Genomic DNA, 41,135 nt, shown 5'->3' on the forward strand with positions numbered 1-41,135 from the left:
GTCGAGATGCGGTCGGCGGCGGCCGCGCTGGCGCTGCGGCGGCTGGCCGCGCGCACCGGTCGCAGCCGGCCGAGCGTCGTGCTCGCCGCCGTGTGCGCGTTGCTCTCCCAGCGCACCGGGGCCGAGGATCTGGTCTTCCCCACCCTGGCCAACAACCGGGCCGAGCAGCACCTGCAGGGTTACATCGGTACCCTGGTACAAACCGTGCTGACCCGGGTCGAGGTCGGTACGGCGAGCTTCGACGAGCTGGTACGGCGGGCGTGGCTGGCGGTGGCGGCGTCCAGCAGGCGTGGCATGTACGACGTGGACCGGCGCCGGGAGATCGACCGCCAGGTCAGCTCGGACCGCGGCATCCACTTCTGCTTCGAACCGCTGTTCAACAGCCCGCTCGTGGACCGGCCCGACGACCACGAGCCGCCCGCCGCCGGACCGCCCGTGGCCGTGGCCGCGACCACGCTGGCGCGTCGACCGATGCGCCGCACGCTCACCCTGCTCCGCTTCGACCTGCACGAGTACGACGACGTGATGCACCTGGAGCTGTGGACGGGCGACACCAGCCGGGTCTCCGCCGACGCGGCGGAGTCGATGCTCCATGCGCTGGAGCGGCTGCTGGCAGTGGCTGCCGAGGGCGACGTGGACCACGAGCAGATGGCGCGGACGCTGGACCTGCCGCCGCTGTTGCCCGGTCCGGACCTGCTGCGCGTCGACACGAGCTGGGTGGAACTGTCCGAGATGCAGCGGCTGCTGAATGACGCCTTCGGCCCCGGGCGGGCGCAGATCTTCCCGGAGGTGGGCGGCCGGCAGCTCGTCGCATACGTGGCGGCGAGCGAGTCCGTGGCCACCCCGGCACAGGCGCACACCGACTGCATGGCGGCGCTGCCGGGGCGGCACACGGCAATGGCGCCGCGCCACTACGTCCTGTGCCAGGTGGCGCCGGACGACCCGACCGACCCGGCGAACTGGCGGTCGGTGGTGAGCGAGGGTTCGGGCCGGACCGGCACGGATGGCGGCGTGCCCCAGGCGCCGGACGTGGCACAGGCCACGCCGGCATCGATGAGCGGTTAGTCGGGTTGGCCCCGGCAAAGCCTGCCTCGGGTGTACTCAGGCCGGAACGGGCCACACGGCCATGATCTCCCGGACCAGGGCGTGCTGCCCTTCGCGTTCCAGGGTGACCGCGAGCCGCCGGAGGAAGCGGGCGGTGAGGTCCGGTCCGGCGGAGGGGTCGAGAGTGCCCCGCTCGATGGCGATCCGCATCGCCTGCTGGAATCCGTCGGTCTCGACCTCCGCCTTGCGTCGGTAGTACCCGTCGCCGATCCGGCTGCGGTCGGCCGAGCCTCGGGTGTCCTGTGGGATCCGGTACCGGGCAGGTGTGTCGGGCAGGAAGGCAAACGCCGACCCGCCGGCCGACATTCGAAGCCAGGCGTGGGCGTCCTCGCAGCCACGTTCCAACGGGAACGGGTGGGCGAGGGCGAGGGGGGTACGCACCGCCACCGTGGAGGTCAGCGTCGTGTAACCGACCTCGGTTCCGATCGGAATCCACCCGTTCGGTCCGTCGACCGGCGTCTCGTGTGACTGGAGGATCTCCGCGACCGAGGGCGTCAGCCGCTCCACCGGAACCGGCCGGTCTTGTTCGTCGATGACCACGAAGGTGCTGTAGAGGAAGTCGACCCCAGGGCGCTCCTCGAACAACCGTCTGGTCTGCTCAAGGCGGCGCGGGTGGGCGATGTCATCGGCGTCCTGGAACAGCACGAACTCGCAGCCCCGGTGCGCCGCCCACCGGACCCCGAGGTTACGGCCGGCGCCCTGGCCCTGGTTGACGTCCTGCCGCAGGACGACGATCCGGTCCGGCGCCAGGCCGGTCAGGGACCGCAGTCGGTCGCGGGCCGACGGATCGGGTGACGCGTCGTCGACGATCACCAGGACCCAGTCGTGGTCGGTCTGTTCCAGCACCCCGCGCACCGTGCGGTCGAGGTAGTCGGCGGCCACGGGGCTGTCACCGAGGTACGAGGTGACGAAGGCGGCGGAGGGCATGTGAAACTCCTCAGTGTGGGCGGGTGACACCGGTCAGCGGATGGGGTGGTGGCACGCATCCGACGTGGTGGGTCGAGGCATGGGGCGCCGGCGCGGTGGGAGGTGGCAACGGTCAACCAGCCGTTCCCAGCCGGAGCATGAGTCTGTCGACGTCGAACGCCTCGGCGTACCGGGACCGGCACTCCATCCCGCGCAACCGGGCCAGTCCGAGGAACACCTCGTCGTCCCACCAGTCCCGGGACGTCTGCGACGGGAAGCACTGCGAGAGCAGGGCGGCCTTGCGCCGGGCCGTCTCCACGGTCATCGGTACGTAGACCTGGCGGGAGGTGAGGTCACCGTCCCACTTGGGGATCTCGAAGTGCATGATCACCGTGTCGCGGAAGGCGGTGGGCACCAGGTCGCCGAGCAGCCGATGGTCCTGGTGCTGATCGGTGCGGGCCGGGGCCAGCACGAGGTCGGCGTCACCGGCTCGGGCCGCGGCCTCGACGATGGCCTTGGTCTCGGCCCAGTACGCCGGCAGCCGACCGTCCGGAAGGCAGTGCAGATCGAACGAGACATCGGCGGTGGGCAGAAAGGCAGCCGCCGCGGCGCGGGCTTCGGCGTGTCGGTCCGGCGTGCCGGTGCACGTCACGTACCGCACCCGTACGCCCGGCGGCAGGCCGAGCAGCAGACCACCAGCTCCGATCTCGATGTCGTCGGGATGGGCGCCGATCGCGACGACCGATCGCACCCCGTCGAGCGGCAGAGAACGCATCAGCCGGTCACCAGCACCCGTCCCGCCGTGAGCACCGGCTGGCGGCGGTTCCAGAGCATCCACGGGCACGCCCCACGCTGGTACATGTCGACCAGTTCCGCGCGGTCCTTGAACGTGTCGACAGCCCGCCAGAACCCGGTGTGCCGCTGGGCCAGCACTCCGCCGCTCGGGATGAGTCGGTCCAGCGCGTGTGGCACCAGGTCCTCGCCCGGCCACAGAACGTCGAAGATCTCGGGACGGAAGATGAAGTATCCGCCGTTCTCCCACTGCGCCAGCTCGCGGACCGGCTGGATCCCGGTCACGGCACCGGACGTGGCCAGGTGGACGACGTGGTGGGTGGAGGCCGGCGGTACCGCGAGCAGGCTCGCCGTGGCCGATCCGCGCCGAAAGCGGTCGATCAGGGTGGGCAGGTCGGCGTCGGTGAGCGTGTCGGCGTAGTTGGCGAGAAACACCGGTTCGTCGGCGACCTGCTCGCGGACCCGCATCAGCCGCTCGCCCACCGTCGAGTTCGGGCCGGTGTCGATGAAGGTGATGTGCCAGTTGGTGATGTCGGTCGAGAACAGCTGGATGTCGCGACCGTTGGCCAGGCTGAAGTCGTTGGACTGGGTCTCGTCGTAGCGCAGGAAGTAGTCCTTCACCGCCGCGGCGCCGTAGCCGAGGCACAGGACGAAGTCGGTGAACCCGAAGTGGGCGTAGTAGCGCATCACGTGCCACAGCAGCGGCCGGTTGCCGATCATCACCATCGGCTTGGGCGTGGCATCGTCCTCACCACGCATCCGCTGGCCACGACCGCCGCAGAACAGTACGACCTTCATCGATGTAGACCCCCCCGTGACGGGCCCGGCGCGTCGACGCCGAGCCTCGTGCGGATCTCGCCGGCCACCCGTTTCGCCAGGACGTGGATCCGCGGAACGTTCTCGAGCGACCAGATCTGATCCGCGCCGCGGGAGGTACCGGCGAGCAGTGGGCCGAGGACGAACAGCCCGGGCGCCGCCTCGAGCCGTTCGTTGACGTCCAGTCCGCGAAAGGACGGGTTCGCGGTGACGGTGCCCGTGGCGAGCAGGTCCCGTAGCAGCGGACCGGCTGCGGTGCGGACGTCGGCGAACCCGCGGCAGTCGATCACCGCCACCGCCGGCAGTCGGGTGTCTCCGGCCGTGACGACGAGTTGCCCGGCCGGTCCGGGCGCCACGTCGGTCACGGCGGCGCGGCCGAGGCTGAGCCGACCGGCCGCCACGAGCCGGCGGATGGCCAGCGCGTAGTCGGTCGAGGTGTGCCGAATGGCCCGGCGGTACCGGGGCGAGTCGGTCTCCACGAAGCGACGGACCTGCGTCGGTGGCAACTGGGGCAGGGCGCTCCCGAACGCGGCGCCCAACGCCGGCAACATGTCCACGATCGTGTAGCCGCGGTCGCGGCCGGCGGCGACGTCGCGGATCACCGCCTCCACCAGTTCCGCCGAGGATGGCGGCTCCGTGCCGGCCGCCCAGACGGTTTCGAGGCCGGACAGTTCGCGGCAGGTGAAGGGCTCGGCGATGCCCGAGGGCAGCCCGTCCGGAAGGCGGCCGCTGCGGGACAGCACCACGACGTCGCTGGCGACCGTACCCTCCAAGAGGTACAGCACCTCGCAGGCGGCCGCCGCCGAGCCGAGGACCACCACCCGGCGGCAACCGTCATCCGGGGCGGCCAGCAGCCGGCTCAGCCGAGCCCGGAACGTCGGCACCTCGCGCGCCTGCGAGTAGCTGAAGAAACCCGGGTGGTCGGCCACGGGCGGTGGCGGGGGCAGCGGACTGCCCAGCCCGAGAAGCGCCGTGTCGACGGCGATCGGAGCGGGCGCGTCGAGGACCGTCAGCAGCCAGCCGTCGCCGGCCGCACGGACCGTCCGCACCTCCCCGGTCAGCACCCGCACCGGCACGCCTCGGGCCGCGAGCCGGCGCCGGGCCGCCGCGAAGCGCTGCCGGAGGAACTCACCGAGCAGGACCCTGGGCAGGAACAGGTCATCGAACCGGTCCTGACACAACTGGTCGGCGTGGTCCGCCAGCCACGCCGCGACCAGCGGTTCCGGATCGGCAGCGAGGTCCGCCACCCACCGCTTGCGGTGGGTGGCGAGCCAGTGTGCGAACCCGATGCCGGTGGAGTCGATCGCGGCCAGCCGGTCGTTGAGCAGCAGGGCGGCGCTGGTCCCGGCGGCATGGGGTTCGCCACCCCCGGTCTCCCCGTTGCGGTCCAGCAGGATGACCTCCCACGGCACGGGGGCGCCCGTGGCCGGAAGCTCGTCGGCCAGCGCCGCCAGCACGCTGGCCGCGACCGGACCTCCACCGACCAGGGCCAGCCGGCGTACGCCAACCGACGCCGCCGGCCCCTGCGCGCCGGGGCCGGTCGGTTCGGCACGCGGCCGCACGTCCGTGGACATCAACCTGCCTCGCCCGGACGGTCTGCCGCAGCGGGCGCGGGTCGGCCGTCCCGGTCCGGTGACAGGGGCGGACGGGCCAGTCGGTGCGGCGGGCCCAGCTCACCCGCCGCCAGTCGGTCCAGCACCCAGTCGACCCGAGCGGCGCCAGCCAGTCCGGTACCGGGCTCGGTTTCCCGAGCCCGTTCGAAACGCCGGAGGTAGCCGAGGAACAACGCGAGTCCCGCCGCCTGGTAGAGCGCGACGGAGACGTTCCATCCCACCTGTGCCGACCAGCCGGCGCCCGGCCGGAGTGCCCAGCCCACGCTGCCCAGCGCTCCGGCAAGCAGCATCGGCAGCACCCACCGGGCCCAGTGCCGGTCGACCCGTACGCCGTCCTTACGCGACCAGGCGAACTCCCGGGTCCGGACCAGCACGCCGAGCGCGCCGCTGACGAGAGCCGGCATGACCCCCCAGGCGTACGCCTCCAGGTACCGCGCCAGCGTGGTCCCCCGGTGCAGCGCCACGGTGACCGCGAGACTCAGCAGGTACCAGCCGACCCATACCGGACCGAAGACCAGGTACGGCACGGTCACCGGGCTCTCCCCGGTGAGCAGGATCGCCATCGGCACCAGCAGCAGGCCCAGCCGGGCCAGGCCGGCGAACTGACCCAGCAGGTAGCCGAGGAACACCAGCCGGACCCGAAACGACAGACCTGCGGTGCGCAGCGGGGAGTCCGGTGAGCGGACGAGCAGTTCCAGCGCGCCGGCGGCCCAGCGGCGCCGCTGGGTGTGGTACTCGCGGAAGCTGGTCGCCTCGAGACCGAAGGCCAACGGCTCCGGAACGGATACGGCGGTCCATCCCCGCGCGTGCAACCGCAACGAGGTGTGTACGTCCTCCGTCACGCTGCCCTCGGCGAATCCCCCGATCTCGTCGAGCGCGGCACGGCGTAGCACCGCCGTCGAGCCCATGAACATCGGTGCCCGGACGGCGTTGCGTGCGAGTTGCTGGCACAGGTAGAACGGGTACTGCTCGTTCCAACCGGTGGGGTTGTCCCGCAGCGGGCGGAACAGGAACGACCCCGTGTTGTAGTAGGTCTGTGGGGCCTGGACGTAGGCGACCCGGGAGTCGTCGAAGTAGCCGACCACGTGGTCGAGCAGGTCGGGCCGGGCGATGTGGTCCGCGTCGAGGACGAGGACGAGGTCGGCGTCGGTGTGCCGCAGCCCGTTGTTGAGGTTGCCTGCCTTGGCCGCCATGTTCGTGCCACGGGGCAGATAGGTGACGTCGTACCGGCGGCACAGGTGACGTACCTCGGACCGTTCGGCGTTCCCGAGCAGCAGGACCCGTCGGACGCCCCGAATCCGGCGCGCGGCGATGACCGTCGGCTCGATGATGGCGACGTCCTCCAGGTGCGTCGGGAGCAGGCAGTCGATGACGAGCCCGTCCTTCTCCGCCGGGCCGGGTCGTGGCACGTACAGCCGCCGGGCGGGAAGCACGCCAGCGGCGGTGACCAGGACCGCCACCAGGTCGACCGCGAGGGCGACGGGGCCGAGCACGGTCGTCGGGTCGGTCCAGACGATCCGCACGCAGAGGTACGGCACCAGCAGGACTGCCCAGGCCCGGTACAGGACCGAGCGGTGCCAGGGATCCGCCACCTGTCGGTATCGCACCACGCGGCCGGACGGGTCCGGCCGGACAACTTGTTCCATGAGACCGCCTTGTCGTCGCGGCCCGGATGACGGCCTTGGATCCGCGGCGATCCGGTACGCCGCCCAGCCCGAAGCCAGATCAATCTCTGCGACGGCCGATCGGAGTGTCAAGGCCGCCGGGGCAGGTGATGGACGGGTGAGGCAGGCACGAACCGGCTGGCCGGATGTGGCCACCGGAGCTGTGTAGACGCGGTGTACCTGCACTCGGCAGCCTGTCGGCACGGGCGTCGCACGACGGGGAGGTGGCGATGGATACCCGATCACGGGTGTCCTGGTCGGCGGAGTCGACTGGACCTCCAGACGGCCCTGCGGTCCCGCTGTCCCTGGACCCCACCGACCTCGACATGCTCCTGCTGATCCGGCATGTCGAACTCGGTCTGCTCAAGCTGTTCGCTGCCGGGCACCTGGGTGGTACGACGCACACCTGCCTGGGGCAGGAGTACGTTCCGGTGGCCCTGAACCCGTTGCTGCAGCCGGCATTCGTGTTCAGCAACCATCGGGGCCACGGTCACTACCTCGCCCAGTTCGGTGACGTCGCCGGACTGATCGCCGAGGTGACCGGCCGGGAGGGTGCCGTCTGCGGCGGCCGTGGCGGAAGCCAGCACCTGTACCGGACCGGCTTCTGTTCGACGGGCGTGCAGGGCGAAAACGTCCCGGTCGCCCTCGGCGCCGCACTGCACTTCCGGACGTCCGGCTCGGATTCGCTGGCGGTCGCGTACATCGGCGACGGCACGTGGGGTGAGGGCGTGGTGTACGAGGCACTCAACATGGCGCGGCTGTGGCGGGCGCCGCTCGTCGTGGTCGTGGAGAACAACGGCATCGCGCAGACCACGCCGACGTCGCGGGCGATGGCGGGATCGATCGCCGCCCGGGCTGCCGCCTTCGACGTGCGGTACGCCCACGTCGCCGTCAACTGTGTCCGTACGATCCGGGCCGAGCTGGCCGAGCCGCTGCGGCAGACCCGGGCCGGCGCGGGCCCGCTGGTCATCGAGTTCCGCACCGACCGACTCGGACCTCACAGCAAGGGCGACGACACCCGCGATCCGGCGGTGGTGCGCGAGCTGTGGGAACGGGACTGGGCGGCCGGCTACGCCCGGGCCTATCCCACCGAGTTCGCCTCGGCCGACGAGCGGCAGCGGGAGTTCGTCGCCGCGGTGACCGCCGAGGTGCTCGCCCGGCCACTCGTCGGGTCGGCCGCCGGATGAGCGTCGCGATCACCGGCCGGCGGGTTTCCGCTGGCCTCAACCAGGCACTGCACGACCTGTTCGCCGGGGACGACCGCCTCTTCCTGCTCGGCGAGGACGTCGTCGACCCGTACGGCGGCGCCTTCGGGGTGACCCGTGGGCTGTCCACCGCGTACCCGGACCGGGTGCTCGGCACCCCGATCAGCGAGGGCGGCATCACCGGGGTCGCGGCCGGTCTGGCGCTCTGCGGCGACAGGGCGATCGTCGAGGTGATGTTCGGCGACTTCATCACCCTGTGCGTGGATCCGCTGGTGAACTTCATCAGCAAGTCGGTGACGATGTACGGCCGCCGGCTGCCGATGGGGGTGGTGGTGCGCTGCCCGGTGGGCGGTAATCGCGGCTACGGACCGACCCACAGCCAGAACCTGCAGAAGCTCCTGTTCGGAGTGCCCAACCTGCAACTCCTGGAGCTCTCACCGCTGCACGATCCGCGGCGGACGCTGGACCGCGCCCTCGCCGGCGGCGAACCCGCCGTGTTCTTCGAGGACAAAGTACTCTACACCACTCCCGAGTACCGCGCTGGCCGCATTGACAACTGCCTGCGCTTCGCCCCGGTCGACGAGTCGTGGATGCTTGTCGACGCCGACGACGGCCCGGCCGACTGGGTGGTCATCGCCCCGGGGGGCCTGGTGCCCCGGCTACTACCCGCGATGCGGGCCGCCCTCGTCGACGACGAGGTGCTCACCCGGGCGCTGGTCCCCGACCGGCTGTGGCCGCTCGATCTGGACCCGGTGCTGCCGGTTGTCGGCGACGCGACCCGGGTCCTCGTGGTGGAGGACGGCCCTGCCGGCGGTGGTTGGGCCGCCGAGGTGACCAGGGTCTTGTACGAGCGGCTGTGGGGGCGGCTGCGGCATCCGGTGCGGATCCTCCAACCGCCCTGCGCTGTGATTCCGGCCGCCACTCATCTGGAACGTGACCTGCTTCTGCAATCGGAGATCATCTACCGGATACTCGCCGGAGGCGACGATGGGTGAACTGACCGTGCCCCGGCTCAACAGCACGGACGACAGCTACGTACTGGTGGAATGGCTCGCCGCCGCCGGCGACGCGGTGGACGTCGGCGACGTGGTGGCGACGGTGGAGACGTCCAAGGCGGTGACCGACCTGACCGCGGAGGCCGCCGGTTTCCTCTCCCACGAGCTGCCTCCCTCCAGCGTCTGCCGGCCGGGCGACGTCGCGGGACGGCTGTGGAGCACGGCCGGCGAGGCGCTGGCCCGACCGGCGGCCCCGCCGCCGCGCCCGGCCGAACCGGTCACACCCGCACCGGCCGACGCGTCGACGGTGATCACTCGTGGCGCCCGGGAGCTGATGCAGCGGCACGGCATCACCGAGGCCGCCGTCGAGGCGCTCGGGAAGCGGGTGGTCAAGCAGGCCGACGTCGAGTCCCTCGTCGGTGCCGTCGAGGCGCCCGGCGTTCCGCTCCCGGCTCACCAGCGCGCGGTGGCCCAGGCGGTCAGCCAGTCACATGCCACGATCCCCGCGGCGTTCACGGTCGTGAAAATCTCGGCCGAGGAGCTCCGCCGACGGCGTCGGAGCCTGGGTGAGAGGACCCGGACCGCGGTCGGGACGACCGAACTGTTGGTCGCCGCCGTCGCGGCACTGCGGCCGCGATTTCCGCTGTTCTTCGCGAAGGTACGCGACGACCTCGCGGTGACCACGATGGACCGTTCGGACGTCGGCGTCACCCTCGATGTCGGTCGGGGATTGTCCATCGGGGTGGTCCACGACGAGGTTGCCCTCGACCCCACCGCCGCCGCCAACCGGCTGATGACGCTCCGGCTGCGGGCGATGCGGGGCACGTTGCGGGAGGACGACCTGGCCGGGCCGACCATCGTGGTGTCACTGCACACCGAGCCCGGCGTCGTCCTGGCCCAACCGATCATCCTGCCGGGACTGTCCTGCACGCTGTCCGTGGCTGGCATGCAGCAGGAGCTGCGGCTCGATGCCGACGGGCGACCTGTTCCCCATGAGTACCTCTACGTCGGTGTGGCCTACGACCACCGCGTGATCAACGGTGCCGACGCGGTCGCCTTCCTCACCGCGTTGCGCGACGACCTGGAGACCCGGCCGACGGATCCAACCGGAACCTCGACCAGCGGAACGAACGGAGTTTGACGGATGCGCGACTGGCCGCAGGAGTTCGAGGACGTGCTCCTTCCCCACCTCCCGGACCACGACGCCACGGAGCCGCTGGATCCGGACGCCCCCCTCGGCGACGCGGGCCTGACCTCGCTCGCCGTGGTGGGACTGATGGTCGACCTGGAGAACGCGTTCGACTTCGAGTTCGAGGAGGACCGGGTGACGGCGGACACGTTCTACTCGCCGCAATCGCTCTGGACCGTTGTGGCGGAGCACCGGGCCGCCGACCCGCTTCCGACCGGCTGACCCGGCGTCCGGTACCGCAATCAGGGGGAACAGGTGGACCAACACCCGACACGACCGGAACCGGCCCGCCGGCCGTTACTGCTCGTCTGCGCCGTGAACGACCGGCGGGCGGCGGCGGTGCGACGTGCTGCCGTGGTCGGCCTCGGCAACGTTCCAGGACTCGATCACATCGACATCCGCACCGTCGTCCCGCCGGCCGGGCCACCGCCGGGCTGGTTGGCCGGTGCGGTCGCCGCGACCGTGGACCGACCGTACGCGCTACTGGTGGAGTCGACGGCGGTTGGCGAGGCGTTCGACCTGGGCGGCCGGACGCTGACGCCTTACCCGTTGTTGCAGGTCCTCGTGGCCGGCGTGCCCGAGGCCGGTGCCGCCGTGCCGGTTCATCCGGCCGGGGTGTCGCTGGTGGCCCTCGTGCCGGCCGGGGCTCCGGAGGCGACCCGGAACGCCGCCGTCGGGTGGCGCCGGTGGTCCACCGGTCTGGTCGTCCGGGTGCTCGACCACGGATCAGACCTGCTCGTCGACAGCCCCACCGACGTCCTGCGGGTGGCCTGCGAGGAGTTGGGGGTCCTGCCGGCCGTCATCCCCACCGGCCCGGTCGTCCGTACGCCGACGGGAGCACCCGCGTGACCGGCCCGGGCGTGACCGCCACCAGGATGGGCCGAACGGCCGTGACCGGCGCCGAGTTGGCCGCGAGGACGGCCGAGGTTGTGGCGGCGCTGACCCGCATTCCTTGGTCGGTGCGGCGGTTCGCCGTTCCGGCGGCAAGCGTCGCGACGACGTACCGGCTGGACCGGACGGTGCTGGACATGGCCACCCGCGCCGGCCTGCCGTGCATCGGTACCGCCGACGACGCGCTGTACGACATGCACGATCTGACGAACCTCGCCCTCTACCTGCCGATGCGAACGCCGCACCGGGCGGCCATGCGGTTCTGGGCGCAGGTGCTCGACCGGCCCGACGGCGAGCAGCGGACCTACCGGATCACCTATCGGACGGCCTGCCCCGCCCCCGGCCACGGCGGGCCCTGTGTGATCACCTTTCACCTCCCGGACGGCACCGCGGTGACGGTTCCCGCCGAGGACGGTCGCCCGGTCGAACACACCGTCGACGTCGTGCTGCGCAACGACTGGCCGGCACTGCCCGCGCCACTGGCCGACCTGGCGGAGGAGATGTCGGCCATCCAGTTCTTCCGGCTCCCCGACGCGATCCGGTGGGACGTCGACTTCTCGACCGCGAATCTGGTCGCCGACTGCGCGGGGATCGCCCGGCTGCTGGCCAACGGGGCGATGGAGCGGGGTTGGCAGAGCCGGGTGCGGTACGGGCTGATCGTGGCGCCGCCGTTCTCGATGCCGCACTTCTGGGCGGAGTTCCGGATCGACGGCCAGTGGGTTCCCTGTGATCCCGGTCTGATCAACGGCATGGTGCGCTGGGGTGTCCTGCCCGCCGGCCGGTGGACGCCCGACCGTTCCCTCGGCGGCCTGCTCGCCGGCATCTCGTCCCACTACCGCATGGCCGCCTTGCACAACGGGTTCCCCATCGACTCCTCCTTCCCCACCCACCAGGTCCAGCGCCCCGACGGAGTCCGACCATGACCGCACCTACCGCGAGTTTCGACGGGCTGACCAGCCGGACCGGGCCGCTCACCTGGGCCCAGCGGTGGTCGTGGGACGTGCTACGGGAGCTGGTGCCGAAGGAGGACCGGCTCAACATCGTGATCCGGGCCGAGGTCACCGCCGGGTTGGGTACCGACAAGGTCCTCGCGGTGGTCACCGACCTGGTGGGTCGGCACGAGACCCTGCGCACCACCTATTCCGTGCTGCCCGACGGCGATCTCGAGCAGGTGGTGCACGGCAGCGGTGAGGTGCCGGTGACCATCCGGGACGCAGGCGACGATCCGATCGACGGGGTCGTCGAGGAACTGGCCATGGAGTTGTACCGGGGTCGCTTCGACCTGGCGGCCGACCTGCCGATCCGGGTAGGCGTGGTCACCCGTTCCGGCGAGGCCACGCATCTCGTGGTGGTCCTGTCGAACATGACCGTGGACGGTTGGGGGATCTATCTGCTGGAGCGGGAGCTGGCCGCCCGGCTGGCCGGCGACGGGGTGTCCCGGGCGCCGTGGCCGGGGCAGCAGCCGCTCGACCAGGCAGCCGACGAGCGGAGTCCGGCGGGGCTCCGGGTGGCGGCTGCGGGCACCCGGCACTGGGCGCGCGAACTGGCCCGAATCGCCGAGATTCCGCAGCCGCTGCGGCGCCCGGCCGGGGAACGCCCCCGTTTCTGGTGCGCCGAGTTCACCTCGGTGGCCCTGTCGCAGGCCGCGCACCTGATCGCCGAGCAGCGACGGGTTCCGCCGTCGGCGGTCCTCCTCGCGGCGGTGTCGGCGCTGGTCGGTCGTCATCTCGGACAGCCCTCCTGCGGGTTGTTCGTGGTGGTCAGCAACCGCTACCAGCCGACGGTACGCGGCACCGTGGGGAAGCTCTTCCAGTCGTCACCGGTCTGCCTGGACCTGGTCGGCGAGTCGTTCGGCGACCTGGTGGAGGCGACGTCCCGTCGGCTGCTGAGGGCGTCCAGGTTCGGTCAGTGTGATCCGCTCCAGGTGGCACCGCTGGTACACGGCGATGGACCGCACCGGGGAGCGCACCTGGCCCTGCCGATGGTGTACGACTACCACCATCGGGAGGAGGCTGGGGCCGACCGCGTGGTGGACGGGATCGACGGGCTGCGGGCCGCCGCGGTCCACTCGACGTTCCGCTGGCTGGACGCGTTGGACGAGGAGAACATGTGCCTCTATGTGCAGGTGCACGAGTTCGGCGTGCGGGCGCGGGTGGTGTTCTGGATCGACACCAACTACCTGTCCCGCGCCGACCTGGCCGCCATCGTCTTCGGCGCGGAGCGCCTGCTGATCGAGGGGGCCGCCGCCGAGGTGCCGCTGGATCGAATCGAGGTGGTAAGCGGCCTCAACACCAAGTGAGCGCTCTGTCACAGAAGAGCAACCGTCCATTATCGGTTGACGTCGGCGAAGCGCCTCGACTCTTCGGTTGAAGGGTTGCCAAAAAACGACCACCGGTCCGCTACCGCACATCACACCCCGGCGTATATATTGAACGACCAAATTGATCATGGTGGCGAGCGAGGCAGAAGTCACCGAATGTGAATGACCGGTAGTCCTCCGAGGTCGACACCATCTCAACCGAGGCGACATCCATAACAGACAACGCGAATCCGCGCTCGACTTACGCCCGAGGCATTGACCTTGACCACCCCACACCAGCTCACTACAATGCGACTCGCAAACGGTTGATCATCGAATCTCGCACGGGGGAGTCAAGGATGCCAGAGCCTGAGCTCAACACACAATCCAAGCGTGATTTTTCGGACAACCTTCCCCTGAGCAAGCGCGAGCTCGAGGTACTGGAGCTTGTCAAGGACGGCAAGACAAACCGCACCGTAGCGGCCCGTCTCGGCATTTCTGAGCGCACCGCGCGAGAGCACGTCGCTCGAATCCTCCTCAAACTCGGCGTCGGTTCCCGCGTCGAGGCAGCGGTCATTGCGACGGAATGGCGGATCCGGCGCCAGATACATGGTTCGCACATGCCAGAGAATTTGCCGGACGGTCAGCCGAATAGGCAAGGGACCGGTGTCAAGGCGAATGTCTGACGATAGTCTTGTCGCCACGGATCTGGTCAAACGGTACGGCTCGGTGGCCGCGCTGGACGGATTCCACCTGACGGTCGCGCCCGGAGAGATTGTCGGACTCGTTGGTGCCAACGGTTCCGGAAAGACCACCTTCGTGGAGGTGGTCACCGGCCTCACCCGGGCCGATCAAGGCGAGGTCCGGGTGCTGGGCATCGACATCCGGCGAAAGGCGCGGGAGGTCCGGCGCCACATCGGATTCACCCCACAGGACATCTCCCTGTACTACTCCGCCACCCCACGGGAGAACCTGCGCCTGTTCGGTGGCCTGGTCGGCCTGCGCCGTGCCGCGCTGGCGAGTGCCATGGCCGAGGCCATCGCCGAGATGCAGCTCGACGCGGTGCTCGACCGGCCGGTCGGTCTCCTCTCCGGCGGCCAGCAGCGGCGGGTCCAGGTCGCCAGCGCCATGCTCGGAGCGCCCGCCCTCATGCTGCTCGACGAACCCACCGCCGGGGCCGATCCGCCGACCAGGCAGTCCCTGCTGGCCGCGGTCCGGAAACGGGCCGAAGCCGGCGCCGCGATCGTGTACACCACCCATTACCTGCCGGAGCTGTCCGACCTGGACGCCACACTCGCGGTCATCCGCGACGGCCGCGTGGTTGCCCGCGGTGATCAGGCCACCCTGCTGTCCGGGCTGGTCGGCGAGGTACGTGTCCGGCTCGCCGACGCCGTACCCGACCGGCTTCGCGATCGTGGCGAGGTCGTGGACGGTGAACTGCGGATCCCGTCCGCCGATCCGGCACAGACCCTGGCCGAGCTACTGGCCGACGGCCACGTACCTGCCTCTGTCGACCTTCGGAAGCCAAGCCTGGACGACCTGTACCGGGCGCTGGAGGTGACCACGCCGTGACCGACTCCGCCGTCTGGACCAGGGTCGGTTCCCTGGTCCGCCTCAACACGACGCTGCTGCTGCGCGAGCCCGGCCCCGTGATCAGTCGGCTGCTCATGCCGCTGATCCTGATCGCCGTGCTGCACCCGCTGTACCGCGCCGCGCTCTCCGGCAGCGGAGCCGCCGCCGGCACCACCCAGATCGTCGCCGGGATGCTGGTGATGTTCTCGCTGCTCGCCCTCTCCATCGTCGGCTCCGCCATCCTCACCGAACGGGTGTGGCGCACCTGGGACCGGCTACGGGTCACGCCCGCCGCAGCCTGGGAGTTGATCGCGGGCAAGGTGGTGCCCTCGTTCGTCATCCTGGTGCTCCAGCAGGTGCTGATCCTCGCCTTCGGGGCGCTGCTGTTCGGGCTCCCCGTACGCGACATCCTCCTGCTCGCCGCGGCAGTCGGCCTCTGGGTGGTCACCCTGCTCTGCATCGGAACCGCGTTGGGCACGCTCGCCCGCAGCCACAGCGAACTCGCGGTCCTCTACGACATCGGTGGCCTCGCGCTCACCGTGCTCGGAGGCGCCCTCGTACCGCTGAGCCTGATGCCGGACTGGGCCCGGATGGCGGCGCCGCTGTCGCCGGGATACTGGGCGATGTCCGCCTTCCGCTACGCGCTGGAAGGCGACGTCACCGCCATGATGCGGGCCAACGGCGTGCTGCTGTCGCTGGCGGTGGTGTTCGGCGCCGTCGCGAGCTGGCGGATCCGTCGCGGCTGGGGTCGCTCTCACCTGCTGTGAACCCCTCACGCGACGACGTGGGAAGGGAATGCCGGCCCCGCCGGGCACATTCCCTTCCCACGTTTCGAGGTGGTACGTCGGCTCAGGAGGCTTCGGGGACCAGTCGTGCTGCCAGTCCGTCGACGATGCGGGAGTGTACGAACGCCGCCTGCCGCACCACGGCGAAATGGTCACCGGGCAGGACATGCAGGGTGAACGCGCAACTCGTCTGGGCCCGCCAGGCCGCCACCCCTTCCCGGCCGGCCCGGCGGTCCGCGGTGGCCGCGAACGCGGTCACCGGCACGTCCAGCGGGGGCTCCGGGGCGTACCGGTAGGTCTCGTTCACCGACAGGTCGGCCCGCAGCAGCGGCAGGATGGTGGCCAGCAGATCCGGGTCGTTCAGCACCGCCTCGGGGGTACCGCCCAGCCCGCGCATCTCCGCGACCAGCTCCTCGTCGCTGACGTCGTACAGCGGCGCCGAGGTGGCGGCCAGGTGCGGCGCGTGCCGCCCGGCCACGAACAGGTGCTCGGGCGCCGGCCAACCCCGCCTGCGGATCTCCCGCACCAACTCGAAGGCGAGCAGCGCGCCCATGCTGTGCCCGAACACCGCGAACGGCTCGTCGAACACCGGCGCGAGCGCCTCCACCAGGTCGGCCGTCAGCGCCTCGGCGTCCCGGTACGGCTCGTCCCAGCTCCGGCCCTCCCGACCGGGTGGCTGCGCCAGCACCGGCACCACCGTGGAGGCGAGCCCCTGCGACCAGGCCCGGTAGACGGAGGCGCCGGCGCCGGCGTGCGGCAGGCAGACGAGCCGGACCGCGCCGGGGGGCCTGGTGCCGGTGCCGAACGGCAACCAGGGTGTCCGCGCGGTCACGGCGTCGCCGTCCGGATCGGATCGGTAACCAGGCGAACGTAGGAGGCTTCCGGAAGCTCCAGGTCGGCATCCCGTTCCAACACCACCCGGTCCCCGTCGCGGGCGATCTCCCGGAATCCGGCGAAGGCGTACGTGACCTGCATCATTCGGTTGCGACCGGTCTCCACGAAGTCGGCGCGCAGGGTCGCGCCGTCATCTCGGGCCAGCCGCGTGACGTGGTTGAGGAGCACCATGCCCACTCCGCGGGACACCACCCGGCAGGACATCAGCAACAGCCGCAGGTCCCAGTGCAGATCGCCCTTCTCGACCAGCGCGAGGCCGATGGTGCCGTAACTGCCGAACGTGTCGGTGAGCGAGGCGACCAGCAACAGGTGGTCGTCGCGGACCCGGATCGCGTCGAGTTCGTCGTACGAGTACGTGCGACCGGTCGAGTTGAGCTGGTTGGTACGTAGCGTCAGTTCCTCGGCCCGCTGCAGGTGCTCCCGCTCGGCGTGGACAATCGTGAACACCATGTCGAGGCTGCGAAGAAAGTCCTCATTGGTGCCGGCGAACTCCCGCTCGGCCTCGGCGCGAACGCTCTGCGTCCGGTACATCTCCCGACGGTTGCGCGACTCCTCCGTGACGAACCGCGGCTCGAACTCCGGCCACCGGATCGCGTCGGCGAGGTCGACGACGTCGACGCGGAGCACCTCCGGTACGGCGTACGCCACCTCGGCCAACTCGAACGGTTGGTCGTCGACGAACGCGATGGCGTCCAGACCGATGTTGAGCGACGCGGCGATCCGCTGGATCGACTCCGACTTTGGCTGCCAGCCGATCTCGGGGTGCAGGAACAGGTCCGTCAGGCCCAGCTCCGTGAGCCGTTGCCAGGCCGCTGCCCGGTCGTTCTTGCTGGCGATCGAGTGCAGGATGCCGACCGAGTCGAGGTGACGGATCACCTCCACCACCTCGGGCCGGACGTCGCATGCGTCGCCCTCCAGCAGGACGCCGTTCCACAGGGTGTTGTCGAGATCCCAGACCACACACTTGACCCGGCCACGTCGGTGCGCATCCGGCACCTCGGGGCCGCGCACCGCACTATCCGTAGTCATCTCACAACCCTCCGGAACACCTCGTCGGCAATGGTGATCTGCTGGATTTCCGTGCTGCCCTCGATGATTTCCATGACCTTCGCGTCTCGGTAGAAGCGGGCGACGGGGGCGTCCTCGGCGCAGCCCGCCGCACCGTGGATCTGCACCGCGGCACTGGCATGCCGGGCGGCCGCCTGAGAGGCGAAGTACTTGGCGATGAACGTGGCCATGAGACTGTCGGCAGCGCCGGCGTCCTTCAGCCGGCCGGCCCGGTCACAGAGCGCGCGGGCCGCGTACAGGTCGGTCACCATGTCGGTCAACCTGGCCCGGATCAACTGGAGGTCACGCAGCGGTCCACCACCGACCCGGCGGCTGGTGGTGTATTCGGCACAGGCATCGACGCAGGCCTGGACGATGCCGACGGACCCGGCCGCGACGCTGTACCGGCCGAGATCGAGCACGCCGGTCATCACCATGCCGGCGGCGAACCCGTCCGGCCCGAGCAGCGCGTCCGGGCCGGCCACGGCGTCCCGCAGACGGACCTCGGCGAGCATGCTGCTGCGCGTGCCGAGCATTCCGTCGATCGGCACCACCTCGACGCCAGGAGCGTCCCTGGGCACCAGAAACGCGGCGACACCCCGCTCGGTGCGGGCCAGGACGAGGAACAGGTCGGCCCGCTGTCCGTTCGTGATCCATCTCTTGATGCCGGTGAGCACCCAGTCGGAGCCCCGGCGTCGCGCGCTCGTCGAGATCTGGGTGGCGTCGCTGCCGACCTCCGGTTCGGTGAGGCAGAACGCGCCGAGGACCGAGCCGGAGGCCAGCCCGGTCAACCACCGCGTCCGCTGTCCGGTGTCACCCCAGCGCTGCACCGCCCAGGCGACCATGGTGTGGACGGTGAGCAGGCTGCGCAGGGAGGAGCAGCCCCGTCCGACCTCCTCGTGGACCGCGCCGAGCGTGAGCAGGTCAATGCCCTGCCCACCAGCCTCGACCGGCAGAAACGGGGCCCACAGACCGGCCGCCGACACGGACGCGAGCAGATCCTCGGGGACCCGTCCGGCCCGTTCGTACTCGGCCACCCGGGGTACGACCTCGCGATCGACGAACCGGGCCGCCGAGGCGCGGTCGACCGGGGCCGACGGGTCGGCGGTCGCCGTTGCCGCGATGGCCGGCACCGGCCTCATCCGGAGACGGCGACCGGGGCGGCCTCGGCCGGAGAACCACCGGAGCGCATGCGCTCGAACAGGGAGACCATCCGGTCGACGGAACGGAAGTTGTCGATCTGCAACTCCTGGTTCGGGATCGTGGCCCCGAACACCTTCTCCAGGAACACCACGAGTTCCATGGCGAACAGGGAGTTGACGTAGCCGAGCGCGAAGATGTCGTCGTGGTCGGCGATCTCCTGCTGTGGGTACCGGCCGGCGATGAACTCACGGACCTGCGTCCGGATCTCGGTGAGCGTGAGCTCGGATGACATTGACGACCGCCTTATCTGGCCGGGAGCACCCGTCCGTACTCGTCGTAGCTGTAGAAGCCCTTGCCCGTCTTGCGACCGTGCAGCCCCGCGTCGGTCATGTGCTTGAGCAGCGGGCAGGGCCGGTACTTGCTGTCGGCGTAGCTTTGGTAGAGCACCTCTACGCTGTAGAGAATGGTGTCGACCCCGATCAGGTCGGCCGTCTCCAGCGGGCCCATCGGGTGGCCGAAACACTCCCGGAAGACCTCGTCGACGGTCGGCGCGTCGGCCACCCCCTCGTGCACCAGGCAGGCCGCCTCATTCACGGTGAGCATGAGCACCCGGTTGGAGACGAAGCCGGCGGAGTCCTTGACCTCGATCGCCTTCTTGCCGATCGCGCCGAGTACCTCGCGGATGCGGTGCATCGTCTCCGGCGAAGTGTGGTGTCCGGGGATGAGTTCCACCGCGGACTTCATCGGCACCGGGTTCATGAAGTGCACCCCGACGACCCGGTCCGGCCGCCGGGTGACCGACGCGATCCGGGTGATCGGGATGGCGGAGGTATTCGCGACGAAGATCGTCCGGGGCGGACACACCCGGTCGAGCGATCCGTACAGCTGCTGCTTGAGGTCCCAGTTCTCGGTGATGTTCTCGATCACCACGTCGGCCTCGGCGAGCGCGTCCACCTCGACGTCCACCGTGATCGCGGCCATCATCGCGGCGACGTCGACGGCCGGTCCACCGACGAGTCGGCTCAACCGTCCGTTGCGCTCGATCTGCGTCAGGGCCTTCTCCAGGGACGCCTTGTCGACATCGACAAGGACCACCTGGTGCCCGGTCTGGGCGAAGTTCTGGGCGACGCCCACGCCCATCACCCCGGCGCCCACCACTCCCACGACGGTCACGACTGGCTCCCCCTAGAAGCGGCTGAGAATGGGCTGGACAGTGCGGAACCCTTGCGGGCAGGCGCGATGAGGTGGCGCCCGACCGGGCGGTAACCAGCCGGCGGGCCGGGAAGCCCGACCCGGGTGACGGCGGCGGTCGGGGACCGCCCCCGAGAACGAGACCCCCACTATGGACGATCGTCGCGACCGTCACAACCGGCGGAGCGGCCACGGCCGATCGGCCTAGTCCGGTTGGCCAATTGCTTGCGTGACCTGCTCCGGGCAACACTGCCGCAAGTGATGGGAGCGTGCCCACGCCGTCGGCAGGGAACGAGCCGGTTCCTCTGCCGAGGGCTCGGACAACCGCCATTCGACCGGTCGAACTGTGGTTACCTCCACAGTCTGGCCATCCCCCTTGACAACACCCGTATCCAGACGAACCACACCGGCACATCCGCTCGGTGGATCCACCCGCCAGCCAGCGACCAGCAGCGATGCGCGAGCCACCGCCTCGGTGTGGTCCGATCGAGGAGTTGAATGTGACTCGTTCCATGTCTCTGGCCGTCGACACCGGCGGATCCGAGCCCGTCGACCACACCGCGTCCACTCAGGACGAGTGGCGTACGCAGCCGGCACCGCACCCCACCGACCTCGAACTCGGCGACACCGCGGCCGCCGTGTACGCGCACGCGCTGCACAGCGGCCAGATCGGTGGTGCGGAACAGGCACCAGTGCTCAACATGACCCGCGAGGACCTGCGCGCGGTGATCGACCAGCTCGTCGACCTGCGCCTGCTCCGACCGGTCGGAGGCGACCCCGACCGGTTCGCCCCGCTGAATCCCGAGATCGCGGCGGCATCGCTCATCTCGCCGCTGGAAGCCGAGATCCACCAGAGGCAGACCCTGATCACCAGCATCCGAGCCCAGATGGAACCGTTGCGTCCGCAGTTCGAAGAGCGGCTACGGCGGCGCACCGAGCCACCGTCGACGGTACGGACGCTGCAGGACACCGCAGAGGTCCTGGGCTCGCTGCACGTCGCCGTCGACCGGTGCCGCGAGGAGGTGTCGTCGGTACGCCCGCGCCGGACCAGATGGGACGACAGCCTCGACGCCGAGCTGGCCCGGGACATCTCCGTGCTGCGCCGGGGTATCCGACTGCGCGTGCTCTACCAGCACGCCGCCCGGGCCGACCTGGCCACCCGGGCGTACATCCGGAAGATCACCGCGGCCGGCGCCGAGGTGCGTACCACCGATCAGGCGCCACGGCCATTCGTCGTGTTCGACAACGAGATCGCGATCGTGCCGGATGCCGAGGGAGCGTTGGAGATCAGGAGCAGCCCGCTCGCCCGGGTCCTCTGCGACGTCTTCGAGAGCCTGTGGCGCGCCGCACTGCCGCACCGCCCCGACGAGGCCGGCTACCAGGACGCCGCCGGGGAGATGCAGAAGACCATCGCGCGGCTGCTCGCCGAAGGACTGACCGACGAGGCGGTCGCCCGCCGGCTGGGTATCTCGCCACGGTCCTGCCGCCGGCACATCGCCGCCCTGCTGAAGCAGCTCAACTCGGTGAGCCGGTTCCAGGCGGGCATGCTCGCCGCCAAAGCCGGAATAATTCCGCATGACTGAGGACCGGCCGGGTGCCGGCTGGCCACTGCCCTGGACCGGCCGCCGTCACCGGGTGAGCCGACCCGCGAGTGCCACCCGGTCGGGCTTGCCGTTGGCGGTGAGCGGGATCGCCGGAAGCACCCGGCAGTCGGTGGGCACCTTCGCCGCCTCCAGCCGGATCGCGAGTTCGCGGAGCACCTGCGCGGGGGTGAGGTCGGTGGCGACGAACAGGACGATGTCTCGGCCGGCCGCCGGCGGCAGCAGGGCCGCGCCCGTGACACCGGGGATGTCCTGGGCGGCCGCCTCGATCTCCACTCCGCTCGCGCGTACCCCGTTCCGCTTGAAGATCTCGTCCCGGCGGCCCACGAACACCAGCTCACCGTCCGGGTGAAGATAGCCGTAGTCGCCGGTGTGCAGCCGGACCTCCCCCGTCTCGGGCGAGCGCCGGAAGGTCCGGTCGGTCAGCTCGGGCGCCCGCCAGTAGCCCGCCATCACATGCCCGCCACGCACCACGATCTCACCGACGGTCATCGGCGGCACCGGGCGTTCCGCCTCGTCGACCACCAGGACCTCGGTGCCGGGCAGTGCCGGGCCCACGGAGTCCGGCCGCAGCAGGTCACCGTCCTCCGGCTCCCGCACCGTGATCCGCTTGCATTCCGTGGTGCCGTACATCAGGGCGATCGAGGCGCCGGGAAAGCGATCCAGCAGGAGGCGGACCGCCGGGGCGGGCAACGCGGCACCGGTGTTGGTGAACAGTCTGACCCCGGTCGGGCGCGGGTCCCGCGCGGCCAGCGTGGTCAGCATGGTGGCCACCGACGGCACCAGCGGAACCACCGTCGCACCGGCCGCACGCACGCTGGCGAGCAGCCCGGCGTTCGGGGCGTCCGCGGCGAGGACCACCTCGGCACCGGCGAGCGCCCCGAGGAACACCTGGTAGAGACCATAGTCGAAGGAGAGCGGGAGCCGGCAGAAGATCACGTCGTCGGGCCGGTAACGAAGCACCCGGGCGATCGCGGCGGCAGCGAAGACCACCGCGCGGTGCGGGCAGACGACCGCTTTCGGCGTCGCGGTCGTTCCGGAGGTGTACAGCAGCAGCGCGACGTCCTGACCGATCACTCCGGTCGTCGAACGGTCGAGGTCGTGACCGGTGGCGGCGGCGAGCACGTCCGACAGGGCGACCGCGCCCGCCACGCCCGACAGGTCCATCTCGTGCTCGTCGAGCACGAGCAACGCCGGTTCGGCATCCGCGACCACGGCAGCAAGGTGGAACGGCTTCATCTGGACACTGATCGGCGCGAACGCGGCACCGACCCGGAACGTCGCGAACATCAGCGTGACGAGGTCCCGCTGTCGCCGGGTCCGCACCAGCACGCGGTCGCCCCGCCCGATGCCACGCCCACGCAGCCAGCTCGCCAGGCGACGGCTCGTCGCGTCGAGTTCGGCCCAGGTCCACACTCCCCCACCGTCACGCAGGGCCGGCCGGTCGGGAAAGCGCTCTGCCGCGTCGTCGAGCAATTCGTGTACGAGTTCGCCGAGGGGGGCGGCACCTTCGCCGAGGTGGCCGACACCGGAGTGGGCCAGGGTAGCGCCAGCCATTTTCTCACCTCAGGCTTTTCCAGGACCGTGATGGTTTTCGTCCAGCGGCCGCCGAATTGTTTGCCAACCCACACCGTCGGTCGTTTCGGGCGCCGTCCCACATCCGCCGGCGTTTTGCGCGGTCGGCCGTTGAGTTCGGCCCGGACACGACGCCGGGGGTTCATTCCCCACCCGGACCGCGACCCGGGGAGAATTCCACCGACCTGGATCTCGGCCAGCCACGAGCAACTTGCCGCCATCCTGACAGCGCCGTCGCCGGCAGTCCATCTACCGGTGCTGGCAGCATGTTGCTGTCCGCATCCTGCCAGCGCCATTCGGCACAGCACCCCCCGCGGGCGCTTGACACCCCTCGGTCCCTCGCATTGGGATTGACGCCGATCCGTTTTCACTTTTGACAATTCCGCCGCGACGCACTGGGCCGCGTCGCGCCAAGCGCGCGTCACATTCTGGGTCTGGGACCCTCCTCACGGCTTCGAGGTGCCATGTTGGGAAACGAGCAGTCATTCCACAAATACACCGAGCTCCTGAGGGCGTACCTCCCGTTCTCGGGTCCTACCCCACTCCAGCTCTCCGACGACCTGGCGGAGCTCGGCCTGGACTCGCTCAACACCGTGGCGCTGCTGGTAGAGATCGAGGATGCGCTGGGCGTGACCATCCCGGACGAGGCGCTGACGGTCGAGACCTTCTCTACCGTGGGATCACTGTGGTCCACGGTGTCCGCCCTGGCCGAGGACGCCGCCCGGACCGACCAGGACGCCGCCGGACCTCCGCAGCCCGCCGCTCCGCGGTCGTCCGTCGACGGCGCCAACGCTTTCGACCACGGTGGCCCGCTGACCGTCACACCACCGACCATGGAGGCGGAGACGTCAGTAGGGGCGGAGACGTCAGCAGGAGCGGAGACGTCCGTGCCGACGCGGGCCACCGTACGGCCCGTGACGCCCGTCGAGCCGGACCGGCGGATCGCCGTCATCGGCATGGCCGGCCGGTTCCCGGGAGCGTCCGACGTCACCGAGTTCTGGCGCAACATCAGCGGTGGGATCCAGTCGCTGACGACGTTCACCGAGGAGGAACTGCTGACGGCCGGCGTCGACCCGGCGCTGGTCAAGGACCCCCAGTACGTGGCGGCCCGACCGGTACTCAAGGACATCCGGGGCTTCGACGCGGAGTTCTTCGGCTACAACCCCCGCGAGGCCAAGATCGCCGACCCACAGCAACGGGTCTTCCTGGAGTGTGCCTGGGAGACCCTGGAGGTGGCCGGCTACGCGGTACCCGACCGGCGCGGCCGGGTCGGCGTCTTCGGCGGGACGAACCTCAGCACGTACTCGCTCGACCGGTTCGCCCTGCATCCCAGCATGATGGAGATCACGCCGTTCGAGCTCATCATCGGCAATGACAAGGACGCCCTGGCCACCATGGTGTCCTACAAGCTCAACCTGACCGGACCCAGCATCGCCGTGCAGACCTTCTGTTCGACGTCACTCTCGGCGGTCCACCTCGCCATCCAGAGCCTGCGCCGGGGCGAGTGCGACATGGCACTGGCCGGCGGCGTCTGCATCCGGGTGCCGGACCGCATCGGCTACCTCTACCAGGAGGGCGGCCAGGAGTCACCGGACGCCCACGTCCGCACCTTCGACAAGAACTCCCAGGGCGGCGTGTTCGGTGACGGCGCCGCCGTCGTGCTGCTCAAGCCCCTGAACCGGGCCATCGAGGACCGGGACACCATCCTCGGCGTGATCCGCGGCTCGGCGATGAACAACGACGGCGCCCAAAAGTTCAGCTACACCGCGCCGAGCGTGGTCGGCCAGGCACGGGCGGTGGCCGACGCGCTGGTCGACGCCGAGGTCAGCCCACAGGACATCTCGTACGTCGAGGCGCACGGCACGGCCACCGAACTGGGCGACCCCATCGAGGTGGCGGCCCTGACCCGGGCCTACGGCCCCGACGCCGGCCGGCAGTACTGCGCCATCGGTTCGGTGAAGACCAACGTCGGCCACCTGGACCGGGCGGCAGGGGCCACCGGCCTCATCAAGATCCTCGAATCGATGCGCCACGAGGAACTGCCGGCCACCCTGCACTACACCGGCCCCAACCCGGAGATCGACTTCGCCAACAGCCCGTTCTTCGTCAGCGCGGAGAACCGGCCCTGGCCGCGAGTGGCCGACCGCCCCCGCCTCGCCGGGCTCAACTCCCTCGGCGTCGGTGGCACCAACGTCCACGCCGTGATCGAGGAGCCGCCGCTGCCGGTTTCCCGCCCGACCACCAGCCGGCGTTGGCAGGTGCTACCCGTGTCGGCCCGGTCGGAGAAGGCGGTCCGGGAGTCGTGCACGCGGTTGGCACAACACCTGCGCGAGCACACCGAACTTCCGATCGCCGACGTCGCGTTCACCCTCCAGGTCGGCCGGGACCTCTTCGATCACCGGCGAGTGGCCGTGGCGGGCTCCACCGCCGCCGCCGCGGGCACCCTCGACGGGACCGCGTCGACCAACCGGCTGCTGTCCCGCGCCGACTCGACACAGGGCCGGGGCGTCGGCTTCCTGCTCGCCGGTGTGGGCGAGCACCACCCCGGCATGGTTGCCGACCTGTACGCCCACGAACCCGTGTTCCGCGCCCACGTTGACGACTGCCAGCGGCTACTGGCCCAGCACTCGGCCATCGACGTCGTCGCCGCCCTGACCGGGTCCGGCGCGGCGTCCTCGGACGTACCGGATCTCGCCCAACTGATGGGCCGCGTGGCCGACGCGCCCACGACGGGCTGGATGGACCGCACCGAGATCGCCCAGCCGGCGGTCTTCGTCGCGGAGTACGCCCTGGCCCGCACGCTGATGGACTGGGGTGTCACGCCGAGCGTGCTGGTCGGTTACAGCGTCGGCGAGTACGTCGCCGCGTGCCTGGCCGGTGTGCTCTCGCTGCCAGACGCGCTACGGCTGGTGGCCCACCGGGCGCAGCTCATCGCCGCACTGCCGGCCGGCGCCATGCTCGCCGTGGCGTCCAGTGCGGACGACCTGCACGACCGCGTGCCCGACCTGCGCGAGCGCGGCCTCGACATCGCCGCGCTCAACGGCGCCCAGATCGTCATCGCCGGTCCGGTCGATGCCGTGACCGAGGTCGCCGGCCTGCTGCGCGGCACCGGAGTCGCCTGCCGGAACCTGCAGACCACCCACGCGTTCCACTCCCGGATGCTGGCGCCGGCGGCTGCCGCCCTGACCGACTGGGTCGCCCAGCACATCACCCTCAACCCGCCCACGATCCCGTACGTCTCGAACCTGAACGGACAGTTGGTCGACGCCGACCTGGTGACCGACCCGGGCTACTGGGCCCGGCACATGTGCGGCACGGTGCGCTTCGCCGACAGCCTCAGCACCGCGCTCGACCTGCCCGACATCGCCTTCCTGGAGATCGGTCCAGGCAAGTCGCTCGGCGCGATGCTGCGCACCCACCCGAACTGCGGCATCGAGCGGTGGCCGCTGATCGTCTCGACACTTCCCGCCGCCGCCGAGTCCCTTGCTGCGGACGCCACCCTGGCTGACGCGCTGGGCCGGTTGTGGCTGGCCGGTGTGCTCGTCGACTGGGACACCTACCACAACGGCGCGGCCCCCGGCGGCTGGAAACCCGGCCGGCTACACCTGCCCACCTACCCGTTCCAGCGGCAGAACTACTGGTACGACGAGAACCGCCCGGCGGGTCAGACCGGGATCGCGGCTCCGCCGGCCACCGGCGGGACCGATCTCGACTCCCTTCCCCGGCTTCCGGAGGAGCGGTGGCTGCACGTTCCGGTGTGGCGGCAGACCGCTCCCCGGCCGGCCGTCCCGGCCACCGCCACCCACTGGCTGGTCTACACCGACGTGGGTATGGCCGACGCGCTGGTGGGCCCACTCGCCGACGCGCTCGCCGCCGGTGGCGACCGGTTGACGTTCGTCCGTCCGGGCGAGGGCTTCGAGGATGGCGTCGACGGATTCCGGATCCGGCCGGGCAGCGCCGATGACACCCTGGCCCTGTTCGCGGCGCTGCACGACGGGGCGGGCCTGCCGGACCGCGTGCTGCACCTGTGGACGCTGCCCGACGAGGCCGGGCCGCGACCGCCGACCGAGGACCGAGGTGAGATCGCGGCGATCATCCAGCGGGGGTTGCACACCCTGGTCGCGCTCGCCCGGACGGCGCAGGAGAGCGGGCTCTCCCGGTGGTCCCTCGACGTGGTCAGTTCCGGCACCCAACGGATCGATGACGAGTTGCTGCACCCGGCGCGGGCGACCGTGGTCGGCCCCTGTCGGATGATCCCGGTGGAGTATCCGCTGGCCACCGCCCGGCTGATCGACCTTCCACAGGACGCCGTGACGCCGATCATGGACCTGATCGGTGAACTGCGGGCGGCACCGAGCGACCGGATCGTGGCGCTACGCCGCGGTCGCCGCTGGGTACCCACCTACGACGTCCTGCAGGCCGCCGAGGACACCGACGTGGCGAGCGCGGGCGTCGCCGCCGACCGCGTCGCCGGGACGGCCATCCGCCACGGCGGCACCTATCTCGTCACCGGAGGGCTCGGCGGCATCGGACTCGCCCTGGCCGAGCGGCTCGCCGACCAGCACGGGGCCCGGTTGGTGTTGTTCGGGCGCACCCCGGTACCGCCGCCGGCCCAGTGGGACGACGTACTGGCCGATCCGCAGGCGAACGCCGAGGTCCGGCGCCGGATCGAAGGTCTACGCCGGCTGGAGGCCAGCGGCGCGCAGTTCGCCCTCGTCGCGGGCGACGTCGCCGACCCGGCCGACGTGCGACGCGCCGTGGACGTCGCCATCGAGCGTTTCGGTGCCCTGCACGGTGTGCTGCAGGCCGCCGGTGTGCCGGGGGTCGGTCTGATGCAGTTCAAGACGAACGCCGACATGGACCGGGTGCTGGCACCCAAGGTGGCCGGCACGGTCGCGCTGGCCCGCGCGCTCGACGGGATAGCGGTCGACTTCGTCGTCCTGTTCTCCTCGGTCGCCTCGGCGACCGGCGCCCTCGGGCAGACCGACTACTGCGCGGCCAACGTGTTCCTGGACGCGTTCGCCCAGAGCGGCGCCCTGCCGCAGACCCGGGTCGTGTCGATCGGCTGGGGCGAGTGGCTGTGGAACGGCTGGACCTCCGGGCTGGGCGGCTACGAACCGGCGGTCCGCGAGTTCCTGCAACGGCACCGGGCGCACTTCGGAATCAACTTCGACGAGGGCTGGCGGGCCATGCTCCGGGTGCTGGACAGCACGATCCCCCACGTGGTGGTCTCCACCCAGGACTTCGCCGCCCTGGTCGAGCGCAGCGCCGACTACAGCCTGAGCCAGATGCAGGATGCCGCACAGCAGGTCCGGGGGGTGGATCGCCATCCACGGCCCGACCTCTCGACCCAGTACGCAGCGCCACGGACGCCGGCCGAACAGACCGTCGCCGACGTCTGGGCCGAGTCCCTGGGACTGGAGAAGGTCGGTATCCACGACAACTTCTTCGAGCTGGGTGGCACGTCCCTGATCGGCGTCGGCATCGTCGACGCCGTCCGGCGGGCACTGAAACTGCCACAGTTGCCCGCGCACATCCTCTACCAGTCCCCCACCGTCGCGGCGCTGGCGGTGAGCGCCGTCTCCGGGACGGCCGGGTCCGGCACCGAGGCGGACGAGTCAGACAGCAAAGCGGCCGAACGGGCGAAACAGCAACGATCCCGGGTCCAGAAACGACGCGAGAGCCTGCGGGGCGGGAGACCGGCGTGATCGACAGAGACTACGACTCCGCCGTCGCGATCATCGGCATGTCGGGCCGGTTCCCCGGCGCCGGTGGGGTCGACGAGTTGTGGACCAACCTCGTGGACGGCCGCGCCGGCCTGCGGCCGGTCACCGAAGGGGAACTGACCACGGCCGGCGTCAGCCCGGCCGAGTTGGCGAATCCCAACTACGTCCGGTGGGCGGCCCCGCTCGACGGCATCGACCAGTTCGACGCCTCCATGTTCGGCTTCAGCCGCCGCGAGGCCGAGAGCATGGACCCGCAGCACCGGATCTTCCTGGAGTGTGCCTGGGAGTCACTGGAGTCCGCCGGATATCCGCCGACCTCGATGTCCGACAAGGTGGGCGTCTTCGCCGGCTGCGGATTCCCCGACTACCTGCTGCACGTACGCGACCGGCTGGAGAACGAGCCCGGCGGGCAACTGCTGCTGGCGGTCGGCAACGAACGGGACTCGCTGTCGTCGATGGTCTCGTACAAGCTCGATCTGCGCGGGCCGAGCATCACCGTCCAGACCTTCTGCTCGACCTCGTTGGTGGCGGTGCATCTGGCCGTGCAGAGCCTGCTCAACTTCGAGAGCGACGTCGCGCTGGCTGGCGGGGCGTACGTCGACCTGCCGCAACCGGCCGGCTACCGGTTCGAGGAGGGCGGCATCACCACCCCGGACGGGCGGGTACGCAGCTTCGACGCCGGCGCCAACGGCACCATCCTGGGCAACGGGGTGGCCGTCGTGACGCTCAAGCGGATGACCGAGGCGCTCGCCGACGGCGACCCGATCCACGCGGTCATTCTCGGCTCCGCCACCAACAACGACGGGCGTGCCTGCGCCGGCTACACGGCGCCGGGGGTCGACGGACAGTCCGAGGTGATCGAACTGGCTCTCGGCGTGGCGGACGTCAAGCCCGAGACGATCGGTTACGTCGAGTGCCACGCCACCGGCACCCAACTCGGCGACTCGATCGAGTTGACCGCGCTGGGCCGGGTGTTCCAGCGGCCACCGGCCCAGCCGACCGTCCTCGGTGCGCTGAAGCCGAGCATCGGCCACCTGGACCGGGCCTCCGGCGTCACCGGTCTGATCCGCGCCAGTCTCGCCCTGCGCAACCAGGTGCTGCCCGGCACCGCGAACTTCGAGACGCCCAACCCCACCCTCGCCGCCGCCCGAGACCGGTTCGTCGTCCTGCCGAAGGACCAGCCGTGGCCCGCCGGCGACCACCCGCGCCGGGCCGGCGTCAGCTCCTTCGGCTTCGGCGGCACGAACGCGCACGTGGTCCTGGAGGAAGCGCCGGTACGGGAACCCCGCCCTGCCCAGCCGGGTCCGCACCTGCTGGTGCTCTCCGCGCGGGACCTCACCGCGCTCTACGAGGCGGTCGAGCGACTCGGCCGGCATCTGGAGTCGCACCGCGAGGCCGAACTGGCCGACGTGGCGTACACGCTGCAACAGTCCCGCACGTCGTTCAGCATGCGCTGGGCGGTGGTGTGCGACGACTACGACGACGCCGAGTTGGCGCTGGCCGACCCGGGCCGGTGGATCATCGGTGAGTCGGACCTCGCGGACGCCCCGATCGCGTTGACCATTCCCGACCCGGCGAGCGCCCCTGAATCCTGGTGGCAGGAGCTGCGCGAGGCCGCACGGCAGCTCGGTACGCCCGGTGGATCGCGGGCCGCGGTGGCCCAGGACGACGATCCGGTGGCCGAGAGCGCGACCGGCGCGCTCATCGAGGCGCTGCTGCGCCTGCGGGTCCGGTTGGTCCAGGTGGCCGGTTCCACTGCCGGCGGCACCTTGAGCGCGGCACCGGCCGGGGTCGCGCCCGTCGAGGTGACCCTCGACCCCGCCGGTGACCAGACCGCCACGCAGTGGCTGCTCGCCGCCGTGGCGCGGCTCTGGCAGGTCGGCGCGGTCGTCGACTGGGCGACGCTGCACGACCAGCCGCGCCGGGTGCCGCTGCCGACGTACCCGTTCCAGCGGGCCCGGTACTGGGTCGACGCCGCCCCGGCGACCGGCCGACCGGCCCAGGCCAGCGGAAAGGCGAGCGACCCGGCCCGGTGGACGTACCTGCCCTCGTGGCGCCGGCAGAGCGTGGCCGGACCCGACCTGGCCGACCGGCTGCGGGCGGCCGGCCCCTGGCTGGTGCTCGCCGCCGAGGCCGGTGGTGAGGCTCTGGTCGGCCACCTGCGGGAGATCGGTGCCGACCTCACCGTCGTCCGACCCGGAACCGGCTTCACACGCACCGAAACCGGCGACTTCACCGTCCGACCCGACCACCGGGAGGATTACGCCCAGGTGCTCGGTGCGCTGCTTCTCACGCCACGGACCCTCGTACACGGCTTCAGCCTGGCCGCTCCCGACGGTGCACGGGGGCCCGACGACCCGATCGGACACTTCGACGACGCGCAGGTCCACGGCTCGGCCTCGGTGCTCGCCCTCGCGTCCGCGCTCGACGACCTGCGCGGGCAGCCGGTGGAGCTGGTCCTGCTCACCGACGGCACGGTCGGGGTCTCCGGTGCCGACCTCCGCCATCCGGAACACGCCACCCTCGGCGGACTGGCCCCGGTCCTCGCCCAGGAGAACCCGGATCTGCGGTGTCGCCACGTCGATGTGGACGTGGACGTCCAGACCCAACGGCACCGGGCAAGCCTCGACCAGCTGGCCCGGCAGGTACTCACCGAGGCGGTCACCACCCACGCCGGGCCGGTCGCCTGGCGGACCGGGCGGCGCTGGCTGCGTGCCTACGAGGCACAGCCGCTGGCGGCTCCCCTCTCGGACGCCGAGACCACCACCGCGGAATCCACGGTGCTCATCACCGGCGGACTCGGCAGCGTCGGGCTGATCCTCGCCCGGCACCTCGCCGGGAACCGGAACTGCCGCCTGGTGCTCACGACCCGGTCACCGATCCCGCCGCCCGACCAGTGGCAGGCGTATCTGCGGACGGCCGACCCGGCGACCGACCGGACGGCGCGCTACGTCGCCCGGGCCCTGGAGCTGGAGGAGCGCGGCGCTGAGGTACTCGCCATGTCGGCAGACGTCGCCGATCCGGAGGCCATGGCCGCCGTGGTACGCGCCGCTCGGGAGCGGTTCGGCGGTATCGACGTGGTGATCCACGGCGCCGGGGTCCAGCACTCCGACTTCTTCGGGCCCGCGCACGCCGTCGACTGGTCGGTCAGCCAGGCCCACTACGCCGCCAAGGTGCACGGCTTCCACGTTCTCGAACGGGTGCTCGCCGGAGAGCAGGTACGCCGCCGGATCACCCTGTCGTCCCTGTCCACGGTGCTCGGCGGAATCTCCCTCGGTCCCTACGCGGCGGCCAATGCCGCCCTCGACGCCTACGCCCAGGCGGCCCGGGACGTTGGTGGCGGCGACTGGCTGACCGTCGACTGGGATGCCTGGCGCACCGGTGGTGACCACGGGGCGACATCGGTCTTCGAGATGAGCCCGGAGGAAGGCGTCGACGTGTTCGAACGGGCCGTCGCCGCCGGGGACGACGTCAGCCAACTGGTGATCTCGACCGGCGCGCTCGCCGACCGGCTCCACCAGTGGGTGATCCGTCCGTCGGCGGCCGACGCCCCCGTCGACGACGCCGGCAGCGGTCAGCGTGATCCGCGTCCGGCGCTCGGCATCGCGTACGTCGCCCCGGCCGAGGGCCTGGAGACCACCCTCGCCGACATCTGGGCCGCCGTGCTGCGCCTGGAGCGGGTAGGTGTCGACGACGACTTCTACCGGCTGGGTGGCGATTCGATCGTGGCGATCGAGTTGATCGCCCGGATCCGCAAGGAGTTGCAGCTCGCCGTGCCGGTGACCGCCCTCCTGGAGGACGCGACGGTGCGCCTGCTGGCGCGGCGGCTGGCAGCCGCGGGCGGGGGTGGCTGACTCGATGCCCGGCGAACGCTCCGCCAGCCTCTGCTGGGGCCAACGGTATGTCTGGCTGAACCACCACCATCTTCCGCCGGGCTCCCGGCACGAGCTGAACCTCTCGCTGAGTTACGACCCCCCGCCGGGATCGACCGTGGAGAACCTGCGGACCGCGGTGGAAGCACTGGTCCGCAGGCACGAGGCGCTGCGTACCACGCTGCACTGGGATGGCACCGACGGCCCGGTGCAACGGGTCAGCCCGCCCATGTCGGTGCCGCTCACGGTCCGCGAGGTCCGCCACGGCTCGGTCCGACCCGCCGACGTGATCAACGAGCAGGTCACCACCCGGTTCCGGCTCGACGAGGAGTTCCCGTTCCGGGCGTGCATCATCACCTCCGATTCGGTGCCCCGGCTGCTGGTGGCGACCGGGAACCACGTCGCGGTCGACGACTGGAGCCTTGAGACGATCAAGCGCGAGTTCTGGGAACTGCACACGGCCGTGCTGGCCGGACGGCCGGTCACCCTGCCGCCGGTGCGGCAGCATCCGGTGGACCTGGCCAGGTACGAGGCGTCCACCCCGGCACGGCGTACCCACGAGCGGGCCATGGCGCACTGGTCCGCCGCGCTCGAACGGATTCCCGCCGACCTGTTCAGCCGCCGCCGCCGGCCGGACGTGGCCGGTGCGTACAGCGCCTCGCTGTCGTCGCCGGCCGCGTTCGCCGCCGCCAAGAAACTGGCCGCCCGCTACCACACCTGGCCGTCCCTGATCTGCACCGCCGCCTACGTCACCCTGATGGCCGCCTACACGGCAGGCGACTCCGTCTCCTTCACCACCTACGCCGGCAACCGCGATTCCCGACAGCACAGCGACCTGCTCACCTGCCTCTTCCAACCGGTCATCGTCGACGTGCCCTGCGACGACGACCCCACCTTCGACGTACTGGTCCAGCGAACCACCGAACGCGCCGGGCAGGCCCTCGCCAACTCGTACTCGTCGTACGACGAGGTGGTGGCACTGGTCGCTCGGCACAGCACCGAACGCGGGTTGGCCCTGCGGGTCACCAACGCGTTCAACTACATCCGGCACAGCGCCACGTCCCGTGGTGGCACCCGCACGCTGCTCACCTGGAATGCCGAACCGGTCACCTGGTCCCAGCTCGAGAACGACTCGTACCTGCGGGTCCACGAGTGGCAGGACTGCCTGATGACGACGCTGAGCGTGCGGGCGCCGGTGATGGATCGCGAGGACGTCGCGCGGTTCCTGCACGGCCTGGAACGCCTCCTCGTGGAGCAGGCCGAGAGCGATGCGCCGATACGGCTCGCCGAGGTGGCCACGCTGGCCGGCTTCGACACCCCACCGGCTCATCCCCCCGGCACCGTGACCCTGGACCACACGCCGGTCCATCCGCCGACCGTCGCCGACTGCCTCGCGAGGTTCCCGGGCGTCCGAACGGCGCGGGCGTTCGCCCACGACAACGAGCTGACCGCCTACGTGGTCGCCGACGACGCGGAAGTCACCCCGGCCGCCCTGCGCGGGTACCTCCTCGGCCGGATGTACGACCTGGACCGGGTGCGCTGTCCCGACCGGTTCGTGGTCTGCCGGCGGGCACCGGCCGACCCGGAGAACGCCGGTGCCTGGACCGCGGTCGACGCCGCGCTCAGCGGTGACGGGCGGGACGGCCCCGTCCGCCGACCGCGGCACGAGATCGAACATCTGCTGTACGAGTCGGTCCGGGCCGTCAACGGCCTGCCCGAGGTCGATCTGTCGCAAAGCTACATCGGGGCCGGTGGTCGGGTGCTGAACATCCCACGGGTGCTCGAACTGCTCGGGCAGAGCGGCTGGGTGGGGCCGACGGTGTACGACCTCGCCAGCGCCCGCCCCCTGGCGGCGGTCGCCGCCGCGTTCGTTCCGAACCCCGAGTAGGAGGTAGTCGAGAAGGCCCCGCCTTCCCGGACACCCTGCAAGACGTCGTCGTGACCCGGCGGCGGCGGCATCGCACAGAGGAGAACTATCCCGATGGCCGACGACGAGAAGCTCCGCGAGTACCTCAAGCGCGTCACCGCCGAGCTGCACCAGACCCGGCAACGGCTGCGGGCCACGGAGGACACCCTGCGTGAGCCGATCGCGATCGTGGGTGTGGGGTGTCGGTTCCCGGGCGGGGTGGTGGACCCGCAGGGGTTGTGGGATCTGCTGGCCGACGGCACGGACGCGGTGAGCGAGTTTCCGACGAACCGGGGTTGGGATCTGGAGAACCTGTTCCACGACGATCCGGACCACCAGGGGACGTCGTACACCCGCCATGGTGGCTTCCTGCACGACGCGGACCGGTTCGATCCTGATTTCTTCGGGATCAGTCCGCGCGAGGCGACCGCGATGGATCCGCAGCAGCGGTTGCTGTTGGAAACCTCGTGGGAGGCGTTCGAGCGGGCGGGCATCGCCACGGACTCGCTGCGCGGCAGCCGCACCAGTGTCTACCTGGGCATCATGTACCACGACTACGGAGGTCGCCTCCAGCACCGTCCCCCGGAGGGTTTCGAGGGCTACGTCGGCGCCGGCAGCGCCGCCAGCATCGCGTCTGGTCGGGTGGCGTACCACTTCGGGTTGGAGGGGCCGGCGGTGACGGTGGACACGGCGTGTTCGTCGTCGTTGGTGGCGGTGCATCTGGCGTGTGACAGCTTGCGGCGGGGTGAGTCGTCGTTGGCGTTGGCCGGTGGGGTGACCGTGATGGCCACGCCCGCGATGTTCGTGGAGTTCTCTCGGCAGCGTGGGCTGTCGGCCGATGGGCGGTGCAAGGCGTTCGCGGCGGGAGCGGACGGAACGGCGTGGTCCGAGGGTGTGGGTGTGTTGGTGTTGCAACGGTTGTCGGACGCGGTCGCGGCGGGACGGCCGGTGCTGGCGGTGGTTCGTGGTACGGCGGTGAACCAGGACGGTGCCTCGAACGGGTTGACGGCGCCGAACGGGCCGGCGCAGCAGCGGGTGATCCGGCAGGCGTTGGCGGCCGCGGGAGTGCAGCCCGGTGGGGTTGATGTGGTGGAGGCGCACGGGACGGGAACCCGGTTGGGTGATCCGATCGAGGCGCAGGCCCTGTTGGCGACCTACGGACGGGACCGGTCGGTGGACCGGCCGGTGTGGCTGCGGTCGGTGAAGTCGAACATCGGTCACACCCAGGCGGCGGCGGGCGCGGCCGGGATCATCGCGATGATCGGCGCGCTGGACGCCGAGGTGGTGCCGGCGACGTTGCACGTGGACGAGCCGAGCCCGCACGTGGACTGGACCGCCGGTGGGGTACGGCTGGTCACCGAACCGGTGCCGTGGCCCCGGACCGCCGGTCACATCCGGCGGGCGGCGGTGTCCTCGTACGGGATCTCGGGCACGAACGCGCACGTGATCCTGGAGGAACCACCACCGACGGCGACAGCTCCGCAGGCGACTCCGGAAACGGTGCCCGGCGCCGGGGCCCCGGCCGAGGAACCGGCACCCGTGGTGTGGCATCTGTCAGCGCGCGGCGAGGAAGGACTACGCGCGGTCGCCGCCCGGCTGGCTACCCACACCAGCGGGGACCACCCGGCCAGCCGGGCCCGGGTCGAGGACGTCGCCCACGCCCTCGTGACCCACCGCGCCGCGCTGCCGTACCGGGCCGCGGTCGTCGGCGGCCGGGACGAACTGGCCTCGGGCCTGATCGCGCTGTCCGAAGGCCGCGACGCCGACAACGTCGTGCACGGCCTCGCCCGTGGTGAGCACCGGCTGGCCGTGCTGTTCACCGGACAGGGCAGCCAGCGCCTCGGCATGGGACGGGAGCTGTACGACACGTTCCCCGTGTTCGCCCAGGCGTTCGACGAGGTGTGTGCCACCCTCGACACGCACACCGACCAGTCACTGCGGGACATCGTCTTCGGCCAGCGGCCCGGAGTCGACCAGCTGCTGAACCAGACCCTGTGGGCCCAGCCCGCCCTGTTCGCCCTGCACGTCGCCCTGTGGCGGCTGGCGCACCACCACGGCGTACGGCCCGAATTCCTGCTCGGCCACTCCATCGGTGAACTGAGCGCCGCGCACGTCGCAGGGGTGCTCTCGCTCTCCGACGCCGCGCTTCTGGTCACCACCCGCGCCCGGCTCATGCAGGCCGCCCGGGCCGACGGCACCATGATGAGCGTCCAGGCCACCGCCGAGGAGCTACGGCCCCTGCTGGCCGGTCGGGAACGCCGGGTCGCCATCGCCGCGTACAACGCCCCCTCTTCCACCGTCATCTCCGGCGACACCGACGAGGTCACCCGAATCGCCGACATCTTCGCGGCACAGGGTCGCCGCACCCGCCGGCTGGCGGCCAGCCACGCCTTCCACTCCCCCCACATGGACAGCGCCCTGGCCGAGTTCCGCGCCACGGTGGCCCGGGTGACCCTCAACCCACCCCGCATCCCCATCGTGTCCAACCTGACCGGCGCCCTGGCCACCACCGCGCAACTCAGCTCGCCCGACTACTGGACCCAGCACCTGCGCAAGGCCGTCCGCTTCCACCAGGGCGTCCGCCACCTGCACCACCAGGAGGTCACCGGCTACCTCGAACTCGGTCCCGCCCCCGTCCTCAGCACCCTCGTCCGCACCATCCTCGACGAGCGCGCCGGCACCCTCGCCATCCTGCCGACCGTCAGTGGTCAGCACCCCGAACCCCAGAGCTTCCTCACCGCCCTGGCCACGCTGCACACCCACGGCCACGAGACCGCCTGGCCGCATCCCACCACCCCGCGACCGGTCGACCTGCCGGTCTACCCGTTCGACCGCCAATCCCTCTGGCTGCACCCGGTACCCGAGGCGGCGCCACCCGCCCCGGGTAGCCACCCCTTTCTGCCCCGCGCGACGGACCTGGCGGACGGCGAGACGACCGTGCACTCCGGGCGGCTGTCGGTCGCCGAGCATCCATGGCTACGGGAGCACGTCATCGACGGGCGGGCCATCGTCCCCGCGAGCGCGTTCGTCGACCTCGTCCTGCACACCGGCCGGCGGCTCGACCGCAACCACATCGACGAACTGGTCATCGAGCAGCCACTCGCGATGCCCACCGACGGCGGCGTCGACCTACAGGTGACGGTCACCCGGGTCGACCCGGACCATCATCAGGTCACGGTGCACAGCCGGCCGGAAATCACCACGGCCGTGCCCCATCCCGAGTGGAACCGGCACGCCACCGCCACGCTCCGGACCGCCACCACGGCGTCCGACCCCGCCGACGAGTGGCTGCCACGGGGCGCCGTCCCGGTCGAGCCCGACGGCGTCTACGCGCTGCTGGACGACCACGGTTACCAGTACGGCATGGCATTTCAACTGCTCACCGGCGTCTGGCGGCACCCGGACACGGACCACCAGTACGCCGAGGTGGCGTTGCCCGACGGGGCGCCGGTCGAGACGTACGAGATGCATCCGGCCCTGCTCGACGCGGCCCTGCATCCACTGCTGTTGACGCACCTGCCGGACGCCGACCCGATGGTCCCCTTCAGCCTGACCGGGCTGACGTACCACCCGCCTCGACAGCCGCCGACCGCCCTGCGGGTGGAACTGCGACCCACGAGCGCCACCGAGACCGCGATACGGATCGCCGACCCGTCCGGCGCCCCGCTGATCGACCTCCGATCGCTCACCGTCCGGCCGTTGCCCAGCGGGGACGACGTGACACCACGGGTCGTCCGGTGGTTTCCCGTCACCGCGCGGGCCACGACCGACCCGGTCGACCACGAGGTGTACGAGGTGGCCGGTGGCGACGAGCCGGTCCCCACGGCGGTACGGAGCCGGTTGGCCGAGGTCCTCGGCGTCCTGCGGGCCTCCCTCGACGGCGACCATGACCAGGTACCGCTGGTCGTCCGGACCAGCCACGCGGTCGCGGTGGACGAGGCCGAGCCGGTCGACCCGGTCGCGGCGGCGGTCTGGGGCCTGGTCCGCTCGGCGCAGAGTGAACATCCCGGTCGCATCGTGCTGCTGGACGTCCCACCGGGGATCGACCCGGGGACCGCCACGGCGACCGCGATCGCCACCGGGGAGCCACAGCTCGCCATGCGCCATGACCAGCTGTACCAGCCGCGGCTCGTCGACCTGCCGACCACCGGCGGTCGGCCGGCGGGGCCGTCCCTCGATCCGGCCGGAACGGTCCTGGTCACCGGGGGCACCGGCGCGTTGGGCGGGCTCGTCGCACGTCACCTCGTCGACCGGTACGGTGTCCGGCATCTGTTGCTGGTGAGCCGCCGCGGTACGGCCGACGAGGACGCCGGCCAGCTCGTCTCCGCCCTGACCGCCGCCGGAGCCAGCGTCCAGCTCGAGGCGTGCGATGTGGGCGACGCCGAGGCGCTCGGCGGGCTGCTGTCGTCCATTCCGGCGGACCGGCCGCTGACCGCCGTCGTCCACACCGCCGGCGTCACCGAGGACGCGACGGTCACGACGCTGACCACCGATGCGCTGGAGCGGGTGCTTCGGTCGAAGGTGGACGCCGGCTGGCACCTGGACCGCCTGACCCGGCATCTCGACCTGGCAGCGTTCGTGTTGTTCTCCTCCGCCGCCGGGGTGTTCGGAGCGCCCGGCCAGGGCGGCTACGCCGCCGCCAACGCCTTCCTCGACGCCATCGCACACCAGCGCTGGACGCAGGGGTTGACAGCGACCTCGCTCGCCTGGGGTCCGTGGGCGACGGGTGACGGCATGGCCGCCCGCCTCGGCGTGGCCGACCAGCAACGCATCCTTCGGATGGGACTCGCACCGATCCCCGCGCAGCAGGGCCTGGCCATGTTCGACGCCGCCCTGACGGCTGGACCGGCGAACGTCACCACGGTCCTGCTCGAACGGACCGCGCTGGTGCGACCGGCGGGTTCGTCGCTCGACGATCTGCCCCCACTGCTCCGGCACCGGGTACACCGGGTCGCCCCGACTGCCGGCACACCCGTGCGGCGCAGCGACCTGGCGAAGGCGCTCGCCGGAGGCACGGACGAGGAGCGACACGACCTCATCCTGACGGAGGTTCGCCGACGCACCGCCGAGGTGCTCGGCCGCTCCGATATCACGGCGGTAGCGCCAACCCGTCCGTTCAACGAACTCGGGGTGGACTCGCTGGCCTCGCTGGAACTGCGGAACCGGCTCAACTCGGCGACCGGGCTCCGGCTGCCGGCCACCCTGATCTTCGACCACCCGACCCCGGCGGCACTGGCCGACTTCCTACTCGCCGAACTGACCCACGCCGAGCCGGCACCGGCACCGGCCGCCGCCCGGGTCGCCGCGCCGAGCGCGGAGCCGATCGCGATCGTGGGTGTGGGGTGTCGGTTCCCGGGCGGGGTGGCGGACCCGCAGGGATTTTGGGACCTGCTGGCCGACGGCACGGACGCGGTGAGCGAGTTTCCGACGAACCGGGGTTGGGATCTGGAGAACCTGTTCCACGACGATCCGGATCATCGGGGGACGTCGTACGTCCGTCGTGGTGGCTTCCTGTATGACGCGGATCTGTTCGACGCGGAGTTCTTCGGGATCAGTCCGCGCGAGGCGACCGCCTTGGATCCGCAGCAGCGGTTGCTGTTGGAGACCTCGTGGGAGGCGTTCGAGCGGGCGGGCTTCGCCACGGACTCGCTGCGCGGCAGCGACACCAGTGTCTACCTGGGCGTCATGTACCAGGACTACGTCACGCTCGCGGGCCAGTCCGCCGACGATGTCGAAGGCTTCCTCTCCACCGGCTCCTCGGGCAGCATCGCGTCTGGTCGGGTGGCGTACCACTTCGGGTTGGAGGGGCCGGCGGTGACGGTGGACACGGCGTGTTCGTCGTCGTTGGTGGCGGTGCATCTGGCGTGTGAGAGTCTGCGGCGGGGTGAGTCGTCGTTGGCGTTGGCCGGTGGGGTGACGGTGATGGCCACGCCGGGGGCTTTTGTTGATTTCTCGCGGCAGCGTGGGTTGTCGGTTGATGGGCGGTGTAAGGCGTTCGCGGCGGGGGCGGACGGGACGGCGTGGTCCGAGGGTGTGGGTGTGTTGGTGTTGCAGCGGTTGTCGGACGCGGTCGCGGCGGGACGGCCGGTGCTGGCGGTGGTTTCTGGTTCGGCGGTGAACCAGGACGGTGCCTCGAACGGGTTGACGGCGCCGAACGGGCCGGCGCAGCAGCGGGTGATCCGGCAGGCGTTGGCGGCCGCGGGAGTGCAGCCCGGTGGGGTCGATGTGGTGGAGGCGCACGGGACGGGAACCCGGTTGGGTGATCCGATCGAGGCGCAGGCCCTGTTGGCGACCTACGGACGGGACCGGTCGGTGGACCGGCCGGTGTGGCTGCGGTCGGTGAAGTCGA

General features: G+C 71.0%; 27 protein-coding genes. 16 read left to right on the forward strand and 11 right to left on the reverse strand.

Translation table 11 applies throughout. The annotated features are described in order from the left end of the window. Positions 1–1,065, forward strand: a 1,065-nt coding sequence (locus I0C86_RS28150; RefSeq protein ID WP_230394922.1) for a condensation domain-containing protein, incomplete at its 5' end; no start/stop codon positions are given. Positions 1,066–1,101: 36 nt separating this feature from the next. On the opposite strand, the gene I0C86_RS28155 is transcribed toward I0C86_RS28150, so the two are convergent. From I0C86_RS28155 to I0C86_RS28175, 5 genes are all read right to left on the reverse strand, one after another. Further along, positions 1,102–2,031, reverse strand: coding sequence for a glycosyltransferase family A protein (locus tag I0C86_RS28155; RefSeq protein WP_196204324.1), 930 nt, complete (start codon positions 2,029–2,031; stop codon positions 1,102–1,104). A gap of 112 nt (positions 2,032–2,143) precedes the next feature. Beyond that, on the reverse strand, positions 2,144–2,785 hold the full coding sequence (locus I0C86_RS28160; protein ID WP_196204325.1) for a PIG-L deacetylase family protein: 642 nt from the start codon (positions 2,783–2,785) through the stop codon (positions 2,144–2,146). Then, entirely contained in the window at positions 2,785–3,600 is an 816-nt protein-coding gene (locus tag I0C86_RS28165; protein ID WP_196204326.1) for a sugar phosphate nucleotidyltransferase, read from the reverse strand. The genes I0C86_RS28160 and I0C86_RS28165 overlap by 1 nt, the downstream gene beginning before the upstream one ends. Continuing rightward, entirely contained in the window at positions 3,597–5,192 is a 1,596-nt protein-coding gene (locus tag I0C86_RS28170; protein ID WP_196204327.1) for an FAD/NAD(P)-binding protein, read from the reverse strand. The genes I0C86_RS28165 and I0C86_RS28170 overlap by 4 nt, the downstream gene beginning before the upstream one ends. Then, positions 5,192–6,877 carry a glycosyltransferase family 2 protein gene (locus I0C86_RS28175; RefSeq protein ID WP_196204328.1) on the reverse strand — a complete coding sequence of 562 codons (1,686 nt, stop codon included), beginning with the start codon at positions 6,875–6,877 and terminating at the stop codon, positions 5,192–5,194. Before I0C86_RS28175 ends, I0C86_RS28170 begins: the two co-directional genes overlap by 1 nt. 248 nt (positions 6,878–7,125) lie before the next feature. Between I0C86_RS28175 and I0C86_RS28180 the strand changes: the two genes are divergently transcribed. The 10 genes from I0C86_RS28180 (at position 7,126) to I0C86_RS28225 (ending at position 15,813) form a co-directional block, all read left to right on the forward strand. Beyond that, positions 7,126–8,082 carry a thiamine pyrophosphate-dependent dehydrogenase E1 component subunit alpha gene (locus I0C86_RS28180; RefSeq protein ID WP_196204329.1) on the forward strand — a complete coding sequence of 319 codons (957 nt, stop codon included), beginning with the start codon at positions 7,126–7,128 and terminating at the stop codon, positions 8,080–8,082. Then, positions 8,079–9,095: an alpha-ketoacid dehydrogenase subunit beta gene (locus I0C86_RS28185; RefSeq protein WP_196204330.1), complete on the forward strand. Its 1,017-nt coding sequence runs from the start codon at positions 8,079–8,081 to the stop codon at positions 9,093–9,095. Before I0C86_RS28180 ends, I0C86_RS28185 begins: the two co-directional genes overlap by 4 nt. After that, a complete protein-coding gene (locus I0C86_RS28190; RefSeq protein WP_196204331.1) occupies positions 9,088–10,236 on the forward strand; it encodes a 2-oxo acid dehydrogenase subunit E2 in 1,149 nt (382 codons plus the stop codon). The genes I0C86_RS28185 and I0C86_RS28190 overlap by 8 nt, the downstream gene beginning before the upstream one ends. A gap of 3 nt (positions 10,237–10,239) precedes the next feature. Then, a complete protein-coding gene (locus I0C86_RS28195; RefSeq protein ID WP_196204332.1) occupies positions 10,240–10,506 on the forward strand; it encodes a phosphopantetheine-binding protein in 267 nt (88 codons plus the stop codon). A 33-nt stretch (positions 10,507–10,539) separates the two neighbouring features. After that, positions 10,540–11,133: a hypothetical protein gene (locus I0C86_RS28200; protein ID WP_196204333.1), complete on the forward strand. Its 594-nt coding sequence runs from the start codon at positions 10,540–10,542 to the stop codon at positions 11,131–11,133. Beyond that, positions 11,130–12,098: a hypothetical protein gene (locus tag I0C86_RS28205; protein ID WP_196204334.1), complete on the forward strand. Its 969-nt coding sequence runs from the start codon at positions 11,130–11,132 to the stop codon at positions 12,096–12,098. The genes I0C86_RS28200 and I0C86_RS28205 overlap by 4 nt, the downstream gene beginning before the upstream one ends. Then, a complete protein-coding gene (locus I0C86_RS28210) occupies positions 12,095–13,474 on the forward strand; it encodes a condensation domain-containing protein (protein ID WP_196204335.1) in 1,380 nt (459 codons plus the stop codon). The genes I0C86_RS28205 and I0C86_RS28210 overlap by 4 nt, the downstream gene beginning before the upstream one ends. 359 nt (positions 13,475–13,833) lie before the next feature. Then, positions 13,834–14,160: a helix-turn-helix domain-containing protein gene (locus I0C86_RS28215; RefSeq protein ID WP_196204336.1), complete on the forward strand. Its 327-nt coding sequence runs from the start codon at positions 13,834–13,836 to the stop codon at positions 14,158–14,160. Further along, positions 14,153–15,046 carry an ABC transporter ATP-binding protein gene (locus tag I0C86_RS28220; protein ID WP_196204337.1) on the forward strand — a complete coding sequence of 298 codons (894 nt, stop codon included), beginning with the start codon at positions 14,153–14,155 and terminating at the stop codon, positions 15,044–15,046. Before I0C86_RS28215 ends, I0C86_RS28220 begins: the two co-directional genes overlap by 8 nt. Continuing rightward, complete coding sequence (locus I0C86_RS28225; protein ID WP_196204338.1) at positions 15,043–15,813, forward strand: ABC transporter permease; 771 nt, start codon at positions 15,043–15,045, stop codon at positions 15,811–15,813. Before I0C86_RS28220 ends, I0C86_RS28225 begins: the two co-directional genes overlap by 4 nt. A gap of 82 nt (positions 15,814–15,895) precedes the next feature. On the opposite strand, the gene I0C86_RS28230 is transcribed toward I0C86_RS28225, so the two are convergent. From I0C86_RS28230 to I0C86_RS28250, 5 genes are read right to left on the reverse strand one after another with little or no spacing between them, the layout of a single operon-like run. Next, positions 15,896–16,663: a thioesterase II family protein gene (locus I0C86_RS28230; protein WP_323373884.1), complete on the reverse strand. Its 768-nt coding sequence runs from the start codon at positions 16,661–16,663 to the stop codon at positions 15,896–15,898. Then, a complete protein-coding gene (locus I0C86_RS28235) occupies positions 16,660–17,754 on the reverse strand; it encodes an HAD-IIIC family phosphatase (protein WP_196204339.1) in 1,095 nt (364 codons plus the stop codon). The genes I0C86_RS28230 and I0C86_RS28235 overlap by 4 nt, the downstream gene beginning before the upstream one ends. Then, complete coding sequence (locus I0C86_RS28240; RefSeq protein ID WP_196204340.1) at positions 17,751–18,914, reverse strand: acyl-CoA dehydrogenase family protein; 1,164 nt, start codon at positions 18,912–18,914, stop codon at positions 17,751–17,753. Before I0C86_RS28240 ends, I0C86_RS28235 begins: the two co-directional genes overlap by 4 nt. Continuing rightward, complete coding sequence (locus tag I0C86_RS28245) at positions 18,911–19,207, reverse strand: acyl carrier protein (RefSeq protein ID WP_196204341.1); 297 nt, start codon at positions 19,205–19,207, stop codon at positions 18,911–18,913. Before I0C86_RS28245 ends, I0C86_RS28240 begins: the two co-directional genes overlap by 4 nt. 11 nt (positions 19,208–19,218) lie before the next feature. Continuing rightward, positions 19,219–20,088, reverse strand: a complete 870-nt coding sequence (locus I0C86_RS28250) for a 3-hydroxyacyl-CoA dehydrogenase family protein (RefSeq protein ID WP_196204342.1) — start codon at positions 20,086–20,088, stop codon at positions 19,219–19,221. Positions 20,089–20,606: 518 nt separating this feature from the next. Here I0C86_RS28250 and I0C86_RS45205 point away from each other — a divergent pair. After that, the gene (locus I0C86_RS45205) at positions 20,607–21,689 is read left to right on the forward strand and encodes a helix-turn-helix transcriptional regulator (RefSeq protein ID WP_196204343.1); all 1,083 of its coding nucleotides are present in this window, start codon (positions 20,607–20,609) and stop codon (positions 21,687–21,689) included. A gap of 45 nt (positions 21,690–21,734) precedes the next feature. Here the strand turns inward: I0C86_RS45205 and I0C86_RS28260 are convergent, their stop codons facing one another. Further along, positions 21,735–23,264, reverse strand: a complete 1,530-nt coding sequence (locus tag I0C86_RS28260; protein WP_196204344.1) for a class I adenylate-forming enzyme family protein — start codon at positions 23,262–23,264, stop codon at positions 21,735–21,737. Positions 23,265–23,746: 482 nt separating this feature from the next. On the opposite strand from I0C86_RS28260, the gene I0C86_RS28265 reads away from it, so the two are divergent. The 4 genes from I0C86_RS28265 to I0C86_RS28280 all read left to right on the forward strand — a co-directional run. After that, on the forward strand, positions 23,747–28,990 hold the full coding sequence (locus tag I0C86_RS28265; protein WP_196204345.1) for a type I polyketide synthase: 5,244 nt from the start codon (positions 23,747–23,749) through the stop codon (positions 28,988–28,990). Then, positions 28,987–32,862, forward strand: coding sequence for a type I polyketide synthase (locus tag I0C86_RS28270; RefSeq protein ID WP_196204346.1), 3,876 nt, complete (start codon positions 28,987–28,989; stop codon positions 32,860–32,862). The genes I0C86_RS28265 and I0C86_RS28270 overlap by 4 nt, the downstream gene beginning before the upstream one ends. Positions 32,863–32,866: 4 nt before the next feature. Next, entirely contained in the window at positions 32,867–34,768 is a 1,902-nt protein-coding gene (locus I0C86_RS28275) for a condensation domain-containing protein (RefSeq protein WP_196204347.1), read from the forward strand. A 93-nt stretch (positions 34,769–34,861) separates the two neighbouring features. Beyond that, on the forward strand, positions 34,862–41,135 hold a 6,274-nt coding region (locus tag I0C86_RS28280; RefSeq protein ID WP_196204348.1), incomplete at its 3' end, for an SDR family NAD(P)-dependent oxidoreductase.

The organism is Plantactinospora alkalitolerans (assembly GCF_015690345.1).
Lineage (GTDB): Bacteria > Actinomycetota > Actinomycetes > Mycobacteriales > Micromonosporaceae > Plantactinospora > Plantactinospora alkalitolerans.

Coding starts and splice junctions, on each gene's coding strand:
- I0C86_RS28155 (WP_196204324.1), bottom strand. CDS start 2,031: ATGCCCTCCGCCGCCTTCGTCACCTCGTACCTCGGTGACAGCCCCGTG.
- I0C86_RS28160 (WP_196204325.1), bottom strand. CDS start 2,785: ATGCGTTCTCTGCCGCTCGACGGGGTGCGATCGGTCGTCGCGATCGGC.
- I0C86_RS28165 (WP_196204326.1), bottom strand. CDS start 3,600: ATGAAGGTCGTACTGTTCTGCGGCGGTCGTGGCCAGCGGATGCGTGGT.
- I0C86_RS28170 (WP_196204327.1), bottom strand. CDS start 5,192: ATGTCCACGGACGTGCGGCCGCGTGCCGAACCGACCGGCCCCGGCGCG.
- I0C86_RS28175 (WP_196204328.1), bottom strand. CDS start 6,877: ATGGAACAAGTTGTCCGGCCGGACCCGTCCGGCCGCGTGGTGCGATAC.
- I0C86_RS28180 (WP_196204329.1), top strand. CDS start 7,126: ATGGATACCCGATCACGGGTGTCCTGGTCGGCGGAGTCGACTGGACCT.
- I0C86_RS28185 (WP_196204330.1), top strand. CDS start 8,079: ATGAGCGTCGCGATCACCGGCCGGCGGGTTTCCGCTGGCCTCAACCAG.
- I0C86_RS28190 (WP_196204331.1), top strand. CDS start 9,088: ATGGGTGAACTGACCGTGCCCCGGCTCAACAGCACGGACGACAGCTAC.
- I0C86_RS28195 (WP_196204332.1), top strand. CDS start 10,240: ATGCGCGACTGGCCGCAGGAGTTCGAGGACGTGCTCCTTCCCCACCTC.
- I0C86_RS28210 (WP_196204335.1), top strand. CDS start 12,095: ATGACCGCACCTACCGCGAGTTTCGACGGGCTGACCAGCCGGACCGGG.
- I0C86_RS28215 (WP_196204336.1), top strand. CDS start 13,834: ATGCCAGAGCCTGAGCTCAACACACAATCCAAGCGTGATTTTTCGGAC.
- I0C86_RS28220 (WP_196204337.1), top strand. CDS start 14,153: ATGTCTGACGATAGTCTTGTCGCCACGGATCTGGTCAAACGGTACGGC.
- I0C86_RS28235 (WP_196204339.1), bottom strand. CDS start 17,754: ATGACTACGGATAGTGCGGTGCGCGGCCCCGAGGTGCCGGATGCGCAC.
- I0C86_RS28240 (WP_196204340.1), bottom strand. CDS start 18,914: ATGAGGCCGGTGCCGGCCATCGCGGCAACGGCGACCGCCGACCCGTCG.
- I0C86_RS28245 (WP_196204341.1), bottom strand. CDS start 19,207: ATGTCATCCGAGCTCACGCTCACCGAGATCCGGACGCAGGTCCGTGAG.
- I0C86_RS28260 (WP_196204344.1), bottom strand. CDS start 23,264: ATGGCTGGCGCTACCCTGGCCCACTCCGGTGTCGGCCACCTCGGCGAA.
- I0C86_RS28265 (WP_196204345.1), top strand. CDS start 23,747: ATGTTGGGAAACGAGCAGTCATTCCACAAATACACCGAGCTCCTGAGG.
- I0C86_RS28275 (WP_196204347.1), top strand. CDS start 32,867: ATGCCCGGCGAACGCTCCGCCAGCCTCTGCTGGGGCCAACGGTATGTC.